This window comes from Pseudomonas sp. NY15463, assembly GCF_048068415.1.
GTDB classification, from domain to species: Bacteria; Pseudomonadota; Gammaproteobacteria; order Pseudomonadales; family Pseudomonadaceae; genus Aquipseudomonas; species Aquipseudomonas mosselii_C.
In genome coordinates, this window is the sequence record NZ_JBLUQD010000003.1 from 282,022 (window position 1) to 338,225 (window position 56,204).

Genomic DNA, 56,204 nt, shown 5'->3' on the forward strand with positions numbered 1-56,204 from the left:
GAAACCGATTTCCGCCCGGACATGGACAAGATCGATGTACCGACCTTGGTGATCCATGGCGACGACGACCAGATCGTGCCGTTCGAGACGACCGGCAAGAAGGCCGCCGAGCTGATTCGTGGGGCTGAGTTGAAGGTGTATGCCGGCGCTCCGCACGGTTTTGCCGTGACCCATGCGCAGCAGTTGAACGAGGACCTGCTGGCGTTCCTTCAGCGCTAACGGTGGGAGGCATTCGCGGGCAAGCCCGCTCCCACAGGTATCGCACAGCGATTGAAACCTGTGGGAGCGGGTTTACCCGCGAAGAGGCCGGCCCTGGCAGCACAAAAGTCCAACAGGGCTAACCTTCTACGACCCACCGCACATCCATTCAAGCCCTGACCGTGCGCCAACCGGCATGCTCCGCTGTTGCGCCTGCCGCACCTCGATGGAGAACAGCATGTCCCAGGATCCGAACGACAAGAGCCGTCGCCAGTTTCTCGCCACCAGCACCGTGCTCGGCGCCGCTGGGGCGCTCTGGTCCGCACTGCCCTTCACCGGCGCCGCCGGTTCCGCCCACGCAGCCACCCAAGGAGGCTCCATGACCGCCGACCTGATTCTGTTCAACGGCAAGCTGCACACCGTTGACCGCGAAAAACCCACTGCCACTGCTGTTGCCATCAAGGACGGCCGTTTCCTCGCGGTGGGCAGCGATGCCGAAGCCATGGCCCACAAGAGCGCCTCCACTCAGATCATCGACCTCAAGCAGCGCACGGTAATCCCAGGCCTGAACGACTCGCACCTGCACCTGATCCGTGGCGGCCTGAACTACAACCTCGAACTGCGTTGGGAAGGCGTGCCCTCGGTGGCCGACGCCCTGCGCATGCTCAAGGACCAGGCCGCGCGCACCCCGACGCCGCAGTGGGTGCGCGTGGTCGGTGGCTGGAACGAATTCCAGTTTGCCGAAAAGCGCATGCCAACCCTTGAAGAGATCAACCAGGCCGCGCCAGACACCCCGGTGTTCCTGCTCCACCTGTACGACCGCGCGCTGCTCAACCGCGCCGCCCTGGCCGCCGTGGGCTACACCAAGGACACGCCCAACCCGCCCGGTGGCGAGATCCAGCGCGACAAGTTCGGCAATCCCACCGGCATGTTGATCGCCCGCCCCAATGCCATGATCCTTTACGCCACGCTGGCCAAGGGGCCGAAGCTGCCGCTGGAGTACCAGGTCAACTCCACCCGTCAGTTCATGCGTGAACTCAACCGCCTGGGCCTGACCAGCGCCATCGATGCTGGCGGCGGCTACCAGAACTTCCCCGACGACTACTCGGTGATTCAGGAACTGGCCGACAACAACCAGCTAACCGTGCGCATCGCCTATAACCTGTTCACCCAGAAGCCCAAGGAAGAGCTGGACGACTTCCGCAAGTGGACCTCCAGCGTGAAGCTGCACAGCGGCACCGACTTCCTGCGCCACAACGGCGCTGGCGAGATGCTGGTGTTCTCCGCCGCCGACTTCGAGGACTTCCTCGAACCGCGCCCGGACTTGCCGCAAACCATGGAAGAAGAGCTGGAGCCGGTGGTGCGCCATCTGGTCGAGCAGCGCTGGCCGTTCCGCCTGCACGCCACCTACAACGAATCGATCACGCGCATGCTCGACGTGTTCGAGAAGGTCAACCGTGACATACCGTTCAACGGCCTGCCGTGGTTCTTCGATCACGCAGAAACCATCACCCCGCAGAACATCGAGCGTGTGCGTGCGCTGGGCGGCGGGATCGCGATTCAGGACCGCATGGCCTTCCAGGGTGAGTATTTCGTCGACCGCTACGGCGCCAAGGCCGCCGAGCAGACCCCGCCGATCAAGCGCATGCTCGAAATGGGCGTGCCGGTCGGGGCTGGCACCGACGCCACACGGGTGTCCAGCTACAACCCTTGGACCTCGCTGTACTGGCTGGTCAGCGGCAAGACCGTCGGCGGCATGGAGCTGTACCCGGAAGGCCTGGACCGCGACACCGCGTTGCAGCTGTTCACCCAGGGCAGTGCCTGGTTCTCCAGCGAACAGGGCAAGAAGGGCCAGATCAAGGTGGGCCAACTGGCGGACCTGGCGGCGCTGTCGCTGGACTTCTTCAGCGTCGAGCAGGAGGCGATCAAGGGCATCGAGTCGGTGCTGACCATCGTCGACGGCAAGGTGGTGTACGCGGCGGGCGAGTTCGAACGCCTGGGCCCACCGCAGGTGCCGGTGCTGCCGGAGTGGTCGCCGGTGGCCAAGGTGCCGGGGCACTGGCGCGTGGGCACCCCGTCGCTGGCGGCGGCGGTGCACCAATGCTCGGGGCCGTGCGGCGTGCATGCGCACAGCCACGAGAAGGCGCGTCATTCCAAGGTGCCGGTCAGCGACTTCCAGGGCTTCTGGGGGGCGCTGGGTTGCTCGTGCTTTGCGTTCTAAGACGTTGTGTTTTTCAGCGTCATGTGAGGTCGCTCCGTGTTGTCGATCTGCACGGCCTCATCAACCCGCTGTAGCGCGCTGACCGCTGGTAAGTAAACGTCTGTTAGAAACATCGAAGGCCGGTTCCCTTGGCGGGAACCGGCCTTTTTTCTGCGTCTAACGGGTCATTTGGGAAGTGCCCGACAAAACACGCAGAAACGGACCTCACGCTCGGCGGAGTACGCTTCCCCACGCTAGATTTTTCAGGCCATGTCGCTACTGGCGAACTCCTCGGCCAGGTGATCGATCAGCGCTCGCACCGATGGCAACAGGCCGCGGCGCGACGGGAAGATCGCATGCACGATGCCGCAGCGCGGGTGCCAGTCCGGGATCAGCTCGACCAGCCGGCCGGCAGCCAAATCCTCGCGCACCGCCACACGCGGCAGGTGCGCGATGCCCACCCCGGCCAGCACGAAGTGGCGCAGGGCGAACAGGTCGTCGGTGACCATGCGCGGGGTGTGCCGAATCACGATGCTGCGGCTGGTGTCCTCGCCCTGGAACAGCTCCCACTGGTACTCGCGCTGGGCGCTGCCCCAATGCAGGCTGGGCAGGCTGCTCAGCACATGCGGGTCGAAGCCTTTGGGCAACTGTTCAAGGTAGGAGGGGTGGCCGACCAGGCATTGGGTGCTGTTACTCAGCACCTTCATCACCATGTCGGTGTTCTCCAGTGGTGGGAAGCGCACCCGCAGCGCCACGTCGAAACCCTCGTGCAGCAGGTCGACGCGGCGGTTGGTGCTCTCGATGAACAACTCCACCTGCGGGTACTTGAGCATGTAGCGGGTGAGCATCGGCCCGACCCAGGAGTTGAGCAGGGTCGTCGGGCAACTGATGCGCACCAGCCCTCGCGGCTCGCTGCGATTGCGCTCGATGATCTCGGCGGCGCCCTCGGCCTCCACGCGCATGGCCAGGCAGCGGTTGTAATAAGCCTGGCCGATTTCGGTCAGCGAGCAGTGGCGGCTGGTGCGGTGTAGCAGGCGCACACCCAGGCGTTCCTCAAGGTCAGCGATGCGCCGGCTGAGCTTGGACTTGGGCATGTCCAGCGCGCGGCCAGCCGGTGCGAAGCCGCCGTGCTCCACCACCTGGGTGAAGTAGTAGAGGGAGTTGAGGTCTTCCAAGGGGTTCTCCAGATCCTGATAGTGCGCAGCTTCAAGCGTGTCGCGATCCCGGTGGGCGCGGGCTTGCCCGCGAAGAAGCCATCATCGACCCATCGTTCATAAAATGGAACGCTAAAGCCAATTTTCGCAGTCTACCGCTTCAAAGGTGATGAATCTAATCTTTGCTCATCAACGCGAAACACCGAACTCACAGCAAAGAACTTCAAACCCTTTAGGAGCTACGACCATGACCCAATTCAAATACAACCGCCTGAACAAAGACGACGCCGCCGTTCTGCTGGTCGACCACCAGGCAGGCCTGCTGTCCCTGGTGCGCGACATCGAGCCGGATCGCTTCAAGAACAACGTGCTGGCCCTGGCTGACCTGGCCAAGTTCTTCAACCTGCCGACCATCCTCACCACCAGCTTCGAGCAAGGCCCGAACGGCCCGCTGGTGCCAGAGCTGAAGGCGCTGTTCCCGGACGCCCCGTACATCGCCCGCCCAGGCCAGATCAACGCCTGGGACAACGAAGACTTCGTCAAGGCAGTCAAGGCCACCGGCAAGAAGCAACTGATCATTGCCGGCGTGGTGACTGAAGTGTGCGTAGCCTTCCCGGCGCTGTCGGCCCTGGAAGAAGAGTTCGACGTGTTCGTGGTGACCGACGCCTCCGGCACCTTCAACGAAATGACCCGCGACGCCGCCCACGACCGCATGAGCCAGGCCGGTGCGCAACTGATGACCTGGTTCGGCGTGGCCTGCGAGCTGCACCGCGACTGGCGCAACGACATCGAAGGCCTGGCGGCGCTGTGCTCCAACCACATCCCCGACTACCGCAACCTGATGACCAGTTATAACGCGCTGACGGCTGGCAAGTAATCGTCCACTGAAAATTGCGAAGGCCGGCTCCCCCAAAGGGTGCCGGCTTTTTTGCTTTGTCTGGAATGTTTATCTCGGGACTAGTCCGCTCTTACAAGCACCCTCTTCAATCCCATCGAGCATCGCCTCGACCAGCCCTTCGGCCAGTTCGATGCCCTGTAGATTGGCCCACTGCAAGCTCTTGCCCACGTCGTCCATATGCTCCAATGCTTTGTAGCCCACGTCTTAGGCACTGCGCAGGTATTCGGCGGCATGCGTAAGGGTATCGTGTGCGTTGATGTTCGGGTTCACCGAGAACAGCGGCGGGTGGCCGGCGTCGCATTTGCCAAAGGGGCGGTGGGTGGTGTCGGGGACGGGTGGGGCGGGGACGATCTTTTTCATGGCCAAGCTCCGATAGAGATATTGGCCGGCACCGTTCGTTTCCACGCGAAGGGTGGCGGCTGTACGCGGGGTGGAAACCCAGGTCATCGGAAACCCCGGCAGGCCATATGGCCTCCCGCGTACAGCTGCCGTCACGACAGAACTTCCGATATTCCAACAGCCGGATTTCCACGTCCGATCGCTGAACCGACAGCGACCGCAAGAGCCTAGAGGGCATGGTTTCCCCGGACAATCAGACTGGAGTCGACAGGATTCGTAGGGTATTTCCCAGGCTGTAGGATGCCCAGTGAGAAAGGTCTGATGAGTGCGTAGGACGACACTGAGGTAGGAACTTTCGACTGCGTTTTGGGGCACCTTCCAGCGAGATTGTCAGAAGCGCTTCGGCTACTGGTGGAGGTAAAGTGGGAACAGGTTGCCATGAGGGTGCATATGGCAATTTGGGGCCGCACAGCAGCTCCCATATTTTGATTTCGGCAACGATGTCGAACCTGGCGTCGCACTGGAGCACTACCAGGAAATTACCCATGCACAACCCGCCCCACCCAGGCGAAGCCCTGCGCGAAGACGTCCTGCCCGCAATCGGCATGAACGTCTCCTCCCCCGCCCGTCATCTCGGCTATTCTCGTGGCCAGTTATCCACCGTGCTCAACGGCCGTGCGGCGATTTCCGCCGACCTGGCCTATCGCCTGGAACTGGCAGGTCTGGGCAGTGCTCGCCAGTACCTAGCCGAACAAGCCGCCTACGACCTTTGGCAAGCCGCGCACCGTGAGCATCCGCCCATCGCTCGGCTTGCCTTCGCCTGAGCGTCAGTCTGCATCCGACTCAAACAACCGCTCCAACTCCACCCGCGCCTCCTTGGCGGTCTGCATCACCTTCGCGCGATCATCACGCACCTGCCCCTGGGCTTCGAGCACCTGCTCGTCGTGCTCGGTAAAGCGCTCGATGCGATCGGCCGCCTGGGCCTCGCTCAAGCCCAGCCCCACCAGTGCGCGGCGGCTCATTTCCAGGCTCGAATAAAACGTCTCGCGGATTGGCTCGGCACCGACGTCCAGCAGTTTGTGCACATGTTGGCGGTTACGCGCCCGGGCGATGACCTTCAGGTGCGGGTAAAGGCGCTTGACCCGTTCGGCGGTGTGGGTGGCGACCTCGGGGTCGTCGACGGTAATGATGAAATATTCGGCCTCGCCGACCTTGGCCGCATGCAGCACCTCGGGGCGCGACGGGTCGCCGTAGAACACCGGCACCTGCTCGAACATGCGGGTCATCTCGATGGTATCCACCGAGGTTTCCAGGGCGATGAAGGGGATCTTCTGTGCCCGCAGGATACGCGCCACGATCTGCCCCATGCGCCCCATGCCGACGATCACCGCGCGCGGGGTGCCGGCGTCGATGGCCTTGTACTGCTCGGGCACTTCGCGCGTCGGTTGCGGGCGCTTGAGGGCGCGGGCGCAGCCGAGCATCAGCAGGGGGGTGACGGCCATCGACAGGGTGATGGTCATCATCAGCAGGTCGTAGGTCTGGGTGTCGAACAGGCCTTGATCCTTGCCTAGCTTGAACACCACGAAGGCGAACTCGCCACCGGCTGCCAGCACCATGCCCAGGCGCAACGCGCTGGCCTTGTTCAGGCCACCGGCCAGGCGCCCGACGCCGATCAGCAGCGCCAGTTTCACGGTGATCAGCAGCAGGGTCAGGCTCAGTAGCACCAGCGGCATTTCCAGCAGCAGGCGCAGGTTGGCGCCCATGCCGACACTGATGAAGAACAGCCCCAGCAGTAGGCCCTTGAACGGCTCGATCTGTGATTCCAGTTCATGCCGGTATTCCGAATCGGCCAGCAGCAGGCCGGCCAGGAAGGCCCCCAGGGCCATCGAGATACCGGCCTCTTCCATCAGCCAGGCGGTGCCGATCACTACCAACAGCGCGGTGGCGGTGGACACCTCCGGCAGGCCCGTGCGGGCCACGGTGCGAAACAGCGGGCGCAGCAGATAGCGCCCGCCGACAATCACCACGGCGATACTGGCGAATACCTTCAGGCCATGCTCCAGGCTGTCGCCGTGGCTGGTGTCGGGGCCGTTTGCGGCCAGTAACGGCACCAGGGCGATCAGCGGGATGGCGGCGATGTCCTGGAACAGCAGGATGGCGAAGGCCAGGCGGCCATGCGGGGTGTTGAGCTGCTTGCTCTCGGCCAGGCTTTGCAGACCCAAGGCGGTGGACGACAGCGCCAGGCCCAGGCCAAGCACGATGGCCGCTGGCAGTGTCTGGCTGAAGCCGAACAGGGCGATGGCGCCAATCACCGCGCCGGTCAGCAGCACCTGTGCGGTGCCAACACCGAACACCGATTTGCGCATCAGCCACAGGCGTCGTGGCGACAGTTCCAGGCCGATGATGAACAGCAGCAGGACCACGCCCAATTCGGAAATGTGCGCGACGCTCTCGGTGTCGCGGATCAGGCCCAGTGCTTGCGGGCCGATGGCCACGCCCGCGAGCAGGTAGCCGATCACGGCGCCTAGCTTCAGGCGTTTGGCGAGGGGGACGGCGATGACGGCGGCGAACAGGAAGATCACCGCGGTTTGCAGCAGGCTGCCTTCGTGTGGCATGGGTTCTGGCTCCGTTAACTGCCGGGGCAGCGGTTATAGCGTTGAGTCGAGCATTTTGCGGAATGGGCTGTGTGGAGACAATCCGATTCTATGGAGACATATTGTCTCCTTGAAGGGGACAATATGAACCGCACGCACGCCTATGTAGGAGCGGCCTTGCCGGGACGCCGGACCGGCAAGGCCGCTCCTACCTGTGTCGCGTGTGGTCCGGCTGTTGCGTCACCCGCCAAACTGCGCGCGGTACTGGCTCGGCGTCATGCCGATCCGCTCGCCGAACACCTTGCGCATGTGCCGGTCGCTGCCGAACCCACTGCGCGCGGCCACCACCTTGAGTGGCAAATCCGAGCCCTCGAGCAACTTGCGCGCATGGTCGATGCGCGCGTTCTGCAAGTATTGCAGTGGCGTGATCCCCACGTCGCGCTGGAACGCGCGGGCGAAGTTACGCGCGCTCATGGCCGCCAACTCGGCCATTTTCTGCACGGTGAAGGCTTCGTCGATATGGTCGACGATATACGCCTGGACCCGGGCGATTGGGCCGCCGTCACGCGGCACCGCTGCCAGCAATGGACCGTAGGGCAACTGACCGCCTTGGCGGTGTCGCGCCACCAGCAGCACCTTGGCCACTTCCAGCGCCAAGTCCCGGCCATGATCCTCGGCCACCACGGCCAGGGCCAGGTCGATACCGGCGGTGATGCCGCCGGAGGTGATCAAGTTACGGTCGGTCACGTAGATCTGTTCGGTTTCCACTCGTGCTTCGGGAAACTGCCGCGCCAGGCGCTCGATGTAGTTCCAGTGGGTGGTGCAGCGATAGCCGCTGAGTAATCCAGCGCGCCCCAGCAGGAAAATACCGGTACAGATCGCACCGAAACGCTTAGCGCTGCGCGCTGCCTGCGCCAGCCAACGCTCTAGCGCCGGTGTCGGATGGTCGTAGGCGCCTGGGCCGCCAGGCACCAGCAGCAGGTCGACGTTCATCGGCAACGCCTCCAGGCGTGCGTCGGCCAGTACCTTCAGGCCGCAGGAGCTACGCAGCGGGGCGTTGTCTTCGGCAAGGGTGAGCAGGTGGTAGTGCTGGTCTGCCGGGAGGAACCGGTTGGCGATGGAAAAGACGTCCATAGGGCCGCTGACATCCAGCATCAGAACATCGTTGAACAGCACTATCACCACTGTTTTCAGCATCGTGACTCACCTTTGCGACTACCTGTGCAGATAGCCTGAAATCAAACATACGAGCATTTTAAAGGATCGCTAGGGCGTGTAGGGCCAGCGCGCCCGAGAGCGTCATGGGCCAGACGCGACCTGCGTGGTGACGGGCTGTCACGCTTAAGAACTTTTAAGGTTCGGCTCAGGACTTTGTCATCGGCCGCGCGCCAGACTTCCTGCATCGAAACAGGAGAGTCGACATGGCCCTTGAGTCCGCCCCAGAAGCCCGGCACACCCAGCCCGGCGCGCTGACCCCGCAGCGCTTGCGCCAGGCCAAGGAACTCATGCTCCACAGCCCACTGTCGATCATCCAGATCGCCAGCGTCTGCCATCTCACGCGCAGTCACTTCTCGCGCGCCTTCAAGGTGGCTACCGGACTGTCGCCGCAAGCCTGGCGCCTGCGAGCACGCATGGAAAAGGCCAAACGTCTGCTGGCCACCGAAGTGCCGATCACCCATGTCAGCCTGGAGTGCGGCTTCTGTGACCAAGCGCATTTCACGCGCGCCTTCAGCCGTTTGGTCGGTCAGCCTCCCAAGGCCTGGCGTCAGGCGGCGGGTCACCTTTAATGCCGTGTTACCCAAAGGTATAGGCCCTAGGACCAATGCCACCTTCATCCCACCCAAGGAGTCACCGTCGTGAGCCAACCTGACTACAAGCGCCTGAACAAAGATGATGCCGTCGTGCTGCTGGTCGATCACCAGACCGGCCTGATCTCGCTGGTGCAGGATTTCTCGCCCAACGAGTTCAAGAACAACGTGCTGGCTTTGGGTGACCTGGCCAAGTTCTTCGGCCTGCCGACCATCCTCACCACCAGCTTCGAGCAAGGCCCCAATGGCCCGCTGGTGCCGGAACTCAAGGAGATGTTCCCGGACGCGCCGTACATCGCCCGCCCTGGCCAGATCAACGCTTGGGACAACGAAGATTTCGTCAAGGCGATCAAGGCCACTGGGCGCAAGCAACTGATCATTGCCGGCGTGGTGACTGATGTGTGCGTGGCGTTCCCGACCCTGTCGGCGCTGGCCGAGGGCTTCGACGTGTTCGTCGTCACCGACGCCTCGGGCACCTTCAACGAGACCGTGCAGCAGGCCGCGTGGGCGCGCATGACTCAAGCCGGGGCGCAGATGATGAACTGGTTCTCGGTGGCGTGTGAGTTGCATCGCGACTGGCGCAACGACATCGAAGGCCTGGGCAACCTGCTGTCCCAGCGCATCCCCAATTACCGCAACTTGATGAACAGTTATGCGGCGTTGACGGCGCGCTGATCTGGAGCGGCCTTGTGCCGCGAAAAGGCTGCGTAGCAGCCTCGGCGATTTTGCATCATGCATAAATCCCGGGGCGCGCTACGCGACCCTTTCCGACCGGCCCTGCACCCCGGCAAGGCCCTTGTTACAAGTACCTACACATCAGCCGGCTTGTGTGCCCGCCACCGGCACGCTGAAGCGAATGCAGCACCCGCCCAGCTCCGAGTCCAACGCCTGCAAGCGCCCGCCGTGGGCCTGCACCACCGACATGCAGATTGCCAGCCCCATGCCCAGTCCACCGGGCTTGGTGGTGTGGAACACCTCGAACACCTGTTCGCGGTCTTGAGCATCAATGCCGGGGCCGTTGTCGTCCACTTGCACCTGCACCTCGTCGCCACAGCGGCATGAGCTGATGCGCACCACGCCATCACCGCGATACCCGGCCAGCGCCTCCAGCGCGTTGGTGAGCAGGTTGAACACCAGTTGCTGGATTTGCACAGGGTCTGCCAGCACCGTCACCCCGGCATCCAGCTGCGCCTGGATTTTCACCGCACTCTTGAGAGCATCGGCCGAGGCCAGGCGGATCACTTGCAAGATCAAGTCGTCGAGCTTCAGCGTCTTGAACTGCATCGGCGTCTGCTTGGCCAGCGAGCGCAGGGCGCGAACGATATTGGCTGCGCGCTCGCTGTCGGCGCGGATGTCTTCCAGACCCGCCATGGCTTCGTCGAGATCCGGCGTATCGCGGCGCAGCCAGCGCAGGCTAGCCGCTGCGTTGGAGGCGATGCCCAGCAGTGGCTGGCTGATCTCGTGGGCGATGGACGCCGACAGTTCGTTCATCACTTGCAAATGCGCACTGCGCGCCAGCTCTGCCCGCGAGCGCCGCAGCTCGGCTTCCATTTGAGCGCGGGTCTGGTGCTCTTCGGCCAGGCGGGTATAGAACTTGGCGGTCTGCAGCGACACCGCCGCTTGCGCTGCGAGGATTTCCAGCATGGCCAGGCGCTGGCCGCCGAACAGGTTGGGCACCAGGCAGTTTTCCAGATACACCAGACCGATCAGCACCCCCTGGATCACCAATGGCAGGCACAGCACCGAGCGTGCACCACGCGCGTGCAGGTCCTGGCGGAACGCTTCGGGGCAGTCCACTTGGGCGTCGTGCAGCAGCAGGGTTTTCTTGGTGCGCAGGGTCGCGTTGATGATCGAGCGCGGCGCCTGAGTCATGAACTTCTGGCACTGCTCCATGCTCACCCGCAGCCCGGCGTCGTCGATGTCGGCCAGCGCGGCCATCTGGTACTCCGCACCACTGACGATCAACAGCGCGCCATGGTCGGCACCGGCATGCTGGGTGAGCTGACCCATCAGGGTTTCGATCAGGCCTTCGAGCAAGGTTTCTTCGGACAAGGCGCGCGCAGCCTCGATACCGGCTTCCAGGTCCAGGTTGGCTTGTGAGGTCGTGCAGAAGGTTTCTTGAATTGGCTGGGTGCGCAGGAACGGGTGCAGCGTCTCAAGCTGGCGCACCTTGCCCGTGGCGCCCCACAGATGAAAGCAATCGCGGGCGATGCGCAGGTGCAGGTTGGCGCCCGAGATCAGCCCACTGGGGATGCACACCTCGGCCAGTTGCTCGTGGGCGATGGCCTGCTCGTGGATAAAGCCGGCAGCGGTGGCGGCGATCTGCGCCTGGTCGAAGCAGCGAATGGCCGACAGCCCATCACCCTGAAGGCGGGCGATCAACCCTTCGATCAGCAGCACCTTGTTGCGGAACGTGACCGGATTGAACTGCGTCCACTGGCTGAACACCAGGCGTAACCGGGCCAGGCGTTCGAGCTTCGCTTCAAGCGTACCCGGTGCTTGCGGGCTGCCCAGGGTCAGTGCCTGGAACAGGTGGAAATCGGCCAGGTTGATGTGCGCCGGCACCGCCCAGACGTGGCCATCGGCCTGCTCCAAGTGCGCCGTGGCCTGGCCGATATCGCCCAGGTAGAACGCCGCCATGCCGGCGAACAGGCTCTGGAAGAAACGCGTGGTGCTGGAACTGATGCAGGCGCTCGGTGTGTCGTGCAGCCTCACGGCGTTGCGCTCATCGTGCGTAGCGGGAGCGCCGCACAGGTCGGCGACGAAGGCTTGTTGGGCGAGCAGAATGAATTCGACATCGCGGTAGCCATAGCGGCGCACGGTGGCCAGGCCGCGCTCGACTTCCTGGTTCACCGCATCCAGGTGCTTGCCCATCACCAGCGCGTCCGAGACGGCGTGGCAGCAGGCGTAGCAGGCCATGGCCAAGTCACCGGAAAGGTTGGCCGAGTCGATTGCCTCCAGCGCGGTACGGCGAGCGAACTCCATGGGTGAGGTCCAGGCGCTGACCTGATCCAGGGCCAGCAAGGTGCTGGTCAGGTCGCATTCGAATCCGTGCCGCTCGATCAGCTTGAGCGCCGCCAGGCAGTAAGCGTGGCCGTCGTGGTAGGCGGCGAAGCGCTCGGCGCACATCACCCCGAACCAGGCCAGGCCGTAGGTGCTGCCGGGGGCCACGCCGTGGGCCAGGCTCAGTTCCAGGATGCGCGACAAGTGCAGGAAGCGGATTTCGTCGCGCACGAAGAATGACGAGGACAGCGTCGCGAGCAGTGCAATGGCCACCTCGACAGGCTCGGACGTGGCGCGTGGCAAAGCCTCCAGGCAGTGGCGACCGCGTTGCTCGATCAGTCTACGGACAGTGGCGTACTGGCGCTCGACGGGCTGTGGCTCGTCGCCGTGGTTCAGCTCGATTCCCAGCAGTTGCAGGCCACGCATGGCTTCGTCAATGGCGGCTGGGTAATCCGAGCGCAGGGTGTTCAGGCGTGCGGCCAAGCGGTGGGCCGTGGCGCGCTCCAGTGCTGTACGGGCGTGGCGATGGCACGCGGCGATACCGGCCTCGGCGCGCCCCGTGCGTGACAGCAGCATGTCGCATTCGGTGGCCATGCAGGCGAGGGTGAACGCCTGCCGTGCATCAATCGGGCAACGCTGTTGCAAGGCGTGCGCCGCTTGCAGGTAGCCGGCGGCCTGCTCGTGGGAGGCTGCGTCGCGGGCCTGGGTGGCGGCGCGCAGCAGCAGCGCAAGGAAGGTCGCGCATTGCTGCGCGGTGAAGCGATCGGTCGCGGCCCGCTGGAGCTGGTTGGCCAGTTCGAACAGGCCCTCACGGGGGCTGTCTGCCCAGGCCTGCCACATGGCTTGGGCGATACGCGCGTGCTGCGCGCTGCGTTCGTGCTCCGGGGTGAGTTGATAGGCGGCTTCCTGCACGCGGTCATGGGCGAAAGCCAGGCCATGCGCGGTGGACGCGAGGAAACCCGCCTCGCGCAAGGCTTTGAGCCGGCCGTCGAGGCGCTCGTCCGGCTGCCCCGCCAGGCGCCGCAGCAGCGCTACATCGAAGCGCCCGCCGGCGGCTGCCGCGAGCCTGAGCAACTCGCGCTGGCCCGAGGGCAGGCGGGTCAGGCGCTGCACCATCAGGTCGGCGACGTTGTCGGCATAGCGATGGTGGGCCACGGCGTCTATCGACCAGGACCAGCGCATGGCGTGGGTATCGAAGACGAACAACCGGTCTTCGACCATCGCCCGCAGAATTTGCCGGACGAAGAACGGATTGCCTGCGGTCTTGGCGTGCACCCGCTCGGCCACCGGGAGCGCCTCGGCGGCATTGACGTGATAGCGGGTCACGATCAGTTCGACGATCGCCGCGACCGGCAGCGGCTGTAGGGTGAGGCTCTGGCAGCGCAGGGCGGTGGGCGTGGCAGGCAGGTCGATCAGTGACATGGCGCTGCCATCGCTGCGGCTGGCGAGGATCAGCAACAGACCTCGCGGCGGCTTTGCCAGCAGCGCTTGCAGCAGGTAACGGCTGGCATCGTCGGCCCATTGCAGATCATCGAGGAAGATCGCCAGTGGTTGGCCGGGGCTGCTGAAGGCTTCGAGCACCTCGACGATGGCGCGGTGCTCTTTTTCCAGCGTCAGGCGCGACGCTTGTATGGAGAAGTCGGCACTGGGGCCGAGGATCAATTGCAGATCGGGCGCCAGTTGGCTGAGCAATTGGCCGCGACCCTGGAGGCGCTGGCGAATATCGCGAGCGGTGGCGTCCAGGTCGCTGCTGTTCCTGGCCAGCAACTGCGTGGCCAACGTACCGAGGATCTCGATCCAGGGGGCATAGGGCACCGCTTGCTCAAGGCTGTTGCACTTGCCGCTGGCCCAATAACCGTTGGCGTGGACCTTGAGCGAGGTGTGCACCAGGCTCGACTTGCCCATGCCGGTGGCGCCGTTGACCAGCAGGCCTTGGGGGGTGTTGTCGCGGCGCAGGCTGTCGAGCAGGCGGGCGATGGTCTGCTGTTCAGCGTCGCGTCCATACAGGCGCTCGCCGGCGGCGGGCACCAGGTCGGCGCAACCTGGGGTGAACGGCGCGATGTCGCCATGCGCAGCCCATTGCCGTTGGCAATGCGCCAGGTCGATGGCCAGTGCTTCGGCGCTCTGGTAGCGCGCATCGGGCTCCTTGGCCAAGGCCTTGCCGAGGATCTGGCTGATCACCCTTGGCAGGGTCGGGTCAAGCTCCCCGGCTGGCCGCGGTTGCACGCCTGCATGCAGCTGGCGCCAGTGCTGGATGTCGCGTCCGGCCAGTGGCAGTTGGCCGAGCAACAACTGGTAGAGGATGGCCGCCAACGCATAGATATCGCTGCGCCGGTCGGTGTGGGTGCCGTGCGGGCAGACCTGCTCGGGGGCCAGGTAGGTCCAGCTGTCGGGCTGGGTGCTCGGGATGTCGCTGGCATCGGCGCGAAAACCGCCAATGCGCACTTGTCCATCGTTGCCGATCAGCAACTGGCGCGGGCGCAGGGCGCCGTGCACGGCATTGCCCTGGTGGGCCTTGGCCAAGGTGGTGGCAGCGTTCACCGCGACGTGTAGGAAGCGCTCCAGACAAAGCCGACCCTGGTCGATCAGGTCGGCTACCGACAGCCCGGTGGGATAGACCAGCAATGGCCCTTCGGCCGAGCGCACGTAGGCTGCGGGCAGCACTGCCCAGGCCGGGTCCAGCGCCAGTCGGTAGTCGCGCTCCAGGCGTTGGCAGGCGGCCGGCGACTCGACCGGTGCACGGATCGCGTGCCAGGACTGGCGGGTCTCGGTGTCGAACAGGCAGAAGTGGCACAGCTCGCCTTCCTGGCCCAGCGCTACCGTGGTGCAGCGGCTCAGCCAGTGTTCGTCGATCGCCGGATCGTTATCGACCGACACGAGAACGAGACATTCATCGAGCATCATGGCACCCCTGCAAACGACAGCCTGGCGAGGAGTATACGGAGCGCCTGGGCGACGCAATGCGGCGCGGGGCGCCTTGGCAGGAACGGGAACCATTCTGACCGTTATGGTCCGCTCGGGCGCCGGCAAGGTGCGCGGGGCTGTGTGATAGTTCTAAGACTGCTCGTTGTCCGCGTGCGCCGGCCTATCGTGCTCAAGCCCGCGCAATCGCCACAGCCCTGAGAGTCGAGGATGCGATGATCCGAATAGGCAAAGCCATGGTGTCGCTTGAGCGACGCGAGGCCTTCCGCGACGGCCAGCCGATCCCGCTGGGAGGCCGCGCGTTCGAGGTGCTGGCGACCTTGGCGCGGGCCAATGGCCGGGTGGTGAGCAAGGACGAATTGTTCAGCCAGGTCTGGTCAGGCACGGTGGTCGAGGACAACAACTTGCAGGTACAGGTCTCGCTGTTACGCAAGTGGCTGGGTGACAAGCAGGTCATCCAGACCGTACCGCGCCGGGGTTATCGCTTGCTCGCCGACCTTTCGCCGGATACCTCGGCGCTGGCACCGGCGCGTGCCTGCCATGCGCTCGACAGCCATGCCCTGGAGCCTGACGGCGCTGCGGTGCACGTGCTAGTGGTTGATGACGATCCGTCGGTGCGCAATGCGCTGGGGCGCTTGTTCCGGGCCGAAAACATCCCCCATCGCCTGTACGCCTCGGCTGAGGCGTTGCTCGAACAGCAGTGGGACACGCCCTACGCCTGCCTGTTGTTGGATATCAACCTGCCAGCCGCTTCGGGCCTTGAGTTGCAACACGCTTTGCGCCGCCTCGACCTGCCTTGGCCGATTGTCTTCATGACCGGCTACGGGACCATCCCGTTGACGGTGCAGGCCATGCGCGCCGGGGCGTTCGAGTTCCTCACCAAACCGTTCGACGAGCGCCAGTTGCTGGCGTTGCTGGAGGCCGTGCGTGCTCGCGCGGTGGCCGCCGGTCGCGACTGGCGACAGGCACGCCAAGTGCGCGACAAGTACCAGCATCTCACGCCCCGCGAGCGCGAAGTGTTCGCGCTGGTGGTCGAAGGCCTGTCGCACAAGCAGATCGCCGGTCAGTTGGGCACCAGTGAAGTGACCATCAAGGTCCACAAGAAGAACATCATGAACAAGATGCAGTCCCGCTCGCTGGTCGAGCTAGTGGCCATGCATCAGGTGATCGCGGGTGATGCCCAGGCCTTTGGCCAGGGCGTGGCATGACCGGTCGGGGCCGCCCGGTGAGGGTGTGCATCGTCGACGACGACGTCTCGGTGCGCAAGAGCCTGTCGAACCTGCTGCGTTCGGCGGGTTTCGAGGCGTATCCCTTCGCCGATGGCAAGGTGTTCCTGGCCTCGCGACTGTCGCGTGAGGCCGATTGCGCGTTGGTCGACCTGAAAATGCCCGGGTGCAGTGGTCATGAGGTGCAGCGTGAATTGGCACGGCGCGGGTATGCCTTGCCGGTGATTTGCATGTCGGCGCATTGGGACCCCATGGCGCGACAGGATTCGATGGGGCGGGGGGCGGTGATTTGCCTGGGCAAGCCGTTCAGCGAGGAAACCCTGCTCAGGGCCGTGGCGCAGGCACTGGCGGCACGGTAACCGGGGCCGAGCACATTGCTGGCGCCATCGATTGAGCACCGCGCTGACCGGCCCAGGCGCGTGGTCGGTGGCGGGGATAGCGGCACGCCGCAGGTTGAACTAAACGTTGTGCGGCTTCTCTTAGACGACCATTTCAGCGATTGTGCTGATTCGACGCGTTCAAGGGACTGAAAGTATGTGTGCTCGTATCCACGGCTTGGTCGCCCGCCTATGCGGTGGCATCTCGACCTGGTGCAAGGCTATTTTGCATGGATGATCAACACGCCTATCCAACCCCCCGTGTGCTGCTGGCGTTCATTGCAGCGCCTTCGTTGACCGGGTTGCTGCTGGTGCTGGCCGAGCTTGTGCATTCGCTCATGGGCGCAAGCGCTTTGACCAATGCGCTCGGCTACTTCGGCCTGGCCGTGGTGATGATGATCGGCGCCTTGATGTTCTATGGTATTCCCGCCGTGCTCGTGGGGCTGACTTGCGTGGTGTTGCGTCTTCAGCGTACCTGGCGGGCCGGTTCGCTGGTCGTGTCGTTGGCCGCCTTGTTGTCCCAGGGGTGGGCCGAATTCATGGCCAGCCAGACCATCAGCGGGGAGTTGTTCCTGACATTGCCGGGGCTTGGCAGACTGACGTCGGCAGCCTTGGGCGCTGGTGCCAGCCTGGTGGTGGTCTGGTGGGTGCTGCCCAAGCCCCGAAGTGAGGGCTTGGGCGGCTAGTTGCCGAGCCCCGCTCAGCCTCAAGCCCCTGGCCGATACTGTAATGCTTCGGCCAGATGCGCCCTGTCGATAGCCTTGACCTGCGCCAGATCGGCCAGGGTCCGCGCAACCTTGAGCAAACGGTGCGCTGCGCGCAACGACAGGGTCAGCCGTTCGCAGGCGTTTTCCAGCCAGGTCTGGTCCGCTGGCGTCAGCGCGCAGTGACGGCGCAACCCCCGGAGATCGAGAAAGGCATTGGCGCAGCCCTGGCGGCGTTGTTGGTGTTCGCGCGCTTGGGCCACCACCTGGGCAACGCTGGCGCTGGTTTCGCCGCTAGGCTGGTTGTGCAGCACGGTGTTTTCGCGGGCCACGGTCAGGTGCAGGTCGATACGGTCGAGCAACGGGCCGGAGAGTTTGTTGCGGTAGCGCTGGATCTGCTCGGGGCTGCAACGGCAGCGGCCCGTGGGGTCGCCGAAATAGCCGCAGGGGCAGGGATTCATTGCAGCCACGAGCTGGAAGCGTGCGGGAAAGCGCACCCGATCACGCGCCCTGGCCACCACGATTTCACCTGACTCCAAAGGCTCGCGCAGCACCTCCAGCACGCGGCGTTCGAACTCTGGCAACTCGTCGAGAAACAGCACGCCATGGTGGGCGAGGGTGATTTCGCCGGGTTGCGGGCGACTGCCACCGCCGACCAGTGCGGGGCCGGAGGCGGAGTGATGGGGGTGCCTGAATGGGCGCTGCGGCCAGTTGTCGAGCGGCGCGTGGCCGCTGACCGAACGAATCGCCGCCACTTCCAGGGCTTCGCGCTCGTCCAGCGGCGGCAGCAGGCCGGGCAGGCGGCTGGCGAGCAGGGTCTTGCCGGTGCCTGGAGGGCCGGTGAACAGCAGGTTGTGCGCTCCGGCCGCAGCCACCAACAGCGCGCGCTTGGCGGCCACCTGGCCTTGCACTTCGCTCAGGTCGGGGTAGGGGCGTTGCTCCAGCAACAGGCCATTGGCCGCATACGGCGCCAGCGGCAATTGCCCGCTCAGGTGCGCCACCAGTTCTTGCAGATGGCCCACGGCGTACACCACCAACCCGCTGGCCAAGCTGGCCTCCTCGGCGTTTTCCCGTGGCACCACCAGCGCCCGCCCGGCATCGCGCGCCGCCAGTGCGGCGGGTAGTACGCCCTGCACGGGGCGCAACGCACCGGACAACGCCAGCTCGCCCAGGCATTCGATGTCGTCTAGTGTGGCCACCGGCACCTGACCGTTAGCCGCGAGGATGCCCAAGGCAATCGCCAGGTCGTAGCGCCCACCGTCCTTGGGCAGGTCGGCGGGGGCGAGGTTCTGGGTGATGCGCCGGGCGGGGTAGTCCAGCCCGGCGTTGACGATGGCGCTGCGCACCCGGTCCTTGCTTTCCTTGACTGTGGCCTCGGGCAAGCCAACCAGGGTGAGTGAGGGCAGGCCGTTGGCCAGGTGGGTTTCGACGCTGACAGCGGGGGCCAGCACACCGACCTGGGCGCGGCTGTGAACGAGGGCAAGGGACATGGGCACTCCGGGGTTTGCCAGAAAAAAGCCGCATCCTGCGGCTTGGCGAAGCGTAGTTGGCCGGTGTGGCACGCCGCCTGAAAAAGTGCATCGAGGTTTTGCCGGTGATCGGATCGGCAGCGCGGCGGCATCCCTGCACGCCTGCTGCAACGAGCGCTAGGTCAGAACCACTGGCCGAACCGGCGGATGTACAGGGTCTTCATGCCTTGGGCCACCAGGCAGTACCCCAGCAAGGTGGCGGCCAGCCAAGGGAAGTAGTCCCACGGCAGTGGCACCAGTCCGACCATCGCCCCCAGCGGCGAGAACGGGATGTAGATGCCCAGGCACATCACCAGCCCCGTGGCGAGAATCACCGGCAGCGCGGCAGTGCTCTGGAAGAACGGTACCTTGCGGGTGCGCAGCATATGCACCACCAGCGTCTGCGACAGCAGCCCCTCGATGAACCAGCCAGACTGGAACAGCGCCTGCATTTCCACGCTGTTGGCAGCGAAGACGTACCACATCAGGGCGAAGGTGGTGATGTCGAAGATCGACGAGGTGGGCCCGATCCACAGCATGAAGCGGCCAATGTTGCGAGCGTCCCATTTGCGCGGTGCGCGCAGGAATTCCTTGTCCAGGCGGTCCCAGGGCAGCGACAGCTGGGAGAAGTCGTACATCAGGTTTTGCAGCAGCAGGTGGATCGCCAACATCGGCATGAACGGGATGAACGCGCTGGCCACCAGCACCGAGAACACGTTGCCGAAGTTCGAGCTGGCGGTCATGCACAGGTACTTCATGATGTTGCCGAAGGTTTCGCGGCCTTTGAGCACGCCTTCTTCGAGCACCATCAGGCTTTTTTCCAGCAGGATGATGTCGGCTGACTCCTTGGCGATGTCGGTGCCGCTGTCCACCGAAATACCCACGTCGGCATCACGCAGGGCCGGGGCGTCGTTGATGCCGTCGCCGAGGAAACCGACGGTATGACCATTGGCTTGCAGTGCTTTGAGCACCCGCGATTTTTGCAGCGGCGTGAGTTTGGCGAACACCGTGCGCTGTTCGACCTGCGCGCGCAGTTGGCTGTCGTCCAGGTGCTCGATGTCCTGGCCGAGCAAGGCCTCGCCGGGCTCCAGGCCCACCTCGCGGCAGACCTTGCAGGTGACCACCGGGTTGTCTCCGGTGAGCACTTTCACCGTCACGCCCATCTCGCGCAGGGCTGCGATGGCGGGGCCTGCGGTTTCCTTGGGCGGGTCGAGGAAGGTCAGCAGGCCACGGATCACCAGCTCACGTTCATCATCTGTGTGGTACTGCGTCTTGCGTTGCTGGGTGGGGATTTCCCGGGTGCCCACCAGCAACACGCGGAAACCATCCTGGTTGTAGCGGCTGGCGGTTGCCAGCAGCTGCTGGCGCCCGGCCTCGTCCAGTGGCAGGCGCTGGCCGTCCTGTTCGAGGTGCGTGGCGATGGCGAGCATTTCCTCGACCGCGCCTTTGCTCACCAACAGGTGCGTGCCCAGGGCATCCTTGACGATCACCGACAGGCGGCGGCGGACGAAGTCGAAGGGCAGCTCGTCCACCTTGGTGTAGGCATGTGGCGGCTGGAACTCGGGGTTTTCGCCGGCAAAGCGCAGCACGGCCTGGTCCATGAGGTTTTTCACGCCGCTCTGGTGGTGGCTGTTGAGCCAGGCCAGCGCCAGCAGGTGCGTAGAGCTGCGGCCACTGGGGTCGACATGGTGTTCGAGGATGATGCGGTCCTGGGTCAGGGTGCCGGTCTTGTCGGTGCACAGCACGTCCATCGAGCCGAAGTTCTGGATGGCATTCAGGCGCTTGACCACCACTTTACGCCGGGCCATGGCGATGGCGCCTTTGGCCAGGTTGGCGCTGACGATCATGGGCAACATCTCCGGGGTCAGGCCCACGGCCACCGCCAGGGCGAACAGGAAGGCATCGCCCCAATCACCTTTGACCACGCCATTGAGCACGAACACCACCGGCACCATCACCAGCATGAAGCGAATCAACAGGCTGCTGACACTGTTCACCCCTCGGTCGAAGGCTGTTTGGCTGCGCGAGCTGGCGAGGGCTTTGGCCAGCGTGCCGAAGTAGGTGCGCTTGCCGGTCGCCACCACCACGGCGCGGGCGCGCCCACTCACCACGTTGGTGCCCATGAAGCCGATGTTGGGTAGGTCCAGCAGGTTGCCGGAGTCGCTGGCCGGCTCGGCGGCGGACTTCTGCGCGACGTGGCCGAGGGTGTCGTACTTTTCCACCGGCAGCGCTTCGCCGGTAAGTACGGCCTGGCTGATGAACAGGTCGCGGGACTCGATCAGGCGGATGTCGGCGGGGATCATGTCGCCGGCAGCCAGTTGCACGATGTCACCGGCCACCAGTTCGCTCATCGGTACTTCACGCAGGCGGGCAGGTTGATCGTGGCTGTCGCGCCGCAGTACGGTCGCGGTGGTACGGACCATCGCCTTGAGCGCTTCGGCGGCCTTGCCCGAGCGGTATTCCTGCCAGAAACGCAGCAGGCCGCTGAGGCTGACCATGCTCAGGATGATGATCACCTTGGTGAGGTCGAGATCGTCCCGTTGGCCCGCTTGCAAAGGTAGCCAGTAGTCGGTCACGAAACTGATGGCGGCGAGCGTCAGCAGTACATAGATGAAGGGATTGTGCAGCGCCAGCAGCAGTTGCACCCAGGCAGGCTTGGGTTTGTCGTGGGCGATCTGATTGGCACCGTCGCGTTGCAGGCGCTTGGCGGCATCATACTCGGTCAGGCCGTGTTCGCTGGCGTCGAGGTTGGCGAAGGTGACGGCAAGTCCGTTACGTGCTTCGCGGGCAGCGTAGGTTTCGCGAGTTTGGGTGTTGCGGTCTTTTACGGTCATTGGCTGTGCTCCTGCCGCAGGAGGCGGCACGACACACAGCCGGCTCACGCGGGGGCGGGTGAGTACGCGAGTGTCGGGCCGCAATCGTTCGATCGGTGGTCTTGTCCAAATGTCCGGCGGTTTTCAGTTCGCTGGCGAGTGCCGGTCTTATTATCGGCAGCGAACGTTCTACTGGCTGATTCCATGATGTTTTCGAGCGCTCTGTAAATGTTTAGATAATAAGAGTCCGCGAACTTTATTGTTTAAAGTTCGGGGTTTGTTACATACGTCAGCAAGTTTCAGTAATGACCGCGCCTGTCAGCCAAAGCAGAGCAGGGCGCGCTATCGACTTGGAGGTTCCCGGCTGTCGTCGACCTGCCAGTGCAGGTGCAAGCGGCCGTGGCTGGAGGGCGCCAGCCAGGTGACGCGTAGTCGTGGGCCACGCGTAATAGGCTGATCTATGGGGCGCGAAGCCGCGTGGGCAGGCGCGTGCAGCGGACCCAAGTGAGTCTGCAGGCGATGGCGGATGAAGGTGATGAGGTTCATGAGCTTGCCTCCGACCGGGCTGGCACCCGGTGTGGCAAGCTACGGCGGAGCATCAGGCTCTGGCGCGGCTTGCCCGACCTGGGAGGCGGGCCCGGAGTTCCGGTTCAGATGCCTGGCAGCCAAGGGCGGCCAGGCAGCGACTAGATACTGTGTCCATTGAATTCTTCGTGAGTTGAAATAAGCGCCCGTTTTCGGGGCGGGTGAACTTTATTGAAAGCATAGCGGGTAAGTCAACCCATAATCGGGCATTAACAAAGTTTCATTTTTTATGGGGTAACTTATATGTAGGAAATTTCATGTAAGTCTTCTCCCCTAGACCGGGGGACTTGGCTATCAGCCTACGGCCCCGTCTTGGCTGCGCCGTGCTGACGGTGCATGTGAAGGCCGGGCGTGCCCCGGCGTTCATCGGGAACATGGTGTGTCGCGAGGGTTAATCCGCAGCGGGCGGTGCCATCCGTGCTTCCAGCTCGGCCACCTGCTTCTCCAACGCTTCGAGGCGCGCACGGGTACGGGCCAATACGACCATCTGGCTATCGAATTCGTCGCGGCTGACCAGGTCCAGCTTGCTGAAGGCGCCCTGCATCAACACCTTGAACTGGCTTTCGAGTTCGGCGCGGGGTTGTGCAGTGTCGCTGCTGAACAGGCGCGAGGCCTGGTCGCTCAGGGCATCGAGAAAGGCTTTGGGCGCGAGCATGTTGGCTATCCGCTGATCACTGAAAGGGCGGGAGTGTAGCACGGCCCCTGTATCCCCTTGTGTTGCACACTTTTTGCGCAGGGCTGCTGCCTGTAACGCACCGATTTTGTGCGTCGCGCGCCTGCTGGCGACTGGCCAATCCCGACTGTTTCGTGCAACTACCTGTTTTTAAGGGGTTTCTCGGACCTGGCAAGGTTTCTGCAACGACCTGATCGAGCCGTGCACTGATGCAGTCCGTTGAGAACATGCAGTGCGCAGGCCCAGCCATGAGGTCCTTCGTCACAGCCGCAACGTGTCTCGGCGGGGAGGATGGAGCCGACGATGCGTTACAAAGCCAGGCGCTGCGCTTAGACTTGAGACGGGTTTGTTTTCCTGGGGCAAGTCCACCAAATCGGGAGAGAGTTTCATGAAGCTAGTCACTGCCATCATCAAGCCGTTCAAGCTGGACGACGTGCGCGAATCGCTGTCGGAAATCGGCGTGCAGGGCATCACCGTGACCGAGGTCAAGGGCTTCGGCCGGCAAAAGGGTCACACCGAGCTGTACCGCGGCGCCGAATACGTGGTCGATTTCCTGCCCAAGGTGAAGATCGATGTCGCCATCGACGACAAGGACCTTGATCGGGTAATCGAAGCCATCACCAAGGCAGCCAACACCGGCAAGATTGGTGACGGCAAGATCTTCGTGGTCAATCTGGAGCAGGCGATCCGCATCCGTACCGGCGAAACCGATACCGACGCGATCTAAGCGCCAACAAAAAAGCCTCACCAAACCCAACGCCCCAGGAGAAAACAACATGACTCTGCGCAAGATCGCAGGGCTAGGAGCCCTATTGTCCCTCGTAATGCCAGGGTTGGCACTGGCCGAGGAAGCTGCTGCCCCGGCGCTGAACTCCGGTGACACCGCATGGATGCTCACCGCCACGGCGCTGGTGCTGTTCATGACCATTCCCGGCCTTGCGCTGTTCTACGGCGGCATGGTGCGTTCGAAGAACGTCCTGTCGGTGATGATGCAGTGCTTCGCCATCACCGGCGTGATGAGCATCCTGTGGGTGGTGTTCGGCTACAGCCTGGCCTTCGATACCACCGGTATGGAAAAAGGCGTACTCAACTTCAATTCCTTCGTCGGCGGCCTGTCCAAGGCATTCCTGAGCGGCGTGACGCCCAGCAGCCTGACGTCGGCTACCGCGCTGTTCCCCGAGGCGGTATTCATCACCTTCCAGATGACCTTCGCGATCATCACCCCGGCGCTGATCGTCGGTGCCTTCGCCGAACGCATGAAGTTCTCGGCGATGCTGATCTTCATGACCGTGTGGTTCACCCTGGTCTATGCGCCCATCGCGCACATGGTCTGGAGCGGTGACGGCGCGCTGATGTGGGACTGGGGCGTACTGGACTTCGCGGGTGGCACTGTGGTGCACATCAACGCCGGTATCGCAGGTCTGATCTGCTGCCTGGTGCTGGGCAAGCGCAAAGGCTACCCAACCACCCCGATGGCCCCGCACAACCTGGGCTACACCCTGATCGGCGCGGCCATGCTGTGGATCGGCTGGTTCGGTTTCAACGCAGGTTCCGCCGCCGCAGCCAACGGCACCGCCGGCATGGCCATGCTGGTGACCCAGATCGCCACCGCCGCCGCCGCACTGGGCTGGATGTTCGCCGAGTGGATCGGCCACGGCAAACCGAGCGCACTGGGCATCGCCTCGGGTGTGGTCGCAGGTCTGGTGGCCATCACCCCTGCTGCCGGCACTGTGGGCCCGATGGGTGCGCTGGTGATCGGTCTGGCGTCGGGCGTGATCTGCTACTTCTGCGCCACCAGCCTCAAGCGCAAGCTGGGCTATGACGATTCTCTCGACGCCTTCGGCGTGCACGGCATCGGCGGTATCGTCGGCGCGCTGCTCACCGGCGTGTTCGCAGCACCGGCCCTGGGCGGCTTCGGTGCGGTCACCGACATCGGTGCGCAGTTCTGGATCCAGGCCAAGGGTGTGATCTTCACCGTGGTCTACACCGCCATCGTCACCTACGTGATCCTCAAGGTCCTGGACATGGTGATGGGGCTGCGTGTCAGCGAAGAAGAAGAGTCGGTCGGCCTCGACCTTGCTCAGCACAACGAGCGCGGCTACAACCTGTAACCGCCACGCAAAAAAACTTGCCCGGCTTGCCGGGCATTTTTTTGTCTGTAAATTGCCGCTTCAGGCCGGGCAAACGGTTTCGTGGTGGTGTTCGCGACGTGGGTACAAAACTTACAACCCCTAGTGCATTTCTGGTGCTTTGCTTTTTCTCCGAGCGCGCTAGAATGCGCGCCGAAGGGTGCTGCACGCGCAGCCCACACACTTTGTCACCCTTTGCTAGGCTTGCTAGTAGCCTGTGGCCAGCAAGGGTCAAAACGATTTCGTCAGGGCCTGCCAGGAGCAGGGCCTGCAGGGTGCCGGGCCTCCCATCAGGAGGCGGACACCCAAGGCAGTGGCCAACCCACGGCCAGTTGAATTTTCACCGATAGCCGCCGGTCTACGGCTGCACCGGTCTATAACTAACCTGCTTTTCGCAAGTCATGAGGTAGAACATGAGCGACGACGATCTGGAAAACGACGACCTGGAAGTAGGCGACGAAGACGAGGGCGATGAAGGCCTTGAAGCGGCAACTGATGACGTCGCGGAAGATTCCGGCGATGACGACAGCAGCCCGGCGCCTGCCGCCAAGGGCAAGTCCAAGGCGGCCGTCTCGGTAGACGAGATGCCGAGCATGGAAGCCAAGCAGAAGGAACGCGATGCCCTGGCCAAGGCCATGGAAGAGTTCCTGGCCCGCGGTGGCAAGGTTCAGGAAGTGGAGGCCAACGTGGTCGCCGATCCGCCCAAGAAGCCGGACAACAAGTACGGCAGCCGCCCTATCTGAGTGGTTGAGTGCAGAAAAGCCCGCCGTCGCTGCGGGCTTTTTTGTGCGTGCTGGTTACGCCGCGGTGGGCATGCCTCGGAGGCTTCAGCGCCAGCGCGCGAGGACCTCGGGCAACTGCGACAGTTGCTGGATCTCGGCATCCGGCGCCTGCTCGCCCGCCCAGGCCGCGCCGCGCGGGTTGAACCACACCGCGCGCAGCCCGGCGCGCTGGGCCCCGGCGATGTCGTCGCCCGGATGATCGCCAATGTGCACCGCCTCGCTGGCAGGCGCCTCTCCACGCTTCAACGCCTCCAGGAACGGCGCCGGGTCCGGCTTGCCGATGCCCAGGTCCTCGGCACACAGGGCGAAGCGGAAGTAGTCCGCCAGGCCAAGCCTGCGCACATCGGCATTGCCGTTGGTGACCACACCCAGGGTGTAGTGCTGGCGCAGGGCTTCCAGCATCGGTTGGACCTCGGGGAATACCTGCACCTGATGACGTGCATGCAGGAATACCTCGAAGCCCTCGTCGGCCAGCGCCAGTGCCTGTTTCTCACTGTATCCGACCTCTTCGAGGGCATGGAACAGCACCCGTCGGCGCAGCGCGCTGATACGGTGCTTGAGGGCGGGCTCGGCCTGTACCAGGCGCTCGCGTATGGCGAACAGGTGTTCGACCGGCACGCCACCCAACATTGGCGCGTTGGCGTGCAGCCAGTCACGCAGGACGACTTCGGCACTGGCGATCACCGGTGCGGTATCCCACAGGGTATCGTCGAGGTCAAAGGTGATCAGCTTGATGCTCATGAGTCTGTGCCTTTGCTGCGTTTGGCCCTTGGGTGGGCGCTGTCGTACACGGCGGCCAGATGCTGGAAGTCCAGGTGGGTGTAGATTTGCGTAGTGCTGATGTCGGCATGCCCGAGCATCTCCTGCACTGCGCGCAGGTCCTGGGACGATTCCAGCAGGTGGCTGGCGAAGGAATGGCGGAGCATGTGTGGGTGAAGATGCTGGCCTAGCTCGCGCTCGCCGGCTGTCTTGACCCGTAACTGGATGGCCCGTGGGCTCAGGCGCTTGCCTTGGCGGGTGATGAACACTGCCGCATCCTGTGGGTTGCCGATACCGCGCAGGCGCAGCCAGGCGTGCAGGGCCTCGCGGGCTTTGCGCCCGACTGGCAGGACGCGGCTCTTGCCGCCCTTGCCGAGCACTTGTACCAGGCCTGCGGCAAGGTCCAGCTGTTCCAGGTCCAGCCCGGTAAGCTCCGACAGGCGCAGGCCCGAGGAATAGAACAGTTCGAGGATGGCCTGGTCGCGGCGGGCGATGAAGTCGTCATCCACGCCACCGTCCAGCAGTTGCAGGGCGCGGTCGGTGTCCAGCACCTTGGGCAGGCGCCGCTCGCCCTTGGGCGGCGACAGGCCATTGGCCGGATCGTGCTGGCACAGGCCTTCGCGGTTGAGGTAGCGGTACAGGCCGCGTACCGCCGAGAGCAGGCGTGCCAGGCTACGCGAGGACTGGCCGTGGTGATGCTGGCGGGCGACCAGTTGGCGCAACTGCTGGACCTGCAACGCGCCCCAGCCGGCGATGCCTTGGCTGTTGCAGTATTCGATAACCTTTTCCAGGTCGCGGCGGTAGCCTTGCAGCGTATGGTCGGACACCTGGCGCTCGTTGCGCAGGTGCGCGCAATAAGCCTCCAGCTGGCGCTCCATCAGCGAACCGGGCGCAGCGTGTGGGTGAAGCGCGGTACTACACGGCCGAGCACTTCGGCGATATAGCTGAGAAACAGGGTGCCGACGCTGCTCTTGTAATGCTGAGGGTCGCGGCTGCCGATCGCCAATACGCCGTGCAGGCCTTGGTATTCGAGGGTGGCCACGGCGCTGGAGCCGACCTCCTTGTGCTGCTCGCCCCCGAACAGGAACGCCAGTTCGTGTTCGCGCAGGCTGCCGCTGACAGTCTTGCCGCCGCCGATCAAGCCCCCGATGGCCTGCTGCGCCTCCGCCCCGGAGACCCAGCGCCCTACCGGTGCGGCATTGTCGCCAAACAGGATCAGGCTGACGAAGGGCACCTGGAACTCCTGGCGCAGGCTGTCTTCGACTGCCATGACCACTTCTTCCAGGCTGCTCGCGTCCAGCAGGTCGAGGATCAGCCGGCGGGTCTTGTCGAATAGCCGGTCGTTGTCGCGCGCCACATCCATCAGTTGCGACAGGCGATGGCGCATCTCGATATTGCGGTCACGCAGCAGCTTGAGCTGGCGCTCCACCAGCGACACGCTGTCGCCGCGCTGGTGGGGAATGCGCTGCTCGATCAGCAGCTCGTCATGCTCGGCGAAGAACGTGGGGTGGGCGCGCAGATAGGCAACCACCGCGTCGGCATCGAGCTGGGGTGCAACCTTGGGCTGATCGGTCATGACGGATACTCGCTTAGAGACGAACCTGTCCTTCGAAGACGCGTACGGCCGGGCCGGTCATCAGTACCGGTTCGCCAGGGCCACCCCACTCGATGTGCAGGCGTCCGCCTGGTAGGTCGAGGGTGACCGGCGAATCCATCCAGCCCTGGGCGATGGCCGCGACTGCGGCAGCGCAGGCGCCCGTACCGCAGGCCTGTGTTTCCCCTGCACCGCGTTCCCACACTCGCAGATTGGCGCGGTGGCGGTCGATGACCTGGATGAAGCCGGCATTGACCCGCTGTGGGAAGCGCGGATGGTGCTCGATCTTCGGCCCCAGTTCATGCACCGGCGCGCTGCGGATGTCGTCCACGCGCAGCACCGAATGCGGATTGCCCATGGACACCGCCGCGATCGGGTAGATCTTGCCGTCGACTTCGAGCGGGTAACTCGGCGCTTGCGCGTCGGCCACGAACGGGATGTCGGCCGGCTCGAAGCGCGGTGGGCCCATGTCGACGCAGATCTGCCCGTCGTTGCGCACGTCGAGTTCGATGATGCCGCCCTTGGTTTCGACGCGGATGCGCTTCTTGGCAGTCAGGCGTTTGTCCAGCACGAAGCGGGCGAAGCAGCGTGCCCCGTTGCCGCACTGCTCGACTTCCGAGCCATCGGCGTTGAAGATCCGGTAGCGGAAGTCCACGTCCGGGTTGCTCGGGGCCTCGACGATCAGCAACTGGTCGAAGCCGATGCCGGTATTGCGGTCACCCCATTGCTTGGCGTGCTTGGGTTGGATGTGGGCATGCTGGCTGATCAGGTCGAGGACCATGAAGTCGTTGCCCAGCCCGTGCATCTTGGTAAAGCGCAGCAGCATAAGTTCACTCCGGCAGCAGGCTTTCGCCGGCGAACAGTTCGGCAATTGTCTCGCGGCGGCGGACTTCGAAGGCCTGGTCGCCATCGACCAGCACTTCGGCGCAGCGGCCACGGGTGTTGTAGTTCGAACTCATGACGAAACCATAGGCGCCGGCGGACTGCACTGCCAGCAGATCGCCTTCGGCCAGGTTCAGCACGCGCTCCTTGCCCAGGAAGTCACCGGTCTCGCAGATTGGGCCGACCAGATCGTAGCTGCGGCCTTCGCCTTCGCGTGGCTTGACCGCGCTGACGCCCATCCAGGCCTGGTACAGGGCCGGGCGGATCAGGTCGTTCATCGCCGCATCGATGATGGCGAAATCCTTGTGTTCGGTGTGCTTGAGGTATTCGACGCGGGTCAGCAGCACGCCGCCGTTGGCGACGATGTAGCGGCCCGGTTCGAACACCAAGGCCAGGTCGCGCTCGCCCACGCGTGCGCGGATCGCCTCGATGTAGTCAGCCAGACGCGGTGGCTGCTCGTCGCGATAGCGCACGCCGACGCCGCCGCCCAGGTCGAGGTGACGCAGGTGGATGCCGCACTCGGCCAGGCGGTCGACCAGCACCAGCAGGCGATCCAGCGCATCGAGGAACGGCGCGACGGTGGTCAGTTGCGAGCCGATGTGGCAGTCGACACCGACCACGTCCAGGTTCGGCAGCTGTGCGGCACGCACGTAGATAGCTTCGGCGTCGGCAATGGCGATGCCGAACTTGTTCTCTTTGAGGCCGGTGGAAATGTACGGGTGGGTACCGGCATCGACGTCGGGGTTCACCCGCAGCGAGACCGGGGCAACCTTGCCCATCTCGGCGGCCACCTGTTGCAGGCGTTCGAGTTCGTCGGTGGACTCGACATTGAAGCAGTGCACGCCGACTTCCAGCGCGCGGCGCATGTCCTCGCGAGTCTTGCCTACACCGGAGAACACCACGCGGTCGGCGCGCCCGCCGGCGGCCAGTACCCGCTCCAGCTCACCACCGGAGACGATGTCGAAACCTGCACCCAAGCGCGCCAGCAGGTTCAGTACGCCCAGGTTGGAGTTGGCCTTGACCGCGAAGCAGACCAGATGCTCGGTGCCTTGCAGGGCATCGGTGTAGCTGCGGTACTGGGCCTCGATATGGGCGCGCGAATACACATAGGTGGGCGTGCCGAAGCGTTCGGCAATGGCCGACAGCGACACCCCTTCGGCGAACAGTTCACCGTCGCGGTAGTTGAATGCGTCCATGGGATTTCCTTACTGCTCGGGCAGCGCTTGGTCCGCGTCGTCTTGCTGCTGGGCGGGATGCGCATGCTTGTGCTGGTGCGAGCTTTTCGAGGCTTTGCCGTCCTTGCCATCCTCAGGCAGGTACAGAGGGCCTTTCTGACCGCAGGCGGAAACGAGGCAGGCAACCGCGACCAGTGCCGCGAGTGAGGAAATCAGGCGTTTCATGGGTGAAATCCTTGGAAATATGCAGTATTGCGCCCGAGTATACCCAGCGACCACCCGATTGCCTATGCGAGGGCCGGAGGACCGGCTACAAGCCTCAGGTATCAAGCGACAAGCGCAAGTGGCCAGTGTCCGCTCGGCTTTTTCTTGCGGCTTGAAACTTGTAGCTTGGAGCTTTCGCCCTTATCGTGCCCGGCTTGCGTGTATGCAGCCATTTTTCGAGGTCCTTGCAATGAGTTTGAGCGAAGCGCGTTTCCACGACCTGGTCGACGCGACCCAACAGGCCCTGGAGGATCTGTTCGACGAGAGCGGCCTGGATCTGGACATGGAGAACTCCGCGGGTGTCCTGACCATCAAGTTCGACAACGGCAGCCAACTGATCTTCAGCCGCCAGGAACCGCTGCGCCAACTGTGGCTGGCGGACCGCTCGGGCGGTTTCCACTTCGATTACGACGACGAGAGCGGCAAGTGGGTGTGCGAGAAGAGCGAAGAGCTGTTGGGCGAGATGCTTGAGCGCATCGTCTGGGAACGTGCCGGCGAAAAGCTGGACTTCGACGAGATCTGAGATGAGCGCGACGCCCAGGCCAGCCAAACCGCTGTACAGCAATGTCAGCCCTGCGGTGCCATCACCGTGCATCAGCGTGTGCCGCTTGGATGAGCAGCGGGTGTGCACGGGTTGCCACCGCCACGTCGAGCATATCCGCGAGTGGCGGGCCGCCGACGACGAACGGCGCCGGCAGATCTGCCGCGAGGCCCTGGCGCTCAAGGCACGCGCGCAGGCCTAGCCACAACCGGTGCGTGGGCTTGAGTATTTGCCCCGCTGTGGTAGTGTCAGGCCTTGCGTCGATGACGCCAAAGCATTCACAAACCCCGCCCTTGGGCGGGGTTTTGCTTTATCTGCCTCAGGAAAATCGCCCGTTCAAAGGAGTCTGACTGGATCATGAGCACCAAGCCTTCCCTCACCCTCACCCGCCTGGATGTACAGCGCCTGGAGCGGTTGCTCGACAGCCTGGATGAGAGCACCCCTGGCGTGCTGGCCCTGCAGGACGAGCTGGACCGCGCCGAACAGGTGGTCGGCCATGACGAGGTGCCGGCTGGCGTGGTGACGATGAACTCGCGCGTGCACTGTCGGGAGAGCGCCAGTGGCAAGGACTACCACCTGACCCTGGTCTACCCGAAGGACGCTGGCCCCGAGGGTAACGTCTCGATCCTCGCGCCGATCGGTTGTGCGCTGTTGGGGTTGTCGGTAGGTGACCAGATCGACTGGCCGGCGCCAGGTGGCAAGACCCTCAAGCTCGAACTGCTGGCGGTCGAATACCAGCCCGAAGCGGCGGGTGATTTCGACCTCTAAGGCACCGACTCAGGGTTCCAACAGTGCCTGCACGTGTTCCAGCCCATCGTTGAGTGCCTGTTCAAGCTCACGCTTGTAGCGCAGGCACAAGCTGGTCGAGCCCTGTTCGTCGCCCAGCAGCTCGGAGAGATCCAGGTCGGTGATGTAGCAGCGGTAACTACCGGCGCTACGGCGCTGCTGCAGGATTTGCCGGGCGACCATGGTGTACAACTGGTCGCCGTGCTCAAGCTCCGAGAACTCCTGCTGGTCGCAGTACAGTGTCACATGCACCGCATCCCCCGCGCCCGCCTGGAGAATCGCCTGCACCTCGTAGTACGGCTGGTTCGGGCTGTCCTGGGGTGCCAGGCGTGGTTCCAGGCTGCGTGCCTTGCCAATGCCGCTGGGCAGCAATTGTTGGTAGGTGATGTCGAGCGAAGCTTGTTGCAGGGTGTCCAGCGGTAGCAGGGCGTCGCGGCGGACCACGGTCGATTGCAGGAAGCGTTGCAACGGCAGCAGCAGGTGTTGCTCGTCCTGCAAGGGCAGGCGCTGTTGCCACAGGGCGTTGTGCTCATCGAGCACGTAGAGGTCGGCCCAGCCATCAAGCAGGCGATAGAACACCTGGATACACCCAGGCTGGCCTTGCCCCAGCACCAGCGGCAGGTCGTGGTCCTGCAGTGCGTTGCTGTCCAGGTGCAGTGGGCTGTAGACGCCGCGCTCCTCGCCCAGCGCTGCGAGCACGGCGTCATGCTGGTCGAAGGTGGCCAGGGTCACCTGGCCGGGCAGCAATTCAAGCACGTGGGTGTGCTGCGCCACCTGCAAGAGGTAGCGATGGTTTAGCTGCTGGTCCAGCAGCAACTGCAGTGTGTCCAAGATCTCTTCGACGCGCTGGGCGATCGCCTGGGCGCGGTTGTGGCAGTAGCAGCGCACCCGAACGCGCGGGCGGTGGCTGCGCTGACCAAGGCTGTTGAGGAAGTCGCGTAGGCAACGCACCAGTGCGTGCTCGCCGTCGTAGCGATGCACCAGCACTTCGTTCCAGCTGTTGAGGGTGATCTGGTCGAGTGTCAGCACCAGGTTCTCGCGCACCCCGGCATAACTGAGCGAATCGGTGCGCTCGGTGGTCATCAGGATGTTCAAGTCGCGGTGATGGCGCAGCGGATCGATGCCGACGTTGACCAGTAGCAGGATGTCATCGGCCACGCTCGGTTGCAGCAGGCGCACTTCGCTGACGGGCTCCAGCGGCAGCGGGATCGCCTGCTGCAGGCTGCCGAGCAGGTTGAACAGCTCGAACTCGCTGAGGTCGCTCGCGCCCGGATGCAGGGCGATGCGCGTGCTGCTGTCGATTACACCGTTGCGATGGGCCCAGGTCAGCAGTTCAAGCAACTCGCGACAGCGTTTGAGTGGGCTGAAATGCTCCCACTCGTTGACCCCCAGATTACCGTTGTACAGACCCCAGTGATGGGTGCCGGGCTCCTTACGGTTGGGCGATTGCACCAGGGTGAGGGTATCTTCGGCCAGGTCCGGTGCGATGCCAGGGTTGATCACCTCGATCTTGCCGGCACGCCGCTCGAAGGCGGCGTACAGGCGCCGGCCGAGGACGTTGAGGTCGCGCTGGTCGGCGCGACTGTTGGCGTTCTGGCGGCGGGCGAACTGGGTGAGGAAGCGGTAGCTGTGGTTCAGTTCGGCCACCAGCTCGCGACGTTCGACGGCTACCTGGCGCACTTTCCATTGGCTGCGGCTGTCCAGCAGCGCCAGTTGGCGCTCGTCCCAGCCCCACTCTTCGACCAGCCGCGCGAGCAGCCGGCGTTGCCAGCCACCGCTGCGCGAACGGGCCAGGCCGCTGAGCTTTTTGTTTACCTTCAGGTACAGCGCCCGGCGTACCCGTTCGAGGCGCGCGTGCTCGCCGCGCTGTTGCAGGTAATGCTCGATGCGCCTGTAGACCATCACGTAGGGGTCGAGCGCGTCCAGGTCCAGGCGGTTGGCGAAGACCGCTTGCTTGTAGGCCAGGCTCAGGCAGCGCACGTCGGGATGCTCGCTGGCGTAGGCCTCGGTCAGTAGCAGTTTGAGCAGCGCCTTGTAGGGCGAATCGATGCCCTTGTACAACTGCCACAGGCCAGCACCGACGTACTCCCCGGGCGGAATATGTGCCAGGTGGCCCAGGTCGAGGCTGTCGCGGGCGCGGATGAAACGCTTGGACAGCAAGGTCTGGGTGTAGGCGTGGTAGTCATGTTCCTGATACACCGGCACCAGCCACCACAGCGGGGTACGGCCGGCCAGCCACAGCGCGGTGCGGTAGAACTCGTCGAGTAGCAGGTAATGCTGGGTGGTGCCGCAGTCATCGGAGCTGAGCTGGCTGTCCCGTTCGCCCTGCACGAAATGTTGCGGTTCGATCAGAAACAAATGCGCCTCGGCGCCCTGGCTGGCTGCCCAGGCTTCGAGCAACTGGCATTTGCGCCTTAGCTCTGCCAAGGCACGCTCGCCCAGGTCCGGTGCGTGGCACACCCACAGGTCCATGTCGCTCTGCTCGGCCTGGGCCAGGGTGCCGAGGCTGCCCATCAGGAACAGGCCGTGAATCGGCTGGGGTGAATTCCCGTGGCGCGCCCGGTAGGTGAACGAACGCGTCAGGCGCTGGGCCTCGGCCAGCAGGTCTGCGTCCGGCTCGAACCCCGACACCCCGGCCGGCGTACTGCCGGAGACATAGCCGGGCAGCAACGGGTGGTTGACGTGGAAGAACAGCGGCAGCAGGGTCAGCACCTGCTGCTGGCGCGTGGACAGGCCCTCCATCGCCCGCGCCAGCCGCCCCTGGTTGAGCTTCAGGAAGCGTGCGCGCAGGCGTGACAGCTCCTTGCGGTCGATGCCTTGGGTGATATCGGGGCGGATTTCGTGGGGGTGGTTCATGGGGCACTCAGGCGGGCCAGGGAAGCACTGGCGAGTTTAGCCTGAGCGCGCAACTCGGATAAGGGTGAAATGGTTTTTTGACGTCATTTATTCAGCGCCGCGTCGGTTGCTTCGCGGACATTGCCGCGAAGCGGTCGACAGGGATTCAGGCTGGCAGTGGGGCCTTTAGGATGGTCAGCAGTTGCTGGACGCTTTGCGCGGCATCCAGGCCGAGGCTGGTGAGGTAACCACCATCGGGTTGATCGGTCAGCTGTTTGTCGTGCAGGCGCTGGGCGGCGGCGATCAGGGCAGGGGAGGCGTTGCTGTGAACCTTGATGCCTTCCTGGTGGCTGTCCAGGTTGAACAGGGCGAGGACTTCCAGTTCGGCGATCAGTTCGGGGGTGAAGGACATGGTTCGACTCCTGACTTCCAGACAAGGATGGAAGCCAGGAGTGTAGTCAGGCTTATTCGATCTCGCCTTGATCCGCCTCAGGTGGCAGCTCGGGCAGTGCGCGCAGGGCGCCTTCGTACCATTCGGTGTTGAACGGGCGGTCTTCGTCGAGCATGGCATCGATCTCGATGGCCAGCACGTGGGCCATCAGGTTGAGGATGTCTTCGCGTTCGTAGCCGACCAGGGTCAACTTGTTGAAGGTGGCCTTGGCCGCTGCCGGTTCGCCGCTCTCGATCTGGTTCTCGATGGCCTGGGTGAGGGTGGCCTCGGTGAAGGCCTCTTCATCGTTGTTGTCGATGTCGTCGCGCTCGCGCATGGCGATACTCCTGTGGTGAGGCGTACAGTGTGCCATGCCCGTCACGGCAATGCCCGATCATCGACGCCGGGTATGGCGCTGGCCAAGGCTTGGCAAGGCGGCTATAAAAGCCGGGCCATCCCCACACGGCCTGGAGGCTGTTCAATGCTCAAGCTTCATGGATTCGCGGTCAGCAACTACTACAACATGGTCAAGCTGGCCCTGCTGGAAAAAGGCCTGGCCTTCGAGGAGGTGCTGTTCTTCGGTGGTCAGTCGCCCCAGGCGCTGAAAGTCAGCCCGCGCGGCAAGATACCGGTGCTGGAGACCGAACATGGCTTCATCAGCGAGACCGGCGTGATCCTCGACTACATCGAGCAGACCCAGCCCGGCAAGGCGCTGCTGCCGGCCGATGCCTTCGGTCAGGCCAAGGTGCGCGAGTTGCTCAAGGAGATCGAGCTGTACATCGAGCTGCCTGCGCGGACCTGTTACGCCGAGGCGTTCTTCGGCACGGCAGTGGAGCCGTTGATCAAGGAGCGGGCGCGCGCCGACCTGTTGGCCGGGTTCGCCACCTTGAAGCGCAATGGACGCTTCGCGCCCTATGTGGCCGGTGAACAACTGAGCATCGCTGACCTGATGTTCTGCTTCTCGGTGGACCTGGCCTGCCTGGTGGGCAAGAAGGTGCTGAACCTCGATTTTCTGGCGGACTTCCCGCAGGCAGCGGCGCTGCTCGAGACGCTGCGCCAGAACCCGCATATGGCGCAGATCGTGGCGGACAAGGAAGCGACGATGCCAGCGTTCCTGGAGATGATCAAGAGCGGCAAGCGCTAGGCGCAAACGAGCGCGGGGCAAGCCGCATCGATGCACCGATGCGACTTGCCCCGCGCGGGGTGTTGCAACTGCCGCTTAACGCGAAGCCAGCAGCGCTTTGCCGCGTACTACCGCCGCACGCACCTGCGCAGGTGCGGTACCGCCGATGTGATCACGGGCATTGACCGAGCCTTCCAGGGTCAGCACGGCGAACACGTCCTGCTCGATCTGGTCGCTGAACTGGCGCAGCTCGTCCAGGCTCATCTCGGCCAGGTCCTTGCCGGTGTCGACGCCGTACTTCACAGCATGGCCGACGATTTCGTGGCAGTCACGGAACGGCAGGCCACGACGTACCAGGTAGTCGGCCAGGTCGGTGGCGGTGGAGAACCCGCGCAGCGCCGCTTCGCGCATGATCGCGTGCTTGGGTTTGATCGCCGGAATCATGTCGGCGAAGGCGCGCAGCGAATCGCGCAGGGTGTCGGCGGCGTCGAACAGTGGCTCCTTGTCTTCCTGGTTGTCCTTGTTGTAGGCCAGCGGCTGGCCTTTCATCAGGGTCAACAGGCCGGTCAGGGCGCCGAACACGCGGCCGCTCTTGCCGCGTACCAGTTCCGGTACGTCAGGGTTTTTCTTTTGCGGCATGATCGAGCTGCCGGTGCAGAAGCGATCCGGCAGGTCGATGAACTGGAATTGCGCGCTGGTCCACAGCACCAGCTCTTCGGAGAAGCGCGACAGGTGCATCATCGCGACGCTGGCGGCGGCGCAGAATTCAATCGCGAAGTCACGGTCCGAGACGCCGTCCAACGAGTTGCCGGCCACCGCTTCGAAGCCCAGCAGCTTGCAGGTCAGCGCGCGGTCGATCGGGTAGGTGGTGCCGGCCAGCGCGGCGCTGCCCAGGGGCATGCGGTTGGCGCGCTTGCGGCAATCTACCAGGCGCTCGTAGTCGCGGCTGAGCATTTCGAACCAAGCCAGCAGGTGGTGGCCGAAGGTGACCGGCTGAGCGGTTTGCAGGTGGGTGAAGCCGGGCATGATGGTCTCGGCTTCGCGCTCGGCCTGCTCCAGCAGACCCTGCTGCAGGCGGGTGATCTCGGCCAGGATGACGTCGATCTCGTCGCGCAGCCACAGGCGGATGTCGGTGGCCACCTGGTCGTTACGGCTGCGACCGGTGTGCAGTTTCTTGCCGGTGATGCCGATGCGGTCGGTCAGGCGTGCCTCGATGTTCATGTGCACGTCTTCGAGGTCGACGCGCCAGTCGAAGCTGCCAGCCTCGATTTCGCCCTGGATGGTCTTCAGGCCATCGATGATCGCGTCGCGCTCGGCGTCGCTGAGTACGCCGACCTGCGCCAGCATGCTGGCGTGGGCGATCGAACCCATGATGTCGTGGCGATACAGGCGCTTGTCGAAATCGACCGAGGCGGTGAAGCGGGCGACGAAGGCGTCGACGGGCTCACTGAAGCGGCCGCCCCAGGACTGATTGGTCTTGTCGGTGCTCATGGATTCACTCGTTGAAGGCGTGAACGGAAAAAAGTGGCGCCGATCATAGCAGGATTGGGCCCGCCACCGCAGGGCGCCGGTCGCGAGAATCGTGCCAGAAGTGGGGGGTGAGGCTTATTCAACGAATGAACGGCAGTGTTCCACGGAGCGTCTACAGTTGGACAAAGGACTGGCGGTGATTCTGCCAGGCCAGTGAATCTTTGGCCTTCGCATCGGTCTGTAGCGTGACGCGTTAGGCTCTGCATGAAAAGTCATGAGACGCAGGTCAGGCAAGGCGAAAACAGGCGAGCAAGCGCCGTGTACTGGAGTACACGAGCATTGCGAGGCTGTTTTCAACGCAGCATGAACAAGTATCAAGGCTTTTTGTGCAGAGGCTATGGTCACCCCACACCTGTCTACGCTATACCCGTGCGAGACTCACTCAGGAATCCAGCGCAATTATGAATGTCCTGATCGTTGATGACGAACCCCAAGCCCGCGAGCGCCTGAGCCGGGTGCTCGGCGAGCTGGAGGGTTACACCCTGATGGAGCCCAGCGCCACCAACGGCGAAGAGGCTCTGGCTCTGATCGAAAGCCTCAAGCCTGACGTGGTGTTGCTGGACATCGGCATGCCAGGTCTGGACGGCCTGCAGGTTGCTGCCCGGCTATGCGAGCGCGATGCACCGCCGGCGGTGGTGTTCTGCACTGGCGACGACGAATACGGCAGCCAGGCGTTTCGCGACAGCACCCTCAGCCATGTCGACAAGCCGATTCAGCCACAGTCGCTGCGCGATGCACTGCGTCGCGCCGAGAGACCCAACCGCGCCCAGCTGGCTGCCCTGACCCGTCCGGGCGGTGACACCGCAGGTGGCCCGCGCAGCCATATCAGCGCACGGACCCGCAAAGGCATCGAACTGATCCCGCTGCCGCAAGTGATTTACTTCATCGCTGACCACAAGTACGTCACCTTGCGCCATGAGGCCGGTGAGGTGCTGTTGGATGAGCCGCTCAAGGCGCTGGAGGACGAGTTCGGCGAGCGCTTCGTGCGCATCCACCGCAATGCACTGGTCGCCCGTGAGCGTATCGAACGCCTGCAACGCACGCCGCTTGGGCATTTCCAGCTGTATCTCAAAGGCCTGGACGGCGATGCCCTGACCGTCAGCCGGCGCCATGTTGCGGGTGTGCGCAAGATGATGCAGACCCTCTGAACGCAAGCGCGTGGGGTATTCGCACGCGTGGGGGAGGGGCCGCCCCTGCGATTGACCCACATCTGCTTGCCGGCCTGGCAGAGCTGTTATCATCGGCAGCATTTCTCTGCATCGGGGCGCTTCATGTCCACTCGCGAAATCCGCATTGCCACCCGTAAAAGTGCCTTGGCCCTGTGGCAGGCCGAGTATGTCAAAGCCCGCCTGGAGCAGGCGCACCCCGGCCTGCGGGTCACCCTGGTGCCGATGGTCAGCCGTGGCGACAAGTTGCTTGACGCGCCGCTGGCGAAGATCGGCGGCAAGGGTTTGTTCGTGAAGGAGCTGGAAACCGCCCTGCTGGAAAACCAAGCCGACATCGCCGTGCATTCGATGAAGGACGTGCCCATGGACTTCCCCGAGGGGCTGGGCCTGTACTGCATCTGCGAACGTGAAGACCCGCGCGATGCGTTCGTCTCCAATACCTTCGCCAGTCTCAACGCGCTGCCGGCTGGCAGCGTGGTCGGGACCTCCAGCCTGCGCCGCCAGGCCCAGTTGTTGGCGCGCCGTCCAGACCTGAAAATCCAGTTCCTGCGCGGCAACGTCAACACCCGTCTGGCCAAGCTCGACGCTGGCGAGTACGACGCCATCATCCTCGCCGCTGCCGGTTTGATCCGGCTGGGCTTCGAGGCGCGCATCGCCTCGACCCTCAGCGTCGAAGATAGCCTGCCTGCGGGCGGGCAGGGTGCGGTAGGCATCGAATGCCGTAGTACCGATACGCAGATTCACGCGCTGCTGGCACCTCTGCACCATGCCGACACTGCCGATCGGGTCGTGGCCGAACGTGCCCTGAACAAGCGCCTGAACGGTGGCTGCCAGGTACCGATCGCCTGTTACGCGGTGCTCGAAGGTGAGCAGTTGTGGCTGCGTGGGTTGGTCGGCCAGCCCTGCGGCAGCACCTTGCTGGTGGCCGACGCGCGAGCCCCGCGTGGCAGCGCCGAAGCCTTGGGCATGCAAGTGGCCGATGCCCTGCTGGGGCAGGGCGCCGAGGCGATCCTCAAGGCGGTCTACGGTGAGGCCGGCCATCCGTGAGCCGCTGGCGCCTGCTGCTGACCCGCCCTGAAGAGGAGTGTGCGGCACTGGCCCAGACCCTCGCCGAGGCGGGCATCACCAGTGCCAGCCTGCCGTTGTTGGCGATCGAGCCCCTGGCGCCGGACGCAGCGTTGCGCCAGGGCTTGGCCAAGGTTGCCCAGGCTCAGGCGATCATTGTGGTCAGCAAGCCTGCAGCGCGCCTGTTGCTCGAACAGCTCGACCAGGCCGGCAGCGCTTTGCCCGCCACCGGTTGGTTCACCGTCGGCGAAGCGACCGCGCGGATTCTCCAGGCGCGCGGGCTGACGGTAGCGTTTCCCTCGGCGGGCGATGACAGCGAAGCGCTGCTGGCGCTGGCGACCTTGCGCCAGGTGTTGGCGGCCCCGGCGTCACAGGTGCTGATCGTGCGGGGCCAGGGAGGTCGCGAACTGCTGGCCGAGCGTCTTGCAGAGCAAGGTGCTAGTGTCGATTATCTGGAACTGTATCGTCGCTGCCTGCCAGTGTACCCGCCGGGCACGCTGGCGCGTCGGATCGATGGGGAACGCCTCAACGGCCTAGTGGTCAGCAGTGGGCAGGGTCTTGCACACTTGCAGCAGATAGCAGGTACGGATTGGCCAAGGCTTTCATGCCTGCCATTGTTCGTCCCCAGCCCGCGTGTTGCCGACCAGGCTCGCGAGCTGGGAGCCCTGCAGATTGTGGATTGCCGTGGCGCAGGTGCCGCGGCCTTGCTGGCAGCCGTGCAGCGTACCGCTGCGCCTGCCCTTTAAGGCACCACGCTCAAGAGCGCTGGGCCACCATGCAAAGGATGGATACGTGAGCGAAACTGTCTTGTCCCACACCGAACAACCTGCGGCGCCTGATGCGCCGGAAACATCCACTGCCACGCCAGCCCGTCGTTCCGGCACCGGCCTTGCGCTGCTGGCCCTGTTGGTCGGCGCTGCCGGCGTCGCGGTGGGCGGATGGGGCGTCTGGCAGGTGCGTCAGCTACAAGGCAGCGAACAAGGCCAGGGTGAGCACCTGCAAGCCCTCAACCAGCGCGCCGATGCGTTGCAGCAGCGTGAGCAACAACTCACTGCTCAATTGGCCAGCTTGCCGCCGGCCAGCGAGCTGGAGGACCGCCGCCGACTGGTGGCGCAGTTACAGGGCGACCAGCAGCGCCTGAGCCAGCGCCTGGAAACCGTACTGGGCGAGAGCCGCAAGGAGTGGCGCCTGGCCGAGGCCGAGCACTTGCTGCGCCTGGCCACGTTGCGCCTGTCGGCGTTGCAGGACATCACCAGCGCCAAGGCCCTGGTGGAAGGCGCCGACGAGATCCTGCGCGAGCAGAGTGACCCAGGCGCCTTCGCCGCCCGCGAACAACTGGCGCGCAGCCTGGCCACGCTGAACAGCACTCAGCAGCCCGACCGCACCGGGCTGTTCCTCAAGCTGGCCGCGCAGCGTGAATTGGTCCAGCAACTCAGCGCGCAGTCTCCCGAGTTCGCCAGCAACGCCGATGCGCTCGGTGCGCTGACGGGCGACGGTGACGGTGCAAGCCGCTGGTCACGCTGGTGGGCCGAGATTTCCAAGTACTTCCACATCGAATTCAACGCCGACGATAACGTGCGTCCGCTGCTCTCGGGCCAATCGCTCAATCAGTTGCGCCTGGCCCTGAGCTTGACCATCGAGCAGGCCCAATGGGCGGCGCTCAATGGCGAGGAAAAGGTCTACCGGCAGGCCCTGGACGATGCGCGCAGCGTGTTGCTGGCCAACTTCAATGCGGACAACCCGCAGAGCAAGGCGATGCTCGACAGTCTCAACCAGTTGGCCGACCAGCCGGTCTCGGTGGTCACGCCTGACCTGAGCGAGAGCCTGGCTGCGGTGCAGGCTTACATCCAGCGCCGCCACTTGCCGGCCGAAGCCGAGGGGACCAAGCCATGAAGCGCGTCTACCTGCTGGCGGTGCTGGCGATCGCGATCGCCGCGGCGCTGGGCATTGCCATCGCCAAGCATAGCGGCTACGTGCTGATCGCCTATGGCGGCTTCCGCTACCAGTCCGGCCTGTGGGCGGCGCTGGGCGCGCTGGTGGTGCTGGTCCTGCTGCTGTTGCTGCTGCGCTATCTGGTGAGGTTGGTGCTGACCTCGACCGGTGCGGTCAACCCGTGGTCGGGGCGCAACCGTCGCCGCCGCACCCGTATTGCTGTCGAGCAAGGCCAGCTGGATTTGGCCGAAGGCCGCTGGGCCAGTGCCCAGCGCCACCTGCAACGGGCCGCCGAGTCCGACCGCCAGCCGCTGCTGTACTACCTCGGCGCAGCCCGCGCCGCGAACGAGCTGGGCCGTGTCGAGGAGCGTGACAATTTGTTGGAGCGCGCCTTGGAGCGCCAGCCTCAGGCCGAGCTTGCCGTAGCCCTGACTCACGCTCAGTTGCAGATGGACCGCGGCGAGACCGAAGGCGCCCTTGAAGCCCTGCAGGCCATGCACGAGCGTCACCCGCACAACGCCCAGGTGCTGCGCCTGTTGCAACGCCTGCACCAGGAACGTGGCGACTGGCCGGCGCTGATCCGTCTGTTGCCTGAGCTGCGCAAGCATAAGGTGTTGCCGGCCAGCGAGCTGGCTATGCTCGAGCAACGCGCATGGGGCCAGAACCTCAACCTGGCCGCCACCCGTGGTGAAGACCAGCAGGCCGCGCGCCAAGCCCTGGAGCGTGCCTGGCAACAGCTGACCGCCGCGCAGCGCCAGGAGCCGCAGTTAGTTCTGGCCTACGCCGAGCAGCTGCGTCAGCTGGGGGCTCAGGGTGAAGCCGAACAGGCGCTACGCGCCGCCCTCAAGCGTGGTTACGAAAGCCATCTGGCGCGGTTGTATGGCCTGGTACGTGGTGACGACCCGGCGCGTCAGTTGCAGACCGCCGAGGGCTGGCTCAAGGAGCATCCACAGGATCCAAGCCTGTTGTTGACGCTGGGCCGACTGAGCTTGCAGAACCGCTTGTGGGGCAAAGCCCGGGACTACTTCGAAAGCAGCCTGCGCATGGAGCGCAATCCTGAGGCCTGCGTAGAACTGGCCCGCTTGCTGGCAGGGTTGGGTGAGACCGAGCGCAGCAATCAGTTGTTCCAGGAAGGGCTGGGGTTGTTGGACGAGCGCCTGCTAGCCCTGCCGTTGCCTGAAGGCGTGCGCGCATAAGGCTGTGCTGGCCCACGCCAGGCGCGGGCCAGCGGGCAGTTCCACCTGCTCTTGCGGGTATAGGCTGATACTTCTTACGGATCTCTCAGAAAGCTCCTACCCGCATCGGTGTCGATTCCTTGCCAAATAGCGACGAATCCGCCTTGTAGCGCCTTGATACAAAGCGCGCGTTTCCTCTACCGTTCAGAACCCTTTCCCTATTCGCGGACACCCCATGTCGCTGGCCTGCCTGCGCAGCTTTTTCTTTCCCGGCTTGCTTGCCTCGTTGAGCGTGCTGGCGGGTTCGTATTGGCTCGAACCGATTGTCGGGCTGGCGCCGTGCGCGTTGTGCCTTAGCCAGCGGCTGATGCTCGCGCTGTATGCCTTGGTGTGCCTGTTGGCGTTGGTGCATGGGCCGCGCCGTCGTGGGCGGCGTAGATATGCCTGGCTGGCGGCGTTGTGTGCGTTGGCTGGGGTATGGCTGGCGGGTCGGCAAGTGTGGCTGCAAGGCGAGGTGCTGCCTCCGGCGGGCTGTCCTTTGCCACCTGGGCCGCTGCTCGACCAGCCCGTGGGCGACGTGCTGGGCCGGCTGCTGTTGGGTGGGCCGGACTGCGTGTCGATCAGTTGGAGCTTCCTGGACCTGACCCTGCCAGAGTGGAGTCTGTTGTCGTTCGTGCTGCTGGCCGTACCCCCGGTGTCCTGGTTGCTGACGTATCGCTTCCGCCAGCTTGTCACGGCTTGATCCAGAGCAATGTGCAAGTCATGGCTCGACCAGTGGGTTGTAGGAACGGTATTAAACGCTTGTATGAAACTTGTGTGCTGCGTACCTTGAAGGGCAAGACGTGCGGGAATAATCTCCCAGCACGCATACCGAAAACACACCTGTTCGATGCCGTTCTGCTGACGTCACTTTTGTGCCACGGACTTGTGTCATTAAGTGCAGCGGCATCTATCCAAAAGGGAAGAGATCGCCATGCTCGATAGTTGCCAGAACGCTCAGGAACGCTGGGGCGGTGTTCACAAGCTGATCGATCGTTGGCTCGAGGAGCGAGAGGAGCTGGTCCAGGCTTTTCGTACCTTGCGCGATGTCCGTCCGGCGTTCGCCGACAAGGACAAGAACCGCGACTTCTGCGCGGTGCTGGTCGACTATGTGTCGGCGTGGCATTTCGAGGTCAGCGAGCAGTTGGTGACCGAAGCCAAGGCCTTCGGTGATCAAAAGGCCCTCCAGCTGGCCGAAGAGATCAACCCGCGCATCAACGATATCACCCAGATCGCACTGGCATTCAATGACCACTGCGAAAAGGGCGAATGCACCGACACCGAACGCTTCGCAGAGAAGCTCGGTAAGCTCGGCAGCCTGCTGCACGAGCGCTTCGAACTCGAAGACTGCCTGATCGAAGTGCTGCACAACGCACACAAGCAGGAAGACGTCGTGCAGGCCTGATTCAGTTGGCGACTGCCAGCAACTCGATTTCGAATACCAGGGGGGTGTAGGGCGCTATAAGGTCGCCCGCGCCTTCCGCGCCATAGGCTTGCGCCGATGGGATCACCAGGCGCCATTTCGCCCCAGCCTTCATGTTCGGCAGTGCCACTTGCCAGCCTTCGATCACCGAGTCCAGCTTGAACCATTGGGGCTGCTGGTTCTGGTCGAACACCGTGCCGTCTGGCAGTTTCCCCACGTAACGCACCTGCACGCTACCGCTGGGTTCGGGCTGTGCGCCACTGCCGCTGGCCAGTTCGCTGTAGAGAATGCCTTCGGGCAGCTCGTGCACGCCGGCGCGGGCGCGCTCGTTGGCCATGAAGCGCTTCTCCGTGGCCAGTTGCTTGTCGATCTCGGCCTGCTCGGCGGCGGCGCTGGCTTGTTCGTCATGCTGCTGCAGGATGGCCTGCATACGCGACTTGTCGAGGCGTGGGGGCTGGCCCTGATAGGCCTGGCGCAGGCCTTCGACCAGTGCATCCAGCTCCAAGCCCGGCACCTCCTGGCGCAGCCGTTCGCCCACGCTGGCGCCGATGCTGTAGGACAGGTCGCTTTCGCTGGCGGGCGTGGTCTGTGGGCTGGCCTGTGACAGTGGGGCCACCAGGCACAGGCCGAGAATCAGGTAACGGGGCATGCTCGACTCCTGCTGCAATGACGGCAAAGTATGCCAGCGTTGTTGCGCAGGGAAGGTTAAATATCCGCATGCAAGTCACTGGCAACTACACTGGTTTTTTGCTGCAAGACAACAACTTTGCCCAGGCATGCAACGTGGCGCTACCGATACTGTCAACATGCCCTAGCGGCGGTAGCAGCAGAAGCATAGTATGAGCCGCACTCTCGTCAGCCAGGAGGTAAACCATGTCGGCCAAGAAGAAGCCCGTCAGTACGCCGTTGCACCTGCTTCAACAACTTTCGGGCAGCCTGCTCGAACATTTGGAAGACGCCTGCACTCAAGCGCTGGCGGATGCTGAGAAACTGCTCGCCAAGTTGGAAAAACAACGGGGCAAGGCGCAAGAAAAACTGCACAACGCCCGCCTGAAGTTGCAGGACGCGGCCAAGGCCGGTAAAGCCAAGGCACAGGGCAAGGCCCAGAAAGCTGCCGGTGAACTTGAGCAACTGCTCGATTCGCTCAAAGAGCGCCAGACCCAGACCCGTGCCTATATCCAGCAACTCAAGCGCGATGCCCAGCAAAGCCTGAAGTTGGCCCAAGGTGTTGGCAAGGTGCGTGAAGCGGCTGCCAAGGCACTGGACGCCCGCGCGGCGGCACCGAAGGCGAGCGCCAAGCCTGCCGCAGCCAAGGTTGCTGCTGCCAAGCCTGCTGCTGCCAAGGCGCCAGGCAAACCCGCCGCCAAGTCGGTGGCGGCCAAGGCACCGAGCAAAACCGCTGCGGCCAAACCTGCGGCCAAACCTGCGGCCAAACCCGCCGCAGCCAAGCCTGCCGCTGCCAAGGCGTCAGCCAAGCCTGCGGCCGCCAAGCCTACGGTGGCAAAGGCACCTGCCAAGCCAGCAGCCGCCAAGCCAGCAGCCGCCAAGCCAGCAGTGTCCAAGGCACCAGCCAAGCCGGCGGCCAAGTCCGCAGCCAAGCCAGCCGCCGCTAAAGCGCCCACCAAGCCAGCGGCTGCAAAAGCCTCGACCAAGCCTGCGGCAAAACCCGCCACCCGGGCGACAAGATCGGCAGCTGCCAAGCCCGTGGCCAGCAAGCCTGCGGCGCCCGCTGCCGGCACCGCTGCGCCGGCACCTGCGGCCAGCCCGGCTGCGCCAGCCAATCCCTCCACTCAGGCGCCTTCCTCGGCCTCCTGAAGCGCGTGGGCCGCGACGCGCAAGCGATGCAGCGCGTCGTGGTCCCGGGCTTGTACGGGCACCAGTCGGCTCAGCCAGTCCTCGCCGTTGCCTGCCTCGGCCGGCCATGCGTCGGTGATCGCTTCCAGGCGCTCCAACAAGGTGCGCTCAGCCTGCATTTCCAAGTCTTTGACCTGTTCACGCAGACGCGCCAACTGCGGCTCGGCCTGCGCCTGCGCGCGCCACTGTTGGCGCACGGTGCGCAGAGGTGTCACCACCTCCCGCTGCCAGGGTTCGGCCAGCGCCTGCAAGGCCGCGATGCGTTGCTCGTCGGCACGCACCTGACGCGCCTGTAGCCAGGTGCCACAGAGCAACAGGCAGACATCGGCGCCCAGTCCCTGAAGGGCCAGGCAGGCGGCTTCGACTCCCGGTCGTGCGTACAGGGTCAGGGCATGGTTCCACAGGTCGGTGTGCATGGTTTCGCTCGCGCCAGTGATCGGGGAAGCTGGTAGACTCCGCGACCATCATGATCAGACTATCGAACCTCACTTTACAGCGTGGTCCTCAGCGCCTGCTAGAAGGCGCTGAAATGACCCTGCACACCGGTCACAAGGCCGGCCTGATCGGTGCCAACGGCGCCGGTAAATCCAGCCTGTTCGCGCTGCTGCGCGGTGAGCTGTCGCCCGATGCCGGCGATTGCCAACTGCCTGGCGACTGGCGCATCGCCCATATGCGTCAGGAGGTCGATACCCTTGAGCGTATCGCCGTGGACTATGTGCTCGACGGCGACGTCCGCTTGCGCAAGGTGCAGGCCGAGCTTGCCGCCGCCGAGCAGGCGCACGACGGCGCGGCCCTGGCCCGTTTGCACAGCGAGCTGGACAGTGCCGACGGCTACACCGCCGATGCCCGTGCCCGCAAGCTGTTGGCCGGGCTTGGCTTCACCAACGAGCAGATGGACCGGCGTGTCGGCGACTTCTCCGGTGGCTGGCGGATGCGCTTGAACCTGGCCCAGGCCCTGATGTGCCCGTCCGACCTGCTGCTGCTCGACGAGCCCACCAACCACCTGGACCTCGACGCCATCCTGTGGCTCGAGGACTGGCTTAAAGGCTATCCGGGCACCCTGTTGCTGATCTCCCACGACCGCGACTTCCTCGACGCGGTGGTCGACCACGTGCTGCATGTCGAGCAGCGCAAGCTCAACCTCTACAAGGGCGGCTACACCGCCTTCGAGCGCACCCGCGCCGAACGCCTTGCGCAGCAGCAGCAGGCCTACGAGAAGCAGCAGGCGCAACGCGCCCACATGGAAAAGTACATTGCCCGCTTCAAGGCCCAGGCCACCAAGGCACGCCAGGCGCAGAGCCGGATCAAGGCCCTGGAGCGCATGGAGGAATTGTCGGCAGCCCACGTCGATTCTCCGTTCGACTTCGTCTTCCGCGAGTCGCAGAAGATCTCCAGCCCATTGCTGGACCTGTCCGAAGCGCGCCTGGGTTATGGCGACAAGGCCATTCTCGAGAAGGTCAAGTTGCAGCTCACCCCTGGTGCGCGGATCGGCCTGCTGGGCCCCAACGGGGCGGGCAAGTCGACGCTGATCAAGAACCTCGCTGGCGAGTTGCAGCCGTTGGGCGGGCGCCTGGTGCGCGGCGAGAACCTCGCCGTGGGCTACTTCGCCCAGCACCAGCTCGATTCGCTGAATGACAAGGCCAGCCCGCTGCTGCACCTGCAACGCATCGCTCCGGCCGAGCGTGAGCAGACGCTGCGCGATTTCCTTGGTGGCTTCGACTTCCACGGCGATCGGGTCGACGAGCCGGTGGTGAATTTCTCCGGTGGCGAGAAGGCCCGCCTGGCGCTGGCGTTGATTGCCTGGGAGCGGCCGAACCTGTTGCTGCTCGACGAGCCGACCAACCACCTCGATCTAGAAATGCGCCTGGCCCTGACCATGGCGTTGCAGGAGTTCGCCGGTGCCGTGGTGGTGGTCTCCCACGACCGCCACCTGCTCAAGAGCACCACCGACGATTTCCTGCTGGTGGCCGATGGCAAGGTCGAGACCTTCGATGGCGACCTGGACGACTACAGCCGTTGGCTGGTCGAGTACCGCCAGCGCAATGCACCGACCAGCAGTGCGTCGGCCAACCCGGACAAGACCGACAAGAAAGCCCAGCGCCAGGCCGCCGCCGCGCTGCGCCAGCAGTTGGCGCCGCACAAAAAAGCCGCCGACAAGTTGGAAAGCGAACTCAACCAGTTGCACAAGACGCTGGCCGAGGTCGAGGCTGCCTTGGGTGACAGCGGCGTGTACGAAGCGGCGCGCAAGGATGAATTGCGCGACCTTTTGGCCCGCCAGAGCACCCTCAAGCAACGCGAAGGCGAGCTGGAAGAAGCTTGGATGGAGGCGCTGGAAACCCTCGAGAGCATGCAGGCCGAGCTTGAGGCGCTGTCCTGATGGACGAGCTGCGCGCGCTGTTGCCGGGGCAGTGGATGGACACCTTATGGCTGGGCTTGCAGATCGTCTTGATCCTGGCCATCGCCTTCGTCTTGCAGCGCATGGTCGCCCGTGGCCTGCACAGCCTGGGCGAACGCTATCCGCTGCCCCACGAGCTGCTGGTGCCGGTACGGGGTGCACTGCGCTGGCTGATCATGGGCAGTGCGCTGTTGTTCGTGCTGGAGCGCCTGGGGGTGTCGGCAACGGTGTTGTGGACGGCGCTGTCGGGCTTTGTCGCCGTCGCAGCAGTGGCGTTTTTCGCCATCTGGAGCGTGCTGTCCAACTTGCTCTGCGCCGTGCTGATCTTCACGGTCGGGCCGTTTCGTATCGGCGATGTGGTCGAGCTGGTCGACACCACTGACAAGCCGGGCGTCAAGGGCCGGGTGATCGCCATCAACCTGCTGTATACCACCTTGATGGAAACCCCGGAGGCCGGCGGGGCGCTGGTGCAGGTGCCCAACAGCCAGTTCTTCCAGAAGGCCGTCCGGCGTTGGCGCGGGCCCGAGGCCAGCGTTGCCTTGCAGGAAACCCCGGTCGCCAACGACTGACCTGCGTGGTGCTCGCGGTGAGCCTTGCAAAAACCACTGGTTATTTTTTCATCAAGACCTTAGCTTAACGTTTTGCAACATCTGTGCGAGCGAGGTGTTTGATGTCGATGGAAACGTGGTTGGCGTTCTTTGCCGCGTGCTGGGTGATCAGCCTGTCGCCGGGCGCCGGGGCGATTGCCTCGATGTCCAGTGGCCTGCAATACGGTTTCTGGCGTGGCTACTGGAACGCCCTGGGCCTGCAACTGGGGTTGATCGTGCAGATCGCCATCATCGCCGCTGGCGTCGGCGCCATCCTGGCCGCCTCGGCCACGGCCTTCCTGATCATCAAGTGGTTCGGCGTTGCCTACCTCGTCTACTTGGCCTATCGGCAATGGCGCGCGCTGCCCATGGACATGAGCGATGACGCTGCCGTGGGTCCGATCGGTAAGCCGCTGAGCCTGGTATTTCGGGGTTTTCTGGTCAACGTCAGCAACCCCAAGGCGCTGGTGTTCATGCTCGCGGTACTGCCGCAGTTCATCAATCCACACCAGCCGCTGCTGGCGCAGTACGTCGCGATCACCGTGACCATGATCGGTGTCGACATGCTGGTGATGGCGGGGTACACCGGCCTTGCGTCGAAAGTGCTGCGCCTGTTGCGCACGCCTAAGCAGCAAAAGCGCATGAACCGCACCTTCGCCGGGCTGTTCCTCGGCGCGGCAACGTTCCTCGCCACGCTACGTCGCGCGCCGCTCTGATAAGCGCCTGAGCCTCACCGCTTGCTTGTCCCGTGGACAGCTTCCGGTGCTCGGTGCGCAGCATTTCCTGCTCAGGCGATGTCTATGGCCAGGCGGGTGACCACGATCACTCGCCTGGCATGCGCTTCGAGGAGCGCCTCACGCGCATGCGAACGCGCCCAGAGCTGATGCTCGCAACCCATGCCGGGCCGGCGTCGTGGAGGGCCTGCTCGGTTCGAGGAGGACACATGCAGGCTCCGATCCATCCATTCGCCGAACTGTTCAAGCAACTAGGGCTGGCAGACGATGCGACGAGCATCGATCAGTTCATCACCTCGCATTCTCCGCTCAAGAACGACATCAAGCTGGTGGACGCACCGTTCTGGAATGACGCACAGCGCGCCTTCCTGCGTGACAGCATCATCGAGGATGCCGACTGGGCGGTGGCCTTCGATCAACTCAATGAGGCGTTGCGACGCCCCCGAAAATAAAGCGCCGAGCGGCACCTGATGGTGGTCGGGCCGTTGCTATGCTCAGGAAAACAATAAGGGGATGGCGCGATGAAAGATCCCTACGCACCGGGTTTCTGGTGCACCGTGACGATCCTGGGCACCCTGACCACCGGTTACTTCTACGGTATCCGGCATACCCAGCAGATGAACCAGGCTGTGCAGTTCCTGTACGCCGCTGCCGCCATCACCGCAGCTGTGGCGTTGTGCGCGCTCGCCTGGATCGCCTGGGAGTACCTGCACCTGAACCGGCGCGAAGTGGCGCAGGGCCGAACGCTGCTGACCATCTGGAACACCAAGGTCGCGCTGCGCCGGGTCGAGACGGTGTTCGACCGGTACTTCTGGGGCAGCTACTGGCATTCCGGGCGTACCTTCGAAGAGGTCATGGGCGAACTCAGGGGCACACCGTTGGAGCAGAGCCTGGAGGCGCTCAAGCGCCAGTGCCGCGAACTCGACCGTGAGACCCACGATCACCATCACCACTGGCTGGCCAATGCCCGGGACCTGTCCAGCGTGGCCACGGCCATGGCCCGTGAGCGCTACCAGTTGGACCTGTGCGATGCCCCCGCCCGCGACGGTGGCAACACGGCAGTGCTCAACCGCGACCTGGAGGTGCTGGTGTACACCTGGTCGGCGCGGCTGCGCAGTTTCGATCATCAGCTCGATGAGCTGGAGCGCGGCTACCACTGAGCGCGGTCATTCGCCGCGAATGTACTGCTCCAGCTGGGCGATCAGGCTGGCCTGCTCGGCGATGGTTTCCTTGACCAGGTCGCCAATCGACAACAGCCCCAGCAGCTTGCCGTTGTCCACCACGGGCAGGTGGCGCAGGTGGCGGTTGGTCATGAGGTTCATGCAGTACTCAAGGTTCTGTTTCGGCTCCACGGTGACCACCGGCGCGCTCATGATTTCGCGCACCGGGGTTGCCGCCGAAGAGCGCCCCTTTAGCACCAGCTTGCGCGCATAGTCGCGCTCGCTGACGATCCCCACCACCTGTTGGTTTTCCACCACCGGCAATGCGCCGATGTTCTTCTCCGCCAGCAGCTTCAGGGCATCGAGTACCGAGTCATCGGGGCCGATGGTGTACACGGTGTTGTGCTGCGACTTGGCTTTGAGGATTTGCTCGACGTTCTTCATACAGGCCTCGGTGGGTGAAAAAAGCGATGTGTCGGAGTAAATAAAGCATCCGGCACCCGGCTCTGCACGGCAATGCAGGAAACGGCATGGAGGCGATTGAAAAACGTCATGGCCGCATGTTGCATCGGTCTTGGAAAACATCGGCCAGTCCGGTACGCCACGTGCGGGCCAAACGCTTGTTATCGGGTGTTCGTTCGGCAGTTTTTCCTTCGCGCGCGCTATCCAAACGGGTGAAAAAAGATACCGGTTTTTCCATGCAGGCCAGGTAATCCGTGGCGTTCAGCGGTTTTGAGAAGTGCTCCGCAATACGCAGATCAAAGATGGGCAGGGCCAGAACTAAATACGAAATGCGCTATCAGAGTTGCGGTTAATCACAGCCCGACTCAAGTGCCAGCAATGTGCGCTCTGCATTGATGTCGCCTTGATATTGCATGGAAGCAGAATGAAGTATCTCTTATTTGCCGCCGCCTGCCTGCTAGTCAGCCTCGGTGTGTACGCAGCCCCCACCCCGGGGGAGCAAGACCTGTTGCTGGAGCGCCAGCGGCGCTTGCTGGACGACCAGCAGCGGCGTATCGACGAGCTGCGCAACTTGCCCGGTCAGCAGCAGGCATCGCCCGAAGCAGCCGGTGCCGAGCCCAGCCGTTGTTTTCCCATCGAACATGTACAACTCGACGGCGTGACCTTGCTGCCCGAGAGAACCCGGCGCGAGCTGGTCGCCCCCTATGAAGGCCGTTGCGTGGGGGTGCAGCAACTCAATGCGCTGCTCAAGGCCATTACCGCCCAATACATTGCCCGGGGCTACGTGACCAGCCGCGCCTACCTGCCCGAGCAGGACCTGAGTAGCGGTAACCTGCGCGTTCAGGTGGTCGAAGGTCGTCTGGAGGGCCTGGCGCCGGGCGAGACCAGTGGGCTGAGCCCGCGTGAGCTGGCCATGGCGTTTCCTGGCGAAGCTGGGCATGCCCTGAACCTGCGTGAACTGGAGCAGATGGTCGATCAGTTGAACCGCTTGCCGTCCAACCAAGTGCAGATGGACCTGATACCCGGCCAGCAGATCGGCGCCAGCCAGGTACAGGTCAACAACACCACCAGCAAGCCCTGGCGCGCGTCGCTGTCGCGGCACAACAACGGCCAGCGCAGCACCGGCGAGCAGCAGTGGAGTGCGGCCCTGGAGTGGGACAGCCCGCTGGGCCTGGCCGACCAGTTGCGCGTGCGCGGCAGCCACGATGCGGTCAGCGACCACACCCGCGCCTCGAAGAGTGGCGGCATCGATTACAGCCTGCCGTGGGGGTGGTGGACCTTCGACTACCGCTACAGCCAAAGCGACTTCCGCTCGAAGTTCGACGCCCAGGGCCGCACGTTCGCCCAGACCGGCGACAGCCAGAACCACAGCGCCCGTGCCGAGCGGGTGATCCATCGCGATAGCGTGAGCAAGACCGCGCTCAGTGCCGGCCTGTCGGTGCTGCGCACCAACAACTACATCGACGACAACTGGCTGGAATTGAGCAGCAACCGCATCACCGAGGCGCAGTTTGGCTTCAACCACGGCCGGCGTATCGGCAATGCCTTCGTCAACCTCGACCTGGGCTGGCAGCGCGGCATCGGCGCCTTCGACGCCCAGGGCGACGACCACCCGGAACCGGGCGAGCCCACCGCCCGATACAACAAATACACCGGCACCCTGAGCTACCTGCAAGGCTTCGACCTGTTCGGCGAGCGCTTGCAGTTCACCAGCCTGGGCACCTGGCAGCACAGTGAAGATGCGCTGTACAGCCCGCAGCGCATGAGTCTGGGCGGGTTGGCCTCGATTCGCGGTCTGAAGAATCAGTTCCTGACCGGTGACAGCGGCGGCTATTGGCGCAATGACCTGCGTTGGGTGCGCCCGGTCACCCGGCCTTCGTTGCAGCCGCTGTTCCAGCAGTACGGCGCAAGCGTGGGCTACGACGTCGGTGTGATCGAACATGGCCGCTACAACCAGGGCGGCAGTGGTCGGGTCACCGGCAACGCTTTCGAGCTGTTTGCCCGTGGCCAGCATATGGGCGTGAGCCTGACCCTGGCCCGCTCACTGGAGCGCCCCGAGGCGCTGCCCAAGCGCGAGCACCCGCTGTATTTCAGCGTCGATTTTTTCCTGTAAGTCATTTCACCGCTGTTTCGAGGACACGACATGGACGCCCTCCCACGCCCGGCCACCTTCTGCGGCCTGCCCAAGCGCGGCATTGTACTGCTGCTGATCAACGCACTGTTCTGGCAACCCCTCTGGGCGCAGGCTGCCCCAGGCATCGTGGTGAGCAACGGCACCACCCAACTGACCCAGGCGGGCAACGGCGTGCCGGTGGTGAACATTGCTGCGCCCAACAGCAGCGGCCTGTCGCATAACAAGTTCCAGGCCTACAACGTCGGCAAGGAAGGCCTGATCCTCAACAATGCCACCGGCAACCTGCAATCGACGCAGCTGGGCGGCATCATCGTCGGTAACCCCAACCTCAAAGGGCACGCCGCCAGCACGATCCTCAACGAGGTCAAGGGCGGCAGCCCCAGCCAGCTCAACGGCTACACGGAAGTGGCCGGGCGTTCGGCACGGGTGATCGTCGCCAACCCTTACGGCATCACCTGCAACGGCTGCGGCTTCATCAACACCCCACGCGCCACGCTCACCACTGGCAAGCCGGTGCTCGACGACAACGGCCGATTGCAGCGCTTCGAGGTCGACGGTGGACAGGTCGGCATCGAGGGCGACGGGCTGGATGCCAGTAATATCGACCAGTTCGAGATCATCACCCGCTCGGCGAAGATCAACGGCGAGATCCACGCCCGCAAACTGACCATCATCGCCGGCCAGAACGACGTCGCCGCCGATACCCTGGCCACCACCGCGCGGGCCAGCGATGGTAATGCCCCCGAGCTTGCCATCGACGCCTCGGCGCTGGGTGGCATGTACGCCAACACGATTCGCCTGGTGGGCACCGAGGCGGGTGTCGGTGTGAAGCTGGACGGCAACCTGGCGGCCAGCGCCGGTGACATGCAGCTCGACGCCAATGGCCATTTGCGCGTGGCCCAGGCCGCTGCCAGCGGCAACATCGACGTGCATGGCCGCAGTGTCGAACTGACTGGCCCCACTTACGCGGCCGGCAAGGTGACGGTGCAGGCCGATACCACCCTGACAAACCGCGGCACTTTGGCGGCTGCCGGTGATGTGGCCTTGACCGCTGGTGGCACGCTGCGCAATAGCGCCATCGTCGAAGCGGGCGTCAACCGCGACAACACCCGCAACCAGAGCGCGGATGTGACCCTGCGCGGCGAGACGGTCGAAAACCACGGCCAGGTGATCGCCAGCCGCACGCTGGACGTGACCGCCAGCGCAACGGTGAACAACCAGGCCGGCGTGCTATCCGGGCGGCAAGGGGTAACGCTGGCCGGCCAGCACTTGGACAACCGCGCCAGCGGCACCGTCGCCAGCCGCGACGGTGACCTCAAGGTTACCTTGAGCGGCACGCTGGACAACCGCGAGCAGGGCGCTCTGGTCGCCAAGGGCAAGGTCGAGGCCAGTGCCGCGCGAATCGACAACAGCAACGGTGTGCTGTCCAGTGGCGCGGCCCTGACCCTTGAGGCCAGCACCGCACTGCTCAATGCCAGCCTCGGCCTGATCGATGCCGGCACCACCCTGACCCTCAATGCCAGTGGTTTCGACAACCGTGGTGGCCAGGTTCAGGCCCAGGGCCTGGCCACGCTGACCCTCACTGGCGCTAGCCAGAACGACGGCGGCAGCCTATACAGCGCCAGCGGCCTGAGCATCGACAACCAGGGCGCAGCCTTCAGCAACCGGGGCGGCAGCCTGACCAGCGTGGGGGCCTTGAGCCTGCTGGCAGGCAGCTTCGACAACAGTCAGAAAGGCAACACCGCCAGCGCCGGCCTGTTGCGCATCGTGGTCGGCGGCCGTCTGGACAACACCGATGGCGGCTTGCTTTACAGCCAGGCCGGTGGTGCGGACCTGAACGCCGGGCATTTCGACAACAGCGGTGGCCTCACCCAAGGCGAAACCCTGACCCTGACTGGTGCCCGTGCCAGCAACGACGGCGGTAGCCTGATCGCCAACAGCGGCGCTGCGCTGCTTGAGGTGGGCGCCTACGACAACGGCACCGGCACCCTGGTCGCGCAGGGCCTGCTCAAGGTCATCGGTGACAGCTTCGCCAACCACGGCCAGGTGGCGGCCAACAGTATCAGCACCGAACTCAGCGGCGTCCTGGACAACCAGCGCGGCATCATCGAAAGCAGCCAGAGCCTGACCCTGGAGGCGGCCAGCCTCGACAATCGCAGCGGGAGCCTGCGTGCGCTGGGCAGCAGCGACAGTACCCAGGTGAACCTGCAAGGTCTGCTCGACAACCAGAACGGCACCCTGGAAAG

The 56,204-nt window shown here is 64.2% G+C and carries 52 protein-coding genes and 1 pseudogene (2 of these 53 only partly in view); 32 read left to right on the forward strand and 21 right to left on the reverse strand.

The features are described from left to right. Together ACNFIC_RS09150 and ACNFIC_RS09155 are read left to right on the forward strand one after the other, a co-directional pair. Positions 1-219, forward strand: the end of a protein-coding gene (locus ACNFIC_RS09150) for an alpha/beta fold hydrolase (RefSeq protein ID WP_138221876.1). 600 nt of this gene lie to the left of the window's left edge; only the last 219 of its 819 coding nucleotides appear in the window; the start codon falls outside the window, past its left edge; its stop codon occupies positions 217-219. A gap of 358 nt (positions 220-577) precedes the next feature. Next, on the forward strand, positions 578-2,419 hold the full coding sequence (locus ACNFIC_RS09155) for an amidohydrolase (protein WP_171031020.1): 1,842 nt from the start codon (positions 578-580) through the stop codon (positions 2,417-2,419). 242 nt (positions 2,420-2,661) lie between these two features. Here the strand turns inward: ACNFIC_RS09155 and ACNFIC_RS09160 are convergent, their stop codons facing one another. After that, positions 2,662-3,573: a LysR substrate-binding domain-containing protein gene (locus ACNFIC_RS09160; RefSeq protein ID WP_138221874.1), complete on the reverse strand. Its 912-nt coding sequence runs from the start codon at positions 3,571-3,573 to the stop codon at positions 2,662-2,664. A 226-nt stretch (positions 3,574-3,799) separates the two neighbouring features. Here ACNFIC_RS09160 and ycaC (ACNFIC_RS09165) point away from each other — a divergent pair, with 226 nt between their 5' ends. Continuing rightward, positions 3,800-4,429, forward strand: a complete 630-nt coding sequence (gene ycaC, locus ACNFIC_RS09165; protein WP_416780846.1) for an isochorismate family cysteine hydrolase YcaC — start codon at positions 3,800-3,802, stop codon at positions 4,427-4,429. A 69-nt stretch (positions 4,430-4,498) separates the two neighbouring features. Here the strand turns inward: ycaC (ACNFIC_RS09165) and ACNFIC_RS09170 are convergent. Continuing rightward, a pseudogene (locus ACNFIC_RS09170) lies at positions 4,499-4,810 on the reverse strand (DUF6124 family protein). A 524-nt stretch (positions 4,811-5,334) separates the two neighbouring features. Here ACNFIC_RS09170 and ACNFIC_RS09175 point away from each other — a divergent pair. Continuing rightward, the gene (locus tag ACNFIC_RS09175; protein WP_416780847.1) at positions 5,335-5,613 is read left to right on the forward strand and encodes a HigA family addiction module antitoxin; all 279 of its coding nucleotides are present in this window, start codon (positions 5,335-5,337) and stop codon (positions 5,611-5,613) included. A 3-nt stretch (positions 5,614-5,616) separates the two neighbouring features. On the opposite strand, the gene ACNFIC_RS09180 is transcribed toward ACNFIC_RS09175, so the two are convergent. Then, entirely contained in the window at positions 5,617-7,404 is a 1,788-nt protein-coding gene (locus ACNFIC_RS09180; protein ID WP_416780848.1) for a monovalent cation:proton antiporter-2 (CPA2) family protein, read from the reverse strand. Positions 7,405-7,623: 219 nt separating this feature from the next. Further along, entirely contained in the window at positions 7,624-8,580 is a 957-nt protein-coding gene (locus tag ACNFIC_RS09185) for a GlxA family transcriptional regulator (protein WP_416780849.1), read from the reverse strand. Positions 8,581-8,804: 224 nt separating this feature from the next. Between ACNFIC_RS09185 and ACNFIC_RS09190 the strand changes: the two genes are divergently transcribed. Further along, on the forward strand, positions 8,805-9,170 hold the full coding sequence (locus ACNFIC_RS09190) for a helix-turn-helix transcriptional regulator (RefSeq protein WP_138220644.1): 366 nt from the start codon (positions 8,805-8,807) through the stop codon (positions 9,168-9,170). A 69-nt stretch (positions 9,171-9,239) separates the two neighbouring features. Then, the gene (gene ycaC, locus ACNFIC_RS09195) at positions 9,240-9,866 is read left to right on the forward strand and encodes an isochorismate family cysteine hydrolase YcaC (RefSeq protein WP_138220643.1); all 627 of its coding nucleotides are present in this window, start codon (positions 9,240-9,242) and stop codon (positions 9,864-9,866) included. 141 nt (positions 9,867-10,007) lie between these two features. Here ycaC (ACNFIC_RS09195) and ACNFIC_RS09200 read toward each other — a convergent pair whose 3' ends face one another. Further along, complete coding sequence (locus ACNFIC_RS09200; RefSeq protein WP_416780850.1) at positions 10,008-15,095, reverse strand: AAA family ATPase; 5,088 nt, start codon at positions 15,093-15,095, stop codon at positions 10,008-10,010. A 236-nt stretch (positions 15,096-15,331) separates the two neighbouring features. Between ACNFIC_RS09200 and ACNFIC_RS09205 the strand changes: the two genes are divergently transcribed. From ACNFIC_RS09205 to ACNFIC_RS09215, 3 genes are all read left to right on the forward strand, one after another. After that, positions 15,332-16,324, forward strand: a complete 993-nt coding sequence (locus tag ACNFIC_RS09205; RefSeq protein ID WP_138220641.1) for a response regulator — start codon at positions 15,332-15,334, stop codon at positions 16,322-16,324. A 23-nt stretch (positions 16,325-16,347) separates the two neighbouring features. Continuing rightward, entirely contained in the window at positions 16,348-16,701 is a 354-nt protein-coding gene (locus tag ACNFIC_RS09210; RefSeq protein WP_138220809.1) for a response regulator, read from the forward strand. A gap of 248 nt (positions 16,702-16,949) precedes the next feature. Then, the gene (locus ACNFIC_RS09215) at positions 16,950-17,405 is read left to right on the forward strand and encodes a hypothetical protein (protein ID WP_416780851.1); all 456 of its coding nucleotides are present in this window, start codon (positions 16,950-16,952) and stop codon (positions 17,403-17,405) included. A gap of 20 nt (positions 17,406-17,425) precedes the next feature. Here ACNFIC_RS09215 and ACNFIC_RS09220 read toward each other — a convergent pair whose 3' ends face one another. The 3 genes from ACNFIC_RS09220 to ACNFIC_RS09230 all read right to left on the reverse strand — a co-directional run bounded on the left by ACNFIC_RS09220 (position 17,426) and on the right by ACNFIC_RS09230 (position 22,984). After that, positions 17,426-18,913 carry a YifB family Mg chelatase-like AAA ATPase gene (locus ACNFIC_RS09220; protein WP_416780852.1) on the reverse strand — a complete coding sequence of 496 codons (1,488 nt, stop codon included), beginning with the start codon at positions 18,911-18,913 and terminating at the stop codon, positions 17,426-17,428. 161 nt (positions 18,914-19,074) lie between these two features. Further along, a complete protein-coding gene (gene mgtA / locus ACNFIC_RS09225; protein WP_416780853.1) occupies positions 19,075-21,765 on the reverse strand; it encodes a magnesium-translocating P-type ATPase in 2,691 nt (896 codons plus the stop codon). 955 nt (positions 21,766-22,720) lie between these two features. Next, positions 22,721-22,984: an accessory factor UbiK family protein gene (locus ACNFIC_RS09230; RefSeq protein ID WP_138220616.1), complete on the reverse strand. Its 264-nt coding sequence runs from the start codon at positions 22,982-22,984 to the stop codon at positions 22,721-22,723. A gap of 406 nt (positions 22,985-23,390) precedes the next feature. Here ACNFIC_RS09230 and glnK point away from each other — a divergent pair, with 406 nt between their 5' ends. The 3 genes from glnK (at position 23,391) to sutA (ending at position 25,874) form a co-directional block, all read left to right on the forward strand. After that, on the forward strand, positions 23,391-23,729 hold the full coding sequence (gene glnK / locus ACNFIC_RS09235; protein WP_002555808.1) for a P-II family nitrogen regulator: 339 nt from the start codon (positions 23,391-23,393) through the stop codon (positions 23,727-23,729). Positions 23,730-23,778: 49 nt separating this feature from the next. Next, positions 23,779-25,113: an ammonium transporter gene (locus ACNFIC_RS09240; RefSeq protein WP_138220615.1), complete on the forward strand. Its 1,335-nt coding sequence runs from the start codon at positions 23,779-23,781 to the stop codon at positions 25,111-25,113. A gap of 431 nt (positions 25,114-25,544) precedes the next feature. Then, entirely contained in the window at positions 25,545-25,874 is a 330-nt protein-coding gene (sutA, locus tag ACNFIC_RS09245) for a transcriptional regulator SutA (protein WP_138220614.1), read from the forward strand. A gap of 84 nt (positions 25,875-25,958) precedes the next feature. Here sutA and ACNFIC_RS09250 read toward each other — a convergent pair whose 3' ends face one another. From ACNFIC_RS09250 to lptM, 6 genes are read right to left on the reverse strand one after another with little or no spacing between them, the layout of a single operon-like run. Continuing rightward, positions 25,959-26,654, reverse strand: coding sequence for an HAD family hydrolase (locus ACNFIC_RS09250; RefSeq protein ID WP_138220613.1), 696 nt, complete (start codon positions 26,652-26,654; stop codon positions 25,959-25,961). Continuing rightward, entirely contained in the window at positions 26,651-27,550 is a 900-nt protein-coding gene (gene xerC, locus ACNFIC_RS09255) for a tyrosine recombinase XerC (RefSeq protein ID WP_138220612.1), read from the reverse strand. Before xerC ends, ACNFIC_RS09250 begins: the two co-directional genes overlap by 4 nt. Beyond that, positions 27,550-28,248: a DUF484 family protein gene (locus ACNFIC_RS09260; RefSeq protein ID WP_138220611.1), complete on the reverse strand. Its 699-nt coding sequence runs from the start codon at positions 28,246-28,248 to the stop codon at positions 27,550-27,552. Before ACNFIC_RS09260 ends, xerC begins: the two co-directional genes overlap by 1 nt. 13 nt (positions 28,249-28,261) lie before the next feature. Continuing rightward, entirely contained in the window at positions 28,262-29,092 is an 831-nt protein-coding gene (gene dapF, locus ACNFIC_RS09265) for a diaminopimelate epimerase (protein WP_416780854.1), read from the reverse strand. Between the two features lie 4 nt (positions 29,093-29,096). Continuing rightward, positions 29,097-30,344 carry a diaminopimelate decarboxylase gene (lysA, locus tag ACNFIC_RS09270; RefSeq protein ID WP_138220609.1) on the reverse strand — a complete coding sequence of 416 codons (1,248 nt, stop codon included), beginning with the start codon at positions 30,342-30,344 and terminating at the stop codon, positions 29,097-29,099. A gap of 9 nt (positions 30,345-30,353) precedes the next feature. Further along, the gene (gene lptM, locus ACNFIC_RS09275; RefSeq protein ID WP_138220608.1) at positions 30,354-30,548 is read right to left on the reverse strand and encodes an LPS translocon maturation chaperone LptM; all 195 of its coding nucleotides are present in this window, start codon (positions 30,546-30,548) and stop codon (positions 30,354-30,356) included. Between the two features lie 229 nt (positions 30,549-30,777). On the opposite strand from lptM, the gene cyaY reads away from it, so the two are divergent. From cyaY to rnk, 3 genes are all read left to right on the forward strand, one after another. Beyond that, a complete protein-coding gene (cyaY, locus tag ACNFIC_RS09280; RefSeq protein WP_138220607.1) occupies positions 30,778-31,110 on the forward strand; it encodes an iron donor protein CyaY in 333 nt (110 codons plus the stop codon). Position 31,111: 1 nt separating this feature from the next. After that, on the forward strand, positions 31,112-31,330 hold the full coding sequence (locus ACNFIC_RS09285) for a DUF1289 domain-containing protein (protein WP_138220606.1): 219 nt from the start codon (positions 31,112-31,114) through the stop codon (positions 31,328-31,330). 155 nt (positions 31,331-31,485) lie between these two features. After that, positions 31,486-31,896 (forward strand): nucleoside diphosphate kinase regulator, encoded by a 411-nt coding sequence (gene rnk, locus ACNFIC_RS09290; protein ID WP_138220605.1) that lies wholly within the window; start codon positions 31,486-31,488, stop codon positions 31,894-31,896. A gap of 9 nt (positions 31,897-31,905) precedes the next feature. Here rnk and ACNFIC_RS09295 read toward each other — a convergent pair whose 3' ends face one another. The 3 genes from ACNFIC_RS09295 to ACNFIC_RS09305 form a co-directional block, all read right to left on the reverse strand. Next, positions 31,906-34,770 (reverse strand): class I adenylate cyclase, encoded by a 2,865-nt coding sequence (locus ACNFIC_RS09295; protein WP_416780855.1) that lies wholly within the window; start codon positions 34,768-34,770, stop codon positions 31,906-31,908. 145 nt (positions 34,771-34,915) lie between these two features. After that, complete coding sequence (locus ACNFIC_RS09300) at positions 34,916-35,161, reverse strand: TIGR02647 family protein (protein WP_416780856.1); 246 nt, start codon at positions 35,159-35,161, stop codon at positions 34,916-34,918. Positions 35,162-35,213: 52 nt separating this feature from the next. Further along, the gene (locus ACNFIC_RS09305; RefSeq protein ID WP_416780857.1) at positions 35,214-35,516 is read right to left on the reverse strand and encodes a hypothetical protein; all 303 of its coding nucleotides are present in this window, start codon (positions 35,514-35,516) and stop codon (positions 35,214-35,216) included. Between the two features lie 144 nt (positions 35,517-35,660). Here ACNFIC_RS09305 and ACNFIC_RS09310 point away from each other — a divergent pair, with 144 nt between their 5' ends. After that, positions 35,661-36,323, forward strand: coding sequence for a glutathione S-transferase (locus ACNFIC_RS09310; RefSeq protein WP_138220601.1), 663 nt, complete (start codon positions 35,661-35,663; stop codon positions 36,321-36,323). A 75-nt stretch (positions 36,324-36,398) separates the two neighbouring features. Here the strand turns inward: ACNFIC_RS09310 and argH are convergent, their stop codons facing one another. Continuing rightward, positions 36,399-37,793, reverse strand: coding sequence for an argininosuccinate lyase (gene argH, locus ACNFIC_RS09315; protein WP_138220600.1), 1,395 nt, complete (start codon positions 37,791-37,793; stop codon positions 36,399-36,401). 440 nt (positions 37,794-38,233) lie between these two features. Between argH and ACNFIC_RS09320 the strand changes: the two genes are divergently transcribed. From ACNFIC_RS09320 to rsd, 7 genes are all read left to right on the forward strand, one after another. Then, positions 38,234-38,980, forward strand: coding sequence for a LytR/AlgR family response regulator transcription factor (locus tag ACNFIC_RS09320; protein WP_138220599.1), 747 nt, complete (start codon positions 38,234-38,236; stop codon positions 38,978-38,980). Positions 38,981-39,103: 123 nt separating this feature from the next. After that, positions 39,104-40,045 (forward strand): hydroxymethylbilane synthase, encoded by a 942-nt coding sequence (hemC, locus tag ACNFIC_RS09325; RefSeq protein ID WP_416780858.1) that lies wholly within the window; start codon positions 39,104-39,106, stop codon positions 40,043-40,045. Continuing rightward, entirely contained in the window at positions 40,042-40,809 is a 768-nt protein-coding gene (locus ACNFIC_RS09330; RefSeq protein WP_416780859.1) for a uroporphyrinogen-III synthase, read from the forward strand. Before hemC ends, ACNFIC_RS09330 begins: the two co-directional genes overlap by 4 nt. A gap of 46 nt (positions 40,810-40,855) precedes the next feature. Continuing rightward, on the forward strand, positions 40,856-41,956 hold the full coding sequence (locus ACNFIC_RS09335) for a uroporphyrinogen-III C-methyltransferase (protein ID WP_138220596.1): 1,101 nt from the start codon (positions 40,856-40,858) through the stop codon (positions 41,954-41,956). After that, complete coding sequence (locus ACNFIC_RS09340; RefSeq protein WP_416780860.1) at positions 41,953-43,191, forward strand: heme biosynthesis HemY N-terminal domain-containing protein; 1,239 nt, start codon at positions 41,953-41,955, stop codon at positions 43,189-43,191. Before ACNFIC_RS09335 ends, ACNFIC_RS09340 begins: the two co-directional genes overlap by 4 nt. A 214-nt stretch (positions 43,192-43,405) precedes the next feature. Next, positions 43,406-43,912 carry a disulfide bond formation protein B gene (locus tag ACNFIC_RS09345; protein ID WP_138220594.1) on the forward strand — a complete coding sequence of 169 codons (507 nt, stop codon included), beginning with the start codon at positions 43,406-43,408 and terminating at the stop codon, positions 43,910-43,912. A gap of 231 nt (positions 43,913-44,143) precedes the next feature. After that, entirely contained in the window at positions 44,144-44,614 is a 471-nt protein-coding gene (gene rsd / locus ACNFIC_RS09350) for a sigma D regulator (protein WP_138220593.1), read from the forward strand. 1 nt (position 44,615) lies between these two features. Here the strand turns inward: rsd and ACNFIC_RS09355 are convergent, their stop codons facing one another. After that, positions 44,616-45,281: an FKBP-type peptidyl-prolyl cis-trans isomerase gene (locus ACNFIC_RS09355; protein ID WP_416780861.1), complete on the reverse strand. Its 666-nt coding sequence runs from the start codon at positions 45,279-45,281 to the stop codon at positions 44,616-44,618. Between the two features lie 224 nt (positions 45,282-45,505). Between ACNFIC_RS09355 and ACNFIC_RS09360 the strand changes: the two genes are divergently transcribed. Continuing rightward, positions 45,506-46,447, forward strand: coding sequence for an AlgP family protein (locus ACNFIC_RS09360; protein WP_416780862.1), 942 nt, complete (start codon positions 45,506-45,508; stop codon positions 46,445-46,447). Here the strand turns inward: ACNFIC_RS09360 and ACNFIC_RS09365 are convergent. Next, positions 46,423-46,902 carry a TIGR02444 family protein gene (locus ACNFIC_RS09365; protein ID WP_138220590.1) on the reverse strand — a complete coding sequence of 160 codons (480 nt, stop codon included), beginning with the start codon at positions 46,900-46,902 and terminating at the stop codon, positions 46,423-46,425. The two genes, ACNFIC_RS09360 and ACNFIC_RS09365, sit on opposite strands and share 25 nt — an antisense overlap. 50 nt (positions 46,903-46,952) lie before the next feature. Here ACNFIC_RS09365 and ACNFIC_RS09370 point away from each other — a divergent pair, with 50 nt between their 5' ends. From ACNFIC_RS09370 to ACNFIC_RS09390, 5 genes are all read left to right on the forward strand, one after another. Next, positions 46,953-48,863 (forward strand): ATP-binding cassette domain-containing protein, encoded by a 1,911-nt coding sequence (locus ACNFIC_RS09370; RefSeq protein WP_416780863.1) that lies wholly within the window; start codon positions 46,953-46,955, stop codon positions 48,861-48,863. Further along, the gene (locus tag ACNFIC_RS09375; RefSeq protein WP_138220588.1) at positions 48,863-49,450 is read left to right on the forward strand and encodes a mechanosensitive ion channel family protein; all 588 of its coding nucleotides are present in this window, start codon (positions 48,863-48,865) and stop codon (positions 49,448-49,450) included. Before ACNFIC_RS09370 ends, ACNFIC_RS09375 begins: the two co-directional genes overlap by 1 nt. A 101-nt stretch (positions 49,451-49,551) precedes the next feature. Continuing rightward, complete coding sequence (locus ACNFIC_RS09380) at positions 49,552-50,184, forward strand: LysE family transporter (RefSeq protein WP_416780864.1); 633 nt, start codon at positions 49,552-49,554, stop codon at positions 50,182-50,184. Positions 50,185-50,411: 227 nt separating this feature from the next. Beyond that, positions 50,412-50,654: a DUF2789 domain-containing protein gene (locus tag ACNFIC_RS09385; protein WP_138220586.1), complete on the forward strand. Its 243-nt coding sequence runs from the start codon at positions 50,412-50,414 to the stop codon at positions 50,652-50,654. 69 nt (positions 50,655-50,723) lie between these two features. Next, positions 50,724-51,362: an NADH:ubiquinone oxidoreductase subunit N gene (locus tag ACNFIC_RS09390; RefSeq protein WP_138220585.1), complete on the forward strand. Its 639-nt coding sequence runs from the start codon at positions 50,724-50,726 to the stop codon at positions 51,360-51,362. A gap of 6 nt (positions 51,363-51,368) precedes the next feature. Here ACNFIC_RS09390 and ACNFIC_RS09395 read toward each other — a convergent pair whose 3' ends face one another. After that, positions 51,369-51,806 carry a CBS domain-containing protein gene (locus ACNFIC_RS09395; RefSeq protein WP_416780865.1) on the reverse strand — a complete coding sequence of 146 codons (438 nt, stop codon included), beginning with the start codon at positions 51,804-51,806 and terminating at the stop codon, positions 51,369-51,371. Between the two features lie 86 nt (positions 51,807-51,892). Between ACNFIC_RS09395 and ACNFIC_RS09400 the strand changes: the two genes are divergently transcribed. From ACNFIC_RS09400 to ACNFIC_RS09410, 3 genes are all read left to right on the forward strand, one after another. Continuing rightward, complete coding sequence (locus ACNFIC_RS09400) at positions 51,893-52,075, forward strand: hypothetical protein (protein ID WP_416780866.1); 183 nt, start codon at positions 51,893-51,895, stop codon at positions 52,073-52,075. Between the two features lie 173 nt (positions 52,076-52,248). Next, positions 52,249-53,937, forward strand: a complete 1,689-nt coding sequence (locus tag ACNFIC_RS09405; RefSeq protein ID WP_416780867.1) for a ShlB/FhaC/HecB family hemolysin secretion/activation protein — start codon at positions 52,249-52,251, stop codon at positions 53,935-53,937. 30 nt (positions 53,938-53,967) lie between these two features. Continuing rightward, a protein-coding gene (locus ACNFIC_RS09410; protein WP_416780868.1) for an RNase A-like domain-containing protein crosses the window boundary here: on the forward strand, positions 53,968-56,204 show its start. The gene runs 5,386 nt beyond the window's last position; only the first 2,237 of its 7,623 coding nucleotides appear in the window; its start codon is at positions 53,968-53,970; the stop codon falls past the right edge of the window.

Coding starts and splice junctions, on each gene's coding strand:
- ACNFIC_RS09155 (WP_171031020.1), top strand. CDS start 578: ATGACCGCCGACCTGATTCTGTTCAACGGCAAGCTGCACACCGTTGAC.
- ycaC (WP_416780846.1), top strand. CDS start 3,800: ATGACCCAATTCAAATACAACCGCCTGAACAAAGACGACGCCGCCGTT.
- ACNFIC_RS09175 (WP_416780847.1), top strand. CDS start 5,335: ATGCACAACCCGCCCCACCCAGGCGAAGCCCTGCGCGAAGACGTCCTG.
- ACNFIC_RS09180 (WP_416780848.1), bottom strand. CDS start 7,404: ATGCCACACGAAGGCAGCCTGCTGCAAACCGCGGTGATCTTCCTGTTC.
- ACNFIC_RS09185 (WP_416780849.1), bottom strand. CDS start 8,580: ATGCTGAAAACAGTGGTGATAGTGCTGTTCAACGATGTTCTGATGCTG.
- ACNFIC_RS09190 (WP_138220644.1), top strand. CDS start 8,805: ATGGCCCTTGAGTCCGCCCCAGAAGCCCGGCACACCCAGCCCGGCGCG.
- ACNFIC_RS09200 (WP_416780850.1), bottom strand. CDS start 15,095: ATGCTCGATGAATGTCTCGTTCTCGTGTCGGTCGATAACGATCCGGCG.
- ACNFIC_RS09205 (WP_138220641.1), top strand. CDS start 15,332: ATGATCCGAATAGGCAAAGCCATGGTGTCGCTTGAGCGACGCGAGGCC.
- ACNFIC_RS09215 (WP_416780851.1), top strand. CDS start 16,950: ATGGATGATCAACACGCCTATCCAACCCCCCGTGTGCTGCTGGCGTTC.
- ACNFIC_RS09220 (WP_416780852.1), bottom strand. CDS start 18,913: ATGTCCCTTGCCCTCGTTCACAGCCGCGCCCAGGTCGGTGTGCTGGCC.
- mgtA (WP_416780853.1), bottom strand. CDS start 21,765: ATGACCGTAAAAGACCGCAACACCCAAACTCGCGAAACCTACGCTGCC.
- ACNFIC_RS09230 (WP_138220616.1), bottom strand. CDS start 22,984: ATGCTCGCGCCCAAAGCCTTTCTCGATGCCCTGAGCGACCAGGCCTCG.
- glnK (WP_002555808.1), top strand. CDS start 23,391: ATGAAGCTAGTCACTGCCATCATCAAGCCGTTCAAGCTGGACGACGTG.
- ACNFIC_RS09240 (WP_138220615.1), top strand. CDS start 23,779: ATGACTCTGCGCAAGATCGCAGGGCTAGGAGCCCTATTGTCCCTCGTA.
- sutA (WP_138220614.1), top strand. CDS start 25,545: ATGAGCGACGACGATCTGGAAAACGACGACCTGGAAGTAGGCGACGAA.
- ACNFIC_RS09250 (WP_138220613.1), bottom strand. CDS start 26,654: ATGAGCATCAAGCTGATCACCTTTGACCTCGACGATACCCTGTGGGAT.
- xerC (WP_138220612.1), bottom strand. CDS start 27,550: ATGGAGCGCCAGCTGGAGGCTTATTGCGCGCACCTGCGCAACGAGCGC.
- ACNFIC_RS09260 (WP_138220611.1), bottom strand. CDS start 28,248: ATGACCGATCAGCCCAAGGTTGCACCCCAGCTCGATGCCGACGCGGTG.
- dapF (WP_416780854.1), bottom strand. CDS start 29,092: ATGCTGCTGCGCTTTACCAAGATGCACGGGCTGGGCAACGACTTCATG.
- lysA (WP_138220609.1), bottom strand. CDS start 30,344: ATGGACGCATTCAACTACCGCGACGGTGAACTGTTCGCCGAAGGGGTG.
- lptM (WP_138220608.1), bottom strand. CDS start 30,548: ATGAAACGCCTGATTTCCTCACTCGCGGCACTGGTCGCGGTTGCCTGC.
- cyaY (WP_138220607.1), top strand. CDS start 30,778: ATGAGTTTGAGCGAAGCGCGTTTCCACGACCTGGTCGACGCGACCCAA.
- ACNFIC_RS09285 (WP_138220606.1), top strand. CDS start 31,112: ATGAGCGCGACGCCCAGGCCAGCCAAACCGCTGTACAGCAATGTCAGC.
- rnk (WP_138220605.1), top strand. CDS start 31,486: ATGAGCACCAAGCCTTCCCTCACCCTCACCCGCCTGGATGTACAGCGC.
- ACNFIC_RS09295 (WP_416780855.1), bottom strand. CDS start 34,770: ATGAACCACCCCCACGAAATCCGCCCCGATATCACCCAAGGCATCGAC.
- ACNFIC_RS09300 (WP_416780856.1), bottom strand. CDS start 35,161: ATGTCCTTCACCCCCGAACTGATCGCCGAACTGGAAGTCCTCGCCCTG.
- ACNFIC_RS09305 (WP_416780857.1), bottom strand. CDS start 35,516: ATGCGCGAGCGCGACGACATCGACAACAACGATGAAGAGGCCTTCACC.
- ACNFIC_RS09310 (WP_138220601.1), top strand. CDS start 35,661: ATGCTCAAGCTTCATGGATTCGCGGTCAGCAACTACTACAACATGGTC.
- argH (WP_138220600.1), bottom strand. CDS start 37,793: ATGAGCACCGACAAGACCAATCAGTCCTGGGGCGGCCGCTTCAGTGAG.
- ACNFIC_RS09320 (WP_138220599.1), top strand. CDS start 38,234: ATGAATGTCCTGATCGTTGATGACGAACCCCAAGCCCGCGAGCGCCTG.
- hemC (WP_416780858.1), top strand. CDS start 39,104: ATGTCCACTCGCGAAATCCGCATTGCCACCCGTAAAAGTGCCTTGGCC.
- ACNFIC_RS09340 (WP_416780860.1), top strand. CDS start 41,953: ATGAAGCGCGTCTACCTGCTGGCGGTGCTGGCGATCGCGATCGCCGCG.
- ACNFIC_RS09345 (WP_138220594.1), top strand. CDS start 43,406: ATGTCGCTGGCCTGCCTGCGCAGCTTTTTCTTTCCCGGCTTGCTTGCC.
- rsd (WP_138220593.1), top strand. CDS start 44,144: ATGCTCGATAGTTGCCAGAACGCTCAGGAACGCTGGGGCGGTGTTCAC.
- ACNFIC_RS09355 (WP_416780861.1), bottom strand. CDS start 45,281: ATGCCCCGTTACCTGATTCTCGGCCTGTGCCTGGTGGCCCCACTGTCA.
- ACNFIC_RS09360 (WP_416780862.1), top strand. CDS start 45,506: ATGTCGGCCAAGAAGAAGCCCGTCAGTACGCCGTTGCACCTGCTTCAA.
- ACNFIC_RS09365 (WP_138220590.1), bottom strand. CDS start 46,902: ATGCACACCGACCTGTGGAACCATGCCCTGACCCTGTACGCACGACCG.
- ACNFIC_RS09370 (WP_416780863.1), top strand. CDS start 46,953: ATGATCAGACTATCGAACCTCACTTTACAGCGTGGTCCTCAGCGCCTG.
- ACNFIC_RS09375 (WP_138220588.1), top strand. CDS start 48,863: ATGGACGAGCTGCGCGCGCTGTTGCCGGGGCAGTGGATGGACACCTTA.
- ACNFIC_RS09380 (WP_416780864.1), top strand. CDS start 49,552: ATGTCGATGGAAACGTGGTTGGCGTTCTTTGCCGCGTGCTGGGTGATC.
- ACNFIC_RS09385 (WP_138220586.1), top strand. CDS start 50,412: ATGCAGGCTCCGATCCATCCATTCGCCGAACTGTTCAAGCAACTAGGG.
- ACNFIC_RS09390 (WP_138220585.1), top strand. CDS start 50,724: ATGAAAGATCCCTACGCACCGGGTTTCTGGTGCACCGTGACGATCCTG.
- ACNFIC_RS09395 (WP_416780865.1), bottom strand. CDS start 51,806: ATGAAGAACGTCGAGCAAATCCTCAAAGCCAAGTCGCAGCACAACACC.
- ACNFIC_RS09400 (WP_416780866.1), top strand. CDS start 51,893: ATGGAGGCGATTGAAAAACGTCATGGCCGCATGTTGCATCGGTCTTGG.
- ACNFIC_RS09405 (WP_416780867.1), top strand. CDS start 52,249: ATGAAGTATCTCTTATTTGCCGCCGCCTGCCTGCTAGTCAGCCTCGGT.